The 56,750-nt window shown below is 70.9% G+C and carries 53 protein-coding genes and 1 tRNA gene (2 of these 54 only partly in view); 5 read left to right on the forward strand and 49 right to left on the reverse strand.

Going from position 1 to position 56,750, the window contains the following annotated elements:
- Both ACFU8V_RS10585 and ACFU8V_RS10590 read left to right on the forward strand, forming a co-directional pair.
- Positions 1–168, forward strand: partial view of a nitrate/nitrite transporter gene (locus ACFU8V_RS10585; protein ID WP_025103458.1) — the end only. 1,158 nt of this gene lie to the left of the window's left edge; the window shows 168 of its 1,326 coding nt (coding positions 1,159–1,326); its start codon lies beyond the left edge, outside the window; the stop codon is at positions 166–168.
- 18 nt (positions 169–186) lie between these two features.
- On the forward strand, positions 187–1,368 hold the full coding sequence (locus tag ACFU8V_RS10590; RefSeq protein ID WP_378870929.1) for a DUF4232 domain-containing protein: 1,182 nt from the start codon (positions 187–189) through the stop codon (positions 1,366–1,368).
- A 15-nt stretch (positions 1,369–1,383) separates the two neighbouring features.
- Here the strand turns inward: ACFU8V_RS10590 and ACFU8V_RS10595 are convergent, their stop codons facing one another.
- The 7 genes from ACFU8V_RS10595 to polA are packed head-to-tail and all read right to left on the reverse strand — an operon-like array spanning position 1,384 to position 10,647.
- Complete coding sequence (locus ACFU8V_RS10595) at positions 1,384–2,196, reverse strand: arginase family protein (RefSeq protein WP_085607511.1); 813 nt, start codon at positions 2,194–2,196, stop codon at positions 1,384–1,386.
- A 57-nt stretch (positions 2,197–2,253) separates the two neighbouring features.
- A complete protein-coding gene (locus ACFU8V_RS10600; protein WP_085607513.1) occupies positions 2,254–3,000 on the reverse strand; it encodes an SUMF1/EgtB/PvdO family nonheme iron enzyme in 747 nt (248 codons plus the stop codon).
- A gap of 19 nt (positions 3,001–3,019) precedes the next feature.
- A complete protein-coding gene (locus ACFU8V_RS10605; RefSeq protein WP_378870934.1) occupies positions 3,020–3,775 on the reverse strand; it encodes an SGNH/GDSL hydrolase family protein in 756 nt (251 codons plus the stop codon).
- A 28-nt stretch (positions 3,776–3,803) separates the two neighbouring features.
- Positions 3,804–5,156: an MFS transporter gene (locus tag ACFU8V_RS10610; RefSeq protein ID WP_025103463.1), complete on the reverse strand. Its 1,353-nt coding sequence runs from the start codon at positions 5,154–5,156 to the stop codon at positions 3,804–3,806.
- A 51-nt stretch (positions 5,157–5,207) separates the two neighbouring features.
- Positions 5,208–6,242, reverse strand: a complete 1,035-nt coding sequence (locus ACFU8V_RS10615) for an LLM class flavin-dependent oxidoreductase (RefSeq protein WP_062634549.1) — start codon at positions 6,240–6,242, stop codon at positions 5,208–5,210.
- A 55-nt stretch (positions 6,243–6,297) separates the two neighbouring features.
- Positions 6,298–7,974, reverse strand: a complete 1,677-nt coding sequence (locus ACFU8V_RS10620) for a DUF885 domain-containing protein (RefSeq protein WP_025103465.1) — start codon at positions 7,972–7,974, stop codon at positions 6,298–6,300.
- Between the two features lie 39 nt (positions 7,975–8,013).
- Positions 8,014–10,647 (reverse strand): DNA polymerase I, encoded by a 2,634-nt coding sequence (polA, locus tag ACFU8V_RS10625; protein WP_315105953.1) that lies wholly within the window; start codon positions 10,645–10,647, stop codon positions 8,014–8,016.
- A gap of 45 nt (positions 10,648–10,692) precedes the next feature.
- On the opposite strand from polA, the gene ACFU8V_RS10630 reads away from it, so the two are divergent.
- Positions 10,693–11,121, forward strand: a complete 429-nt coding sequence (locus tag ACFU8V_RS10630; RefSeq protein WP_025103467.1) for a hotdog fold thioesterase — start codon at positions 10,693–10,695, stop codon at positions 11,119–11,121.
- Here the strand turns inward: ACFU8V_RS10630 and ACFU8V_RS10635 are convergent.
- Together ACFU8V_RS10635 and ACFU8V_RS10640 are read right to left on the reverse strand one after the other, a co-directional pair.
- The gene (locus ACFU8V_RS10635; RefSeq protein ID WP_126893180.1) at positions 11,096–11,659 is read right to left on the reverse strand and encodes a GNAT family N-acetyltransferase; all 564 of its coding nucleotides are present in this window, start codon (positions 11,657–11,659) and stop codon (positions 11,096–11,098) included. The genes ACFU8V_RS10630 and ACFU8V_RS10635 overlap by 26 nt on opposite strands.
- A 9-nt stretch (positions 11,660–11,668) precedes the next feature.
- The gene (locus ACFU8V_RS10640; protein WP_025103469.1) at positions 11,669–12,286 is read right to left on the reverse strand and encodes an ANTAR domain-containing response regulator; all 618 of its coding nucleotides are present in this window, start codon (positions 12,284–12,286) and stop codon (positions 11,669–11,671) included.
- Positions 12,287–12,386: 100 nt separating this feature from the next.
- Here ACFU8V_RS10640 and ACFU8V_RS10645 point away from each other — a divergent pair.
- Positions 12,387–12,472, forward strand: a tRNA-Leu gene (locus tag ACFU8V_RS10645).
- 22 nt (positions 12,473–12,494) lie between these two features.
- Here ACFU8V_RS10645 and ACFU8V_RS10650 read toward each other — a convergent pair.
- The 33 genes from ACFU8V_RS10650 to efp all read right to left on the reverse strand — a co-directional run bounded on the left by ACFU8V_RS10650 (position 12,495) and on the right by efp (position 50,649).
- Positions 12,495–13,205 carry a triacylglycerol lipase gene (locus ACFU8V_RS10650; RefSeq protein WP_051582192.1) on the reverse strand — a complete coding sequence of 237 codons (711 nt, stop codon included), beginning with the start codon at positions 13,203–13,205 and terminating at the stop codon, positions 12,495–12,497.
- Positions 13,145–13,951, reverse strand: a complete 807-nt coding sequence (locus tag ACFU8V_RS10655) for an alpha/beta fold hydrolase (protein ID WP_378870942.1) — start codon at positions 13,949–13,951, stop codon at positions 13,145–13,147. The genes ACFU8V_RS10650 and ACFU8V_RS10655 overlap by 61 nt, the downstream gene beginning before the upstream one ends.
- A gap of 110 nt (positions 13,952–14,061) precedes the next feature.
- On the reverse strand, positions 14,062–15,510 hold the full coding sequence (pyk, locus tag ACFU8V_RS10660; protein ID WP_378871867.1) for a pyruvate kinase: 1,449 nt from the start codon (positions 15,508–15,510) through the stop codon (positions 14,062–14,064).
- Positions 15,511–15,566: 56 nt separating this feature from the next.
- A complete protein-coding gene (locus ACFU8V_RS10665; RefSeq protein ID WP_025103473.1) occupies positions 15,567–17,033 on the reverse strand; it encodes a glutamate synthase subunit beta in 1,467 nt (488 codons plus the stop codon).
- Complete coding sequence (gene gltB, locus ACFU8V_RS10670; protein WP_249522083.1) at positions 17,026–21,549, reverse strand: glutamate synthase large subunit; 4,524 nt, start codon at positions 21,547–21,549, stop codon at positions 17,026–17,028. Before gltB ends, ACFU8V_RS10665 begins: the two co-directional genes overlap by 8 nt.
- A gap of 142 nt (positions 21,550–21,691) precedes the next feature.
- Positions 21,692–22,717, reverse strand: a complete 1,026-nt coding sequence (lgt, locus tag ACFU8V_RS10675) for a prolipoprotein diacylglyceryl transferase (protein ID WP_378870946.1) — start codon at positions 22,715–22,717, stop codon at positions 21,692–21,694.
- A gap of 10 nt (positions 22,718–22,727) precedes the next feature.
- Positions 22,728–23,531, reverse strand: coding sequence for a tryptophan synthase subunit alpha (trpA, locus tag ACFU8V_RS10680; protein WP_085607528.1), 804 nt, complete (start codon positions 23,529–23,531; stop codon positions 22,728–22,730).
- Positions 23,528–24,796 carry a tryptophan synthase subunit beta gene (gene trpB, locus ACFU8V_RS10685; RefSeq protein ID WP_249521880.1) on the reverse strand — a complete coding sequence of 423 codons (1,269 nt, stop codon included), beginning with the start codon at positions 24,794–24,796 and terminating at the stop codon, positions 23,528–23,530. Before trpB ends, trpA begins: the two co-directional genes overlap by 4 nt.
- Positions 24,793–25,569 carry an indole-3-glycerol phosphate synthase TrpC gene (gene trpC, locus ACFU8V_RS10690; RefSeq protein WP_378870951.1) on the reverse strand — a complete coding sequence of 259 codons (777 nt, stop codon included), beginning with the start codon at positions 25,567–25,569 and terminating at the stop codon, positions 24,793–24,795. Before trpC ends, trpB begins: the two co-directional genes overlap by 4 nt.
- Positions 25,569–25,799 carry an HGxxPAAW family protein gene (locus tag ACFU8V_RS10695; protein ID WP_025103479.1) on the reverse strand — a complete coding sequence of 77 codons (231 nt, stop codon included), beginning with the start codon at positions 25,797–25,799 and terminating at the stop codon, positions 25,569–25,571. The genes trpC and ACFU8V_RS10695 overlap by 1 nt, the downstream gene beginning before the upstream one ends.
- Before the next feature lie 47 nt (positions 25,800–25,846).
- Positions 25,847–26,437 (reverse strand): Trp biosynthesis-associated membrane protein, encoded by a 591-nt coding sequence (locus ACFU8V_RS10700; RefSeq protein WP_338566085.1) that lies wholly within the window; start codon positions 26,435–26,437, stop codon positions 25,847–25,849.
- Positions 26,434–26,817, reverse strand: coding sequence for a phosphoribosyl-AMP cyclohydrolase (gene hisI, locus ACFU8V_RS10705; RefSeq protein ID WP_025103481.1), 384 nt, complete (start codon positions 26,815–26,817; stop codon positions 26,434–26,436). Before hisI ends, ACFU8V_RS10700 begins: the two co-directional genes overlap by 4 nt.
- Positions 26,814–27,575 (reverse strand): imidazole glycerol phosphate synthase subunit HisF, encoded by a 762-nt coding sequence (gene hisF, locus ACFU8V_RS10710; protein ID WP_025103482.1) that lies wholly within the window; start codon positions 27,573–27,575, stop codon positions 26,814–26,816. Before hisF ends, hisI begins: the two co-directional genes overlap by 4 nt.
- Entirely contained in the window at positions 27,575–28,414 is an 840-nt protein-coding gene (gene hisG / locus ACFU8V_RS10715) for an ATP phosphoribosyltransferase (RefSeq protein WP_025103483.1), read from the reverse strand. Before hisG ends, hisF begins: the two co-directional genes overlap by 1 nt.
- Before the next feature lie 38 nt (positions 28,415–28,452).
- A complete protein-coding gene (locus ACFU8V_RS10720; RefSeq protein ID WP_025103484.1) occupies positions 28,453–28,716 on the reverse strand; it encodes a phosphoribosyl-ATP diphosphatase in 264 nt (87 codons plus the stop codon).
- Positions 28,713–29,393, reverse strand: a complete 681-nt coding sequence (gene rpe, locus ACFU8V_RS10725; protein ID WP_025103485.1) for a ribulose-phosphate 3-epimerase — start codon at positions 29,391–29,393, stop codon at positions 28,713–28,715. The genes ACFU8V_RS10720 and rpe overlap by 4 nt, the downstream gene beginning before the upstream one ends.
- A 4-nt stretch (positions 29,394–29,397) precedes the next feature.
- Positions 29,398–30,765 carry an RsmB/NOP family class I SAM-dependent RNA methyltransferase gene (locus tag ACFU8V_RS10730; RefSeq protein WP_378870959.1) on the reverse strand — a complete coding sequence of 456 codons (1,368 nt, stop codon included), beginning with the start codon at positions 30,763–30,765 and terminating at the stop codon, positions 29,398–29,400.
- 98 nt (positions 30,766–30,863) lie between these two features.
- Complete coding sequence (gene fmt / locus ACFU8V_RS10735) at positions 30,864–31,784, reverse strand: methionyl-tRNA formyltransferase (RefSeq protein WP_378870961.1); 921 nt, start codon at positions 31,782–31,784, stop codon at positions 30,864–30,866.
- Positions 31,785–31,802: 18 nt separating this feature from the next.
- Positions 31,803–33,761, reverse strand: a complete 1,959-nt coding sequence (locus ACFU8V_RS10740) for a primosomal protein N' (RefSeq protein WP_378871871.1) — start codon at positions 33,759–33,761, stop codon at positions 31,803–31,805.
- Positions 33,762–33,777: 16 nt separating this feature from the next.
- Entirely contained in the window at positions 33,778–34,971 is a 1,194-nt protein-coding gene (gene metK / locus ACFU8V_RS10745) for a methionine adenosyltransferase (RefSeq protein WP_378870964.1), read from the reverse strand.
- A gap of 88 nt (positions 34,972–35,059) precedes the next feature.
- A complete protein-coding gene (rpoZ, locus tag ACFU8V_RS10750; protein WP_025103490.1) occupies positions 35,060–35,314 on the reverse strand; it encodes a DNA-directed RNA polymerase subunit omega in 255 nt (84 codons plus the stop codon).
- A gap of 109 nt (positions 35,315–35,423) precedes the next feature.
- Positions 35,424–36,335, reverse strand: coding sequence for a guanylate kinase (gene gmk, locus ACFU8V_RS10755; RefSeq protein ID WP_378870967.1), 912 nt, complete (start codon positions 36,333–36,335; stop codon positions 35,424–35,426).
- Positions 36,328–37,173 carry an orotidine-5'-phosphate decarboxylase gene (pyrF, locus tag ACFU8V_RS10760; RefSeq protein WP_366215589.1) on the reverse strand — a complete coding sequence of 282 codons (846 nt, stop codon included), beginning with the start codon at positions 37,171–37,173 and terminating at the stop codon, positions 36,328–36,330. Before pyrF ends, gmk begins: the two co-directional genes overlap by 8 nt.
- Entirely contained in the window at positions 37,170–40,457 is a 3,288-nt protein-coding gene (gene carB, locus ACFU8V_RS10765; protein ID WP_378870971.1) for a carbamoyl-phosphate synthase large subunit, read from the reverse strand. Before carB ends, pyrF begins: the two co-directional genes overlap by 4 nt.
- Complete coding sequence (gene carA / locus ACFU8V_RS10770; protein WP_085607542.1) at positions 40,457–41,635, reverse strand: glutamine-hydrolyzing carbamoyl-phosphate synthase small subunit; 1,179 nt, start codon at positions 41,633–41,635, stop codon at positions 40,457–40,459. Before carA ends, carB begins: the two co-directional genes overlap by 1 nt.
- A complete protein-coding gene (locus tag ACFU8V_RS10775) occupies positions 41,632–42,144 on the reverse strand; it encodes a hypothetical protein (protein WP_062634504.1) in 513 nt (170 codons plus the stop codon). Before ACFU8V_RS10775 ends, carA begins: the two co-directional genes overlap by 4 nt.
- A complete protein-coding gene (locus ACFU8V_RS10780) occupies positions 42,141–43,445 on the reverse strand; it encodes a dihydroorotase (protein WP_085607544.1) in 1,305 nt (434 codons plus the stop codon). Before ACFU8V_RS10780 ends, ACFU8V_RS10775 begins: the two co-directional genes overlap by 4 nt.
- Positions 43,442–44,407: an aspartate carbamoyltransferase catalytic subunit gene (locus ACFU8V_RS10785; protein ID WP_025103497.1), complete on the reverse strand. Its 966-nt coding sequence runs from the start codon at positions 44,405–44,407 to the stop codon at positions 43,442–43,444. The genes ACFU8V_RS10780 and ACFU8V_RS10785 overlap by 4 nt, the downstream gene beginning before the upstream one ends.
- Positions 44,404–44,934, reverse strand: coding sequence for a bifunctional pyr operon transcriptional regulator/uracil phosphoribosyltransferase PyrR (gene pyrR / locus ACFU8V_RS10790; protein WP_025103498.1), 531 nt, complete (start codon positions 44,932–44,934; stop codon positions 44,404–44,406). Before pyrR ends, ACFU8V_RS10785 begins: the two co-directional genes overlap by 4 nt.
- An 84-nt stretch (positions 44,935–45,018) precedes the next feature.
- Complete coding sequence (locus tag ACFU8V_RS10795; RefSeq protein ID WP_126893171.1) at positions 45,019–46,596, reverse strand: Rieske 2Fe-2S domain-containing protein; 1,578 nt, start codon at positions 46,594–46,596, stop codon at positions 45,019–45,021.
- 80 nt (positions 46,597–46,676) lie between these two features.
- Positions 46,677–49,631 (reverse strand): DEAD/DEAH box helicase, encoded by a 2,955-nt coding sequence (locus tag ACFU8V_RS10800; protein ID WP_378870978.1) that lies wholly within the window; start codon positions 49,629–49,631, stop codon positions 46,677–46,679.
- Between the two features lie 43 nt (positions 49,632–49,674).
- Positions 49,675–50,085, reverse strand: coding sequence for a transcription antitermination factor NusB (gene nusB, locus ACFU8V_RS10805; protein ID WP_025103501.1), 411 nt, complete (start codon positions 50,083–50,085; stop codon positions 49,675–49,677).
- A 3-nt stretch (positions 50,086–50,088) separates the two neighbouring features.
- Entirely contained in the window at positions 50,089–50,649 is a 561-nt protein-coding gene (gene efp, locus ACFU8V_RS10810; protein ID WP_025103502.1) for an elongation factor P, read from the reverse strand.
- 175 nt (positions 50,650–50,824) lie between these two features.
- Between efp and ACFU8V_RS10815 the strand changes: the two genes are divergently transcribed.
- Complete coding sequence (locus ACFU8V_RS10815) at positions 50,825–51,163, forward strand: hypothetical protein (RefSeq protein WP_249521867.1); 339 nt, start codon at positions 50,825–50,827, stop codon at positions 51,161–51,163.
- Between the two features lie 11 nt (positions 51,164–51,174).
- Here ACFU8V_RS10815 and aroQ read toward each other — a convergent pair whose 3' ends face one another.
- The 7 genes in view from aroQ to mltG are tightly spaced (at most 58 nt apart) and all read right to left on the reverse strand, a layout consistent with a single transcriptional unit that may run on beyond the window.
- Positions 51,175–51,615: a type II 3-dehydroquinate dehydratase gene (gene aroQ / locus ACFU8V_RS10820; protein ID WP_378870983.1), complete on the reverse strand. Its 441-nt coding sequence runs from the start codon at positions 51,613–51,615 to the stop codon at positions 51,175–51,177.
- A complete protein-coding gene (locus ACFU8V_RS10825; protein WP_378870986.1) occupies positions 51,612–52,136 on the reverse strand; it encodes a GNAT family N-acetyltransferase in 525 nt (174 codons plus the stop codon). Before ACFU8V_RS10825 ends, aroQ begins: the two co-directional genes overlap by 4 nt.
- Positions 52,133–53,221 (reverse strand): 3-dehydroquinate synthase, encoded by a 1,089-nt coding sequence (gene aroB / locus ACFU8V_RS10830; protein WP_378870989.1) that lies wholly within the window; start codon positions 53,219–53,221, stop codon positions 52,133–52,135. Before aroB ends, ACFU8V_RS10825 begins: the two co-directional genes overlap by 4 nt.
- The gene (locus ACFU8V_RS10835) at positions 53,218–53,736 is read right to left on the reverse strand and encodes a shikimate kinase (RefSeq protein WP_085607560.1); all 519 of its coding nucleotides are present in this window, start codon (positions 53,734–53,736) and stop codon (positions 53,218–53,220) included. The genes aroB and ACFU8V_RS10835 overlap by 4 nt, the downstream gene beginning before the upstream one ends.
- A complete protein-coding gene (gene aroC / locus ACFU8V_RS10840; RefSeq protein WP_378870993.1) occupies positions 53,720–54,949 on the reverse strand; it encodes a chorismate synthase in 1,230 nt (409 codons plus the stop codon). The genes ACFU8V_RS10835 and aroC overlap by 17 nt, the downstream gene beginning before the upstream one ends.
- A 58-nt stretch (positions 54,950–55,007) precedes the next feature.
- Positions 55,008–55,820 carry a shikimate dehydrogenase gene (locus tag ACFU8V_RS10845; protein ID WP_249521866.1) on the reverse strand — a complete coding sequence of 271 codons (813 nt, stop codon included), beginning with the start codon at positions 55,818–55,820 and terminating at the stop codon, positions 55,008–55,010.
- A gap of 4 nt (positions 55,821–55,824) precedes the next feature.
- On the reverse strand, positions 55,825–56,750 hold the 3' portion of the coding sequence (mltG, locus tag ACFU8V_RS10850; protein ID WP_378870995.1) for an endolytic transglycosylase MltG. It continues 616 nt past the right edge of the window; 926 of the gene's 1,542 nt are visible here — the last part of the coding sequence; the start codon falls outside the window, past its right edge; the stop codon is at positions 55,825–55,827.

A 56,750-nucleotide genomic window follows, 5' to 3' on the forward strand; every position in this document is an offset into this window, starting at 1 on the left:
CTCCTCGACGCCCAGGGCGCCGGCACCCCGGACACCTACACGCTCGACGCCTTCCGTGTCGCGTTCCTCACCCCGATCCCCCTCTGGATCCTCGGGGTCGTCTTCATCCTCATCGAACGCAAACGGACGCGCATCCGCATGGGGCTGGATCCCGAGCGGCGTCGCTGAGCGCCCATAGGATGAGGCATGGCCTCCGCTCCCCCGTCGACCGCCCCCGTCTCGAGCGCCCGAGACGGCCGCACGAGGCCACCGGTGACGGCGGGGCTGCTCGCCGGCCTGCTCCTCGGCGCACTCTGGATCATCTCCGGCGCCATCGCACGACTGACTGGTTCCGACATCGTTCTGACACGGTTGCTGAGCTTCGCCGGTATCGGGCCGCTGCAGAGTCATGCCTGGCTGCTCCCCGGTGCGTGGGGCGTCCTGGTGCTGACGGTGACGGCCGCCGTGCTCTGCGGCGTCGTCTGGATTGTGGCACGCGGAGCACGGGGCGTCGGCCGGGCTCCCGCGTTCCTCGTGCTCTGGTTCGGTGCCGTCCTCGCCGGAACGGTCGTCGGGCTGTGCGACGACGTCACCCGGGTCCTGTCCTTCCTCCCTCTCTCGGGCCTGCACGGTCTCACGGCTGGGGTCGTCGAGTCCGCGCCGGACACTGCCTACTGGGGACTCGCCTGGGGCTGGATCCCCGCCTGGGCGTTCTCGCGCAGGGCCGGTGAGGAATCTGCGCGGCAGTGGTCCCCGGGCCTTCTCGGTGTCACCCTCGCGAGCGTGGTCGCTCTCGTCGTGGTCGGGAGCCTGGCCGATGCCGCGTGGCAGCGCCAGATTGTCGAGGAGAACGCCGCGCTGCAGGGCGCCACCGACGAGACGGGAGCCTTCGTCGATCCGGCGGCTGTGGGCGACCCTGTGCCGGAGCGCGCCCCGGGGGTCTCGACACCCCAGCTTCCCGCGGGCGCCTGCACACTCGACCGAGCCACACTGCTGCTCGGAACCGCCAACGGGGCCACGGGGCACCGCGCCCAGAGCATCCGGCTGATGAACGTCGGTGAGGAGCCCTGCGTGGTCGAGGGGTATCCCGACATCGCGTTCGCGGACCAGAACGGCCATGCGCTCGACGTCGAGGTGCGCCCCGGTTCCTCATTCCTGGCGACCGACCCCGGTATCGCGCCCGTCACGGTACCGCCCGGCGGCGAGGCGAACGCGGTGATCGGCTGGGATGCCAATGCCACGGACGGCGCTCTCGTCGCCCGCGCCCTGCATGCCGCCGTGCTCCCCGGACTCGACCGCGGCTCGTGGCCGGTCGAGCTCGACATCGTCTCGGGCTCCGAGGTCGAGATCACCGCCTGGCACCTCGGCGCCGCACCCGCCGCGCCGTGACGGCACTCGGCGCCGTCAGCGCAGCAGGTGCTGGACCGTCTCCACGATCAACTCGACGCTGACGCGCTCCGGCACCTCCGCGTCGCCCGCCTCGAACTCGGCGAGCTCCACGCCGCGGACGTCGGCGACCGGGATGGCGGCGAACAGCGCGGCCACCTGGTGCGGCAGCAGACCGTCGCCGACCCGATAGGCCGCGGGGATGTAGCCGGGCTCCAGGACGTCCCAGTCGACATGGATCCACACCGGTCGCCCGGCGATGAGAGCGCTCAGCCGCTCCGGCGTGCTCTCCGCGGGGCTGAGGACGGTCACTCCCGCGCCGGCGAGGAGCTCTCCCTCGGCGGGGTCGATGTCGCGGCCGCCGACGACGATGACCTGCCGCGGGTCGATGCCCGCCCCGTGGCCGCTGTCCCACAGCCCGCAGGCGGCGGCGAGGACCATGCCGCCGAGGTAGCCGGAGTCGGTGGTGTCCGGCGTGTTGAAGTCGCCATGCGCATCGATCCAGAGCACCACCGCGTCGGGGTGGTGCTCGGCGACGCTCGGCAGCGTTCCGAGGCTCGCCGCACACGTGTTCGTCACGAGGAGCGGCGTCGTCTCCCCCGTGATCGCCTCCTGCACCGCGGCACGGAGGCCCGCGAGCGTGTCCGAGGCCTCGGGCAGCGCGACCGACCAGTCGTCGAGCCGACCGGGCTCCGGAGTGCCGACCACGACGGGCTCCCGCCGGAGAAGCGAGGACAGGGCGTCGGCGACGCGGCGCGCCCCGACGAGGGCTCCGTCCGTGCGGTCGGCGACGCGACCCTGGTTGAGGATGAGCGCGAAGGGCCTGGTCATCCGCTCAGTCTCCCACCCGGCGCAGACCGCGGCCAAAACCGCCGCATCCGGCCTGCGCTATCGCCGGCGCGGCGTCCATCCCGACGGCAACCCTCCGTCGACGAAGGCACGGTCCCGGTCCGCCGCTGCCGACCAGCCCTGCGCCTCCTCTTCCGTGTCGAAGGCGCCGCGGGCCACGCGGAAGCCGACGTCCTCGTGGTGCATGCGCGGCCCTCCCCCACGGCGGACCGAGGCGCGGACGCTCCAGGCGTCGTCGGCGAACCCGCCGCCCCGGAAGACCCGGTAGTCGTCGTACCGCGCGGGGTCGAGGAGGTCCCAGCACCATTCCCACACGTTCCCGAGCGTGTCGAACAGCCCATGCAGGTTCGGGAGCTTCCCGCCCACGTCCTGCGGCGTGCCGACTCCGTCGGCAGCGGTCCACGCGGCCTCGGCCAGCGGGGCGTAGTGCGGCCCGGTGGAACCGGCGCGGCAGGCGTACTCCCACTCGGCCTCGGTCGGCAGGCGGTAGCCGTCCGCCGTGGTGTCCCAGGCCACATCCTCACCCTCGAAGTGGTAGACGGGATCGAGCCCCTCCCACTCCGAGGCGGCGTTGCAGAAGTGGACGGCCCGCAGCCAGCTCACGTCGGCGACCGGGCGACGAGGATGCCGTGACGGGGTGCCCAGGACCTCGGTGACCTGTTCTTCGGTCACCGGGAAGACACCGAGGGCGAAGGGTTCGAGTTCCACGGTGCGGCGCGTGCGTCGCCGGGCGTCGTGCAGCGTCACCGTGCCGGCGGCGAGACGGACGAGCTCGATATCGCTCATGCGCGGGGTGCGGCGACGCTCACGCCGGAGTCCGTTCGACCCACGTGGGGTACTTCGCTGCGCGGCCGTCTCCGGACGAGGTCCTCGTCACGCGTCGACGCACCCAGGGCCCGACGAACTCGCGGTAGTAGGCCAGACCCGCGGGGCCGGCGGTCCAGCGATCGAGCGGCGCCCACCAGGCTGCCGGCGGCTCGAACCCGAGTCCATGCAGCACGCGGGCGGCGACACGATGGTGTCCGGCCGCATTCATATGAAGCCGGTCCTCCGACCAGTACGCGGGCTTCGAGAGCTCCGTATCCGGCCAGTTGAGGGCGCGGACCACGTCGGGGCGGTCCTCGATCCGCCGCAGGACCGTCTCGGAGAGCAGGTCGCCACGCCGCTGCAGGAGGGAGCCCATCGGAAGCTGCCCGCTGGGATTGGCGCCGGAGAGCAGGATCATCGTCACGCCCTCCTCGTCACACCGTCGCAGCACCCGGCTGAACGCATCGGCGATGTGCTCCACGTCGGTCCGCGGCCGCAGCATGTCGTTGCCGCCACCGTTGAACGACAGGTGCGTGGGACGCAGGGCCAGCGCGGGTTCGAGCTGCTCCTCGACGATCGGCCAGGCCAGCTTCCCCCGAATCGCCAGGTTCGCGTACTGGATGGGGTGCCCCGCGGCATCCGCCCATCCCTGCGCGGCGATGTCGGCCCAGCCGCGCTCGCGCCCATCGGGGAGCACATCGCCCACGCCTTCGGTGAAGGAGTCGCCTATCGCGACGAAACGTACATCAGCCACGCGCCCAGCCTATTCCCGGTCCCGGACGTCACCGGTCGTCCAGCGCCGCTCCGCTCCGGTCGACGAGTCCCCAGGCGGCGGCCGCCGCGACGAGGAAGCAGGCCGCGAACACGACGAACAGCAGAGGAGCGCCGCCGGCGACGAGGAGGACGGGAACGGCGAGGGGCGCCACGATGGAGGCGATGCGTCCGACCCCGGCGGCCCAGCCCGCCCCGGTGCCGCGCAGCGAGGTCGGGTAGATCTCGGGCGTCACCGCGTACAACGCGCCCCACGCGCCGAGGGTGAAGAACGACAGGGCCATGCCGGCGCCGATGATCATCGGCACGGTCGTAGCGGTTCCGAAGACGACGGCCGACGCGGTCGCCCCCAGCAGGAAGACCGACAGTGTGATGCGGCGTCCCCACACCTCGATGAGCCAGGCCGCCACGGCGTAGCCCGGGAGCTGCGCGAGCGTGATGATGAGGGTGAAGCCGAACGAACGGACGAGGTCGAATCCGGCGTCCACGAGAATGCTGGGGATCCAGATGAAGGCCCCGTAGTAGGCGAAGTTCACGGCCAGCCACACGAGCCAGAGGCACGCCGTCCGCACGCGGAACTCCGCGTTCCAGAGGGTCGCGAGCCGTGCCCGTGCCGTCTTCGCGATGGCCCGCGACGCCGGTTCCTTCCGGAGGGGCGGGGTGTACTCGACTCCCGCATCGGCCTCGAAGGCCGCCACGATGCGATCCGCTTCCGCGATGCGTCCGCGGGACGCCAGCCAGCGCGGCGACTCGGGCAGACCCCACCGCACGACGAGCGCGTAGACCGCGGGGATCGCGCCGAGCGCGAAGGCCCATCGCCAGCCCGCCTCGGAGGCGGGGATGACGAAGAACCCGATGAGCGCGGAGGCCGTCCAGCCGACGGCCCAGAAGGCTTCCAGGATGACGATCAGCCGTCCGCGGATGCGCGCGGGAGCGAACTCGCTCACGTAGGTCGAGGCGACCGGCAGCTCCGCGCCGAGACCGAGGCCGACGAAGAAACGCAGCACGAGCAGGGCCGCCACTCCCCCGACCAGAGCACTCGCTCCGGTGGCCACGCCGTAGATGAGCAGCGTGAGGGCGAACACCTGCCGACGGCCGAAGCGGTCAGCGAGAAGACCGCCGAGGGTCGCGCCGACCGCCATGCCGACGAAGCCGAGCGAGGCGATCCAGCCGGCCTCCCCCTTTGTCAGATCCCACTGCTGTGAGAGCGCCGCGATGATGAAGGAGATGAGTCCGACGTCCATCGCGTCGAGCGCCCAGCCGACGCCGGAGCCCGTGAGCAGGCGCAGGTGCCGGCGGGTGAACGGGAGGACGTCGAGGCGCTCGGCGAGCGAGGTGCGGCTCGGCAGGGCGGTATCGGCCATGATTCTCATCGTAGGGCCGCCCGTCCCGCCGAGCCGCGAGATGACGCCCGCTCAGTCGCGGTCGGCGAGGAGCTTCCGCACCCGAGGGATCACCTCGGTGCCGTACAGCTCGATGCTGCGCATCATCGACTCGTGCGAGAGGGTTCCCGTCGCGTACTTGAGGTCGAAGCGGCCGAGCCCGAGGGTCGTGATCGTGTCGGCGATCTTCGCCGCCACGCGCTCCGGCGAGCCGGCATAGAGGGAGCCCTCGGGACCGATGTCGTTCTGGAAACGCGCGCGGCTGTAGGGCGGCCAGCCGCGCTCGCGACCGATGGTGTTGTTCATCGCCTCGAAGCCCGGGTAGGCCTCGTCCCATGCCTCCGCGTCGGTGGGCGCGATGTGTCCCGGCGAGTGCACGGCCACCGGGTGCGCCGTCGTCCCGAAGGAGGCGACCGAGCGGTGGTACAGGTCGACGAACGGCTTGAACCGCCCGGCCGGGCCGCCGATGATCGCCAGCATGAGGCCGAGACCGTGACGCGCGACACGCACGACGGACTCGGGGCTGCCGCCGACGCCGACCCACGTGCGCAGACCCTTCTCGGTCTTCGGGAAGACGTCCGCGTTGTCGAGCGACGGCCGCAGCGACCCGGACCACGTCACGGGCTCCTCCTTGAGGAGCTCGACGAACAGCTCCAGCTTCTCCTCGAAGAGCCGGTCGTAATCGCGCAGGTCGTAGCCGAACAGCGGGAAGGACTCGATGAACGAACCGCGCCCGAGCACGACCTCCGCCCGCCCTCCGGACAGGGCGTCGAGGGTCGAGAAGCGCTCGAACACGCGCACCGGGTCGTCCGAGGACAGCACGGTCACGGCGGTGCCCAGCCGGATCCGTTCGGTGCGGGCGGCGATCGCCGCGAGCACCATCTCCGGAGACGAGACCGCGAACTCGCGCCGATGGTGCTCCCCCACGCCGAAGAAGTCCACGCCGACCGTATCGGCCAGCTCCGCCTGGGCGACGACGTTCCGGATGGTCTGCGCGCCGCTGAGCAGCTCGCCGTCCTGATCCCGGGTGATGTCGCCGAACGTGTCCAGCCCGAACTCGATGTCCATGTCACACCTTCCTATTCAGGTGAATGGAACGCGCGGCGGGAGGCGGGCATTCCCATCACCGAGGCAGCAGCGCGCTCCGCAGCGTGTCGAGCCCGACGCCGCCCAGATCCAGGGCGCGCTTGTGGAAGCCCTTGAAGCTGAACGCGTCGCCCTCCGCCTGCTGGACGGCGTCGCGGACCTGCTCCCAGATGCGCTGACCGACCTTGTACGACGGCGCCTGACCCGGCCAGCCGAGGTACCGGTTGACCTCGAACTGCACGAACTGGTCCGACATGTTGACGTTGCGACGGAGGAAGTCGAGCGCGTAGTCGGCATCCCAGACGCCGTCACCGTCGAGACGGGGCTTGCCGAGGTGCACGCCGATGTCGAGGACCACGCGCGCCGCCCGCATCCGCTGCCCGTCCAGCATGCCGAGGCGATCCGCCGGGTCGTCCAGGTAACCGAGCTGCTCCATCAGTCGCTCCGCATACAGCGCCCAGCCCTCCGCGTGACCGGAGGTGCCGGCGAGCAGCCGTCGCCACGAGTTGAGCTCAGCGCGGTTGTACACGGCCTGGGCGATCTGCAGGTGATGCCCCGGCACACCCTCGTGGTACACGGTGGTGAGCTCGCGCCACGTGTCGAACTCGGTGACGCCCTCGGGGACTGACCACCACATGCGGCCGGGGCGCGAGAAGTCGTCGGTGGGGCCGGTGTAGTAGATCCCGCCCTCCTGCGTCGGCGCGATCATGCACTCCAGGGTGCGGATGGCCTCCGGGATGTCGAAGTGCGAGGCGCCGAGCTCGGCGACCGCGCGGTCGCTGGTCTCCTGCATCCACCGCTGGAGCGCCTCGGTGCCGACGAGCTTGCGGGCGGGGTCCGATTCCAGATGCGCGACGGCCTCCTCCACGGAGGCGCCGGGGAGGATTTCGTTCGCGATCGCCGTCTGCTCGGCCACCATGCGGGCGAGCTCTTCGCGACCCCACTCGTAGGTCTCGTCGAGGTCGATGGTGGCGCCGAGGAATCGACGGGAGTTGAGGGCGTAGAGGTCGCGCCCCACGGCGTCCGTCTCACCGGCCTCGGGCGCGAGCTCCTCGGCAAGGAAGCGCCGCAGCTCCCCGTACGCGACCCGCGCAGCCGCGGAGTTGTCCGCCAGGGTGCGGGCGAGCGAGGCGGGAAGCTGGCCTTCCTCGGGATCGGCGTGCGCGACGAACGCCGCGAAGAAGCCGTCGTCGGCGATGTAGCGGTCGATCTGCGTCGCGACCTCCGCGACCTGGCGTCGTGCAGGCGTCACGCCCTCGGCGATGCCCAGGCGCAGCGTCTCGACGTATCCGCGCAGCGCCGCGGGAACCGCGGAGAGCCGGGTGGAGATGACCTCCCAGTCCTCGACCGTCGCCGTGGGCATCAGGTCGAAGGCGGAGCGGACGTCCTGCGCGGCGGAGGCGATGACGTTCAGATCGCGCAGGTGCCACTTCGCTTCGTGCAGCTCGAGGTCGAGGCGCAGCTCCGCACTGAGGTCGGTCTTGGTCACCTCGTCGATCGCATCGACGGGCTCCAGCGCGGACAGCGTGTCGAGCGTGGCCCGCGTCGCCGCGGCGATCTCCTCATGACCTTCCGGGCTCAGATCGCCGAACCGGTCGTTGACCTCGGACCGACCGATGTAGGTGCCGAGAGTCGGCGCCAGCACGGCGATCGTGTCGACCCATTCATCGGCGACCCTGTCGATGGCGGAGGGGGTGCGGGGTGCTGAAGTCATGCCTTCCAGCCTAATCCCCGCCCCCGTCGGCCACCGGGATCAGTGCGCGGCTTCGTTCCAGTCCCGACCGCGGCCCACCTGCACGTCGAGCGGCACGGAGAGCTGAGCGGCATCCCCCATCCGCGTGCGGACGATCTGCTCCACCGCATCCCACTCCCCTGCTGCGACCTCGACGACGAGTTCGTCGTGGATCTGCAGCAGCACCCGCGACTCCAGCTTCGCGGCGTGGAGGTCGTCGTGGATGTGGAACAGCGCGATCTTCATGATGTCGGCCGCGCTGCCCTGGATCGGGGCGTTGAGCGCCGCCCGCTCGGCGTTCTCCCGCAGCACGCGGTTGGGGCTCGCGAGATCGGGGAACGGCCGCCGACGCCCGAAGATCGTCTCGGTGTAGCCGACCTCCTTGGCCTTCATCACCGAGGCCCGCAGGTAGTCGCGGACCGCGCCGAACCGTGCGAAGTACTCGACCATGAGCTGCTTGGCCTCGGACTGCTCGATGCGCAGCTGCTTCGAGAGCCCGAATGCGGAGAGGCCGTAGACGAGGCCGTACGACATCGCCTTCACCTTGGTGCGCATCGCCGGCGTGACCTCGGACGGATCGACGCCGAACACGCGGGCGCCGACGAAGCGGTGGAGGTCTTCACCACTGTTGAACGCCTCGATCAGCCCCTCGTCGCCCGAGAGGTGCGCCATGATCCGCATCTCGATCTGCGAGTAGTCGGCGGTGAGCAGGGTCTCGTACCCCTCGCCGACCTCGAAGGCGCTGCGGATGCGCCGCGACTCCTCGGTGCGGACGGGGATGTTCTGCAGGTTCGGATCGGTGCTGGACAGGCGCCCGGTCTGGCTGCCCGTCTGCACATAGGTCGTGTGCACCCGGTGGTCCTCCCGGATCGCGGTGTCGAGGGACTCGATGATCTGCCGCAGCTTCGTCGCCTCGCGGTGCTGCAGCAGCAGGCTGAGGAACGGGTGCGGGTGCGACTCCTGGAGGTCGGCGAGCACCGCGGCATCGGTCGAGTACCCGGTCTTCGTCTTGCGCGTCTTCGGGAGCTGCAGGTCTTCGAACAGCACCTCCTGGAGCTGCTTCGGCGACCCGAGATTGAACTCGCGACCGACGACCGAGAAGGCTTCCTGGGCCAGGGCGTCCGCTCGCGTCGCGAGCTCGGCCGAGAACGTCGACAGCACCTCGTGCGACACGGCGACACCGGCGAGCTCCATGTCGGCGAGTGTGCGGAGCGTCGGCAGCTCGATGTCGCGGAGCACGGCGTCGACCGGCTCCGGCAGATCGTTCCGCAGCGCCTCGGCCACCCGGAGGATGAACCATGCCTCCTGCGAGGGGGTGGCGCCCTCGGTCTCCGGCACGAGCTGCGACGGATCGGCCTCGGGGAGCTTCTCCCCCAGGTAGCGCTGCACGAGGTCGGACAGCGTCTTGTCGGGGAAGCTGGGGCGCAGCAGCCAGCCCGCGAGGCTCGTGTCGTAGGCGAGCCCGCCCAGACGGATGCCCTGACGGAGCAACGCCTTCACCTGCGACTTGGCGTCGTGCAGCACCTTCGGCGCGTCGGACTCCAGCCACGGGCGCAGCGTCGCGGACGCCTCCTCCGACCAGTCGAGCTCGCGCAGATCGCTCCCGGTGGCGACACCGACGCGCACAGGTGCGCCCGACTGCACCACGACCCGGAGAGCGACGTCTCCGTCCTGCGCCGCGGCCCAGGTGGCCAGATCCGGGGCGGACACCCGTGCCGGCGTGGGCATCTCGACGACGGAGGCCGGGTCGTCGGCGACCTCGCCCGCTCCGACGGCCTCGAAGACCCGGGGCAGCAGCGTGCGGAACTCCAGCCGGGCGAAGATGTCGCGGACGGCCTCGGCGTCGATCGGGGCGACGGCGAGGTCGGCCGGGGCGACCGGCAGCTCCACGTCGGTCAGCAGGCGGTTGAGCTTGCGGTTGCGGCGGACGTCTTCGATGTGGTCGCGGAGGTTGCCGCCGACCACGCCCTTGATCTCACCGGCACGCTCGAGCAGCTCGTCGAGGGAGCCGAACTGCGTGAGCCACTTGACGGCCGTCTTCTCCCCCACCTTCGGCACGCCGGGGAGGTTGTCGCTGGTCTCACCCACGAGGGCGGCGATGTCGGGGTACTGCTCGGGACGGACGCCGTAGCGCTCCTGCACGGTCGCCGGGTCGTAGCGCTTGAGCTGTGAGACCCCCTGGACGGACGGATACAGCAGCGTGACGTCGTCGGTGACGAGCTGGATGGTGTCGCGGTCTCCCGAGACCACGAGCACGTCGTAGCCCTGGGCCGCCCCCTGCGTGGAGAGGGTGGCGAGGATGTCGTCGGCCTCGATGCCCTCCTGCGTCAGCACCGGGATCGACATCGCCGCGAGGCAGTCCTGCAGCAGCGGGATCTGGCCCTTGAACTCCTGTGGCGTCTCGGACCGGGTGGCCTTGTACTCCGGGTACTCGTCGGTGCGGAACGAGTGGCGGGAGGTGTCGAAGGCGATCGCGAGATGCGTGGGCTGCTCGGCCTTGATCAGGTTGACCAGCATGGACAGGAAGCCGTAGATGGCGTTCGTGTGCTGGTTGTCCTTGGTGGTGAAGTTGTCGACCGGGAGGGCGAAGAAGGCCCGGTAGGCGAGCGAGTGGCCGTCGACGACCATGAGGGTAGGCTTTGCGGAGTCCGTCACCCTGTCAGCCTAACGAGGAGCACGGACACCCGCAGAGGAGGATGCATGAGCGAGGTCGCCACCAGCGAGGGACTCGAGTGGGCGGCCGCCCGCGGCATGGGAGCGCTGGCCGAGAAGATGGGCATGGAGTTCGTCGAGTTCGGCATCGACCGCTGTGTGGCGACGATGCCGGTGGAGGGCAACACCCAGCCGGTCGGTCTCATGCACGGCGGCGCCTACGTCGTGCTCGGCGAATCGCTCGGCTCCATGGCGGCCAACCTGCACGCGGGCGCCGGCCGCCTCGCTGTCGGCGTCGACATCAACGCCACGCACACCCGGTCGGCCACCTCGGGCGTGGTCACCGGAGTCTGCACGCCCGTGCACCTGGGGCGCAGCATCACGGTGCACGAGATCGTCGTGACCGACGATCAGGGCCGGCGCTGCTCGACGATCCGCATCACCAACATGATCAAGGACGCTCCCGCCGCGGACTGAGCGGCTCCTCCAGCAGCAGCTGGAACAGGATGTGGTCCTGCCACTCCCCCGCGATCCGCAGGTACTTCGGGGCGATGCCGATGCGCTCGAAGCCGGTGGCGGCGAGGACCCGCTGCGAGGCGACGTTGTGGAGCAGCGTCGACGCCTGGAGGCGGTGCAGCCGCAGCTCGTCCCGCGCGTGCTCCGCCACGAGGGCGACCGCGCGCCCGGCGAGCCCGCGGCGCAGCCGGGTGGAATCGATCCAGTACCCGAGATCGGCGCTCCAGAACGCACCGCGCACGATGGTGTTTAGGTTGACCCGGCCGCGGATCTCGCCGTCGTCCGAGAGGATCACGAACCGGGAGCTCCGGCCGAGGGCGGCCTCCGCGACGCACTGCTGCGCGTTCTGCTCCTGCCAGTCCTCGGTGAAGAACGCCTCGGAGCGCTCCGGCTCCCACGGGGCGAGGTGCTCTCTGTTCGCGAGATACGCGTGCGCGAGCGCCGCACCGTCGCCGGCGCGGACCGGCCGCAGAACGTGCTCTGCGTCCAGCCGGAGCACCGGAGTGCCTTACTTCTTGGGAGCGAGCTGCTCGATGATCGCCTTGGCGACGTCCTGCATCGTCAGGCGGCGATCCATCGATGCCTTCTGGATCCAGCGGAACGCCTCGGGCTCGCTCAGGCCCATCTTCTCGTTGAGGAGGCCCTTCGCGCGGTCGACGAGCTTGCGGGTCTCGAAGCGCTCGACCATGTCGGCGACCTCAGCCTCGAGGGTGATGATCTGCTCGTGGCGGGCCAGGGCGATCTCGATCGCGGGGAGGAGATCGTTCGGGGTGAAGGGCTTCACGACGTAGGCCAGGGCTCCGGCCTCGCTCGCGCGCTCCACGAGCTCCTTCTGGCTGAACGCGGTCAGCAGCACGACCGGGGCGATGTTGCCCTTGTGGAGCTTCTCGGCAGCGCTGATGCCGTCGAGCTGGGGCATCTTCACGTCCATGATGACGAGGTCGGGACGCAGCTCGGTAGCGAGGGCCACCGCCGTCTCGCCGTCGCCGGCCTCGCCGACGACATCGAAGCCGTTGTCGCGGAGGATCTCGACGATGTCGAGACGGATCAGCGACTCGTCTTCGGCGACGACGACGCGTCGGGGTGCGGATGCCGTGGGCTGCTCAGCCTGTTCTTGCTCGGTCACCCCTCCATCCTAACGGAGAGGTCCCCACCGCCGGCTGAAGACGGCGGGCGCGCGGGGAACCGTCCGTCGTCTGCGCTACAGTCGAAGTCGCGAGACACGGGCCGGCGTGGCGGAATGGCAGACGCGGAGCACTCAAAATGCTTTGTCCGAGAGGGCGTGTGGGTTCGAGTCCCACCGCCGGCACCAGCATCGCGGACCGCTCGCCCCGTCACTCGGCGAGGGCGGCGAGTTCGGCCATCACACGGGGGTGGGCGAGGATGCGGAAGTGCCCGCCCGTCTCCAGGACGACGTTCTTGGCCCCGGCGAGCTCACTCCCCTCGGGGATGTGCGGATCGAACGCGGCGTAGATCGAGACGATGCGCGCGTTCACATCGAGCTCCCGCCCCAGCGCGACGATCGAGGGGTCGTCGGGTGAGAACGCCCGCAGCACCCGACCGGGCAGCAGCCGCGCATATCGGGAGCCCCCGAACGGCGTCGCGATGGCGAGCATGCCGCGGATCCGGGCACCCTCCGGGCCGGTCATCACCAGCTTCCCGGCGAGGCCGCCCTTGCTGTGGGCGACGAGGAACACGCCCGAGAGGTCGTGCGCGCGCAGGTAGTCGGCCACCTGATCGGCCTCATCCTGCACGGGGAACTGGTTGCGGCGCAGCGCATCCACGACATGGACCGGGTGCCCCCGCTCGTGCAGCGCGACGATGAGCGGCTCCAGGAAGCGCCAGGTCTCGTAGACACCGGCGAGCACCACGATCGGGGCGCGGTCTCCGGTGGTGAAGTCATCCGCCTGGTCACGGCCGAAGAACGATCGGACCTGCCAGAACCCCGCGTAGGCGTAGTCCGCGGCCCACCAGCCCAGGATCCTCAGGACGCTGATCGTGCCCTCCCCCGCCGGATGGGTGCGGCCGGCACCGCCGTCGGCCATGCTCCCGTCGTGTGGGCCAGGATCGCGGAAGCCACCGCCCGGGGCGCGGACTGCTGCGCGACATGATGGTGACCGGGGATCTCCACCAATCGCGAGACGGCCGCCGCGTCGCGCAGGCGCCGGCACCACGCGCGTCCTGCGATCGGATCGTCACTCCCCCGGACGACGAGCACCGGCATGGTGAGAGCCGCGACCCTCTCCTCCAGGGGATACGCGAGCATGTGCCGGAGCTGGCGGAGATACCACCGCACGCCGCAGCGCAGGTAGTCGGTGAAGACGACCGCGTTGATCGCGGGGGTCTCGCCGACGGTGTCGACGGCCAGGGCCCGGGCCTGCGCGCCGAGAGTCCGGTGGGCGTCGTCGGTGACGGGACCGATCGTCACGACGGTCCGGACGTACTCGGGATGCCGCAGCGCCGTCTCCACGGCCCACTGCACGCCCATCGAGTGCCCGACGAGCACGACGCGATCGTCGTCGAGGCTCGCCACCACCTGAGCCAGGCCTGCCGCCATCTGCGGGATGGAGACGTCGAACCGGGGCTTGGGCAGGCCGCCGAAGCCCGGGAGATCGACGGAGACCACCCTGGTGGTGTCGGCGAGCACGGCGTGCAGCCGCGACAGGTACCGATGCGACATCCCGATCCCGTGCACGAGGACCACGGTCGGGGCGGTGCTGCCGGCGGGCCGCGGACTCTCCAGGATGCGCAACGTCAGCCCGGAGGTGACGAGGAGACGACGGAGGACCATGGCAGCACGTTAACCGAGGCCGCCGTCACGGCCGAGAGGCTTGACGCACCGGCCCGGAGATGACAGGGAGGGGCGAGGCCGAAGCCCCGCCCCTCCCGGAACGCCCTGCGTCAGACGCCGGCCTTGTAGATCGGCGCGGCGCCGCGGAGCGCATCGCCGACCTTGTGCACGCGCAGGTCGTTCGTGGAACCGATGATCCCGGGAGGGGACCCGGAGATGACGACGACCTTGTCCCCCTCGACGGCGAGGCCGTTCCCGAGGAGGTACTCGTCGACCTGGTGGTACATGAGGTCGGTGTGCTGCACCATGTCGACGAGGGTGGAGCGGAGACCCCAGGTCAGCGCCATACGACGACGGATGCCGGGCTCCGGCGTGAAGGCCAGCATCGGGATGCGGGAGCGCAGACGGGACAGGCGGCGCGCCGAGTCGCCCGACTGCGTGAACACGCACAGGAACTTGGCGTCCACGAACTCCGCGACCTCGAGGGCCGCGAGCGTGATGGCACCACCCTGCGTGCGGGGCTTCGTCGTGAGCGGCAGGATGCGCTCCAGACCGTGCTCCTCCGTCGACTCGATGATCCGGGCCATCGTCTCGACGACGACGACCGGGTAGTCGCCCACGCTGGTCTCGCCGGAGAGCATGACCGCGTCGGCACCGTCGAGCACGGCGTTGGCGACATCGGAGGTCTCGGCACGGGTCGGCACCGGGCTGTTGATCATCGACTCGAGCATCTGCGTCGCCACGATCACGGGCTTCGCGTTGCGACGGGCCACCTCGACGGCGCGCTTCTGCACGATCGGGACGGCTTCGAGGGGCAGCTCCACGCCGAGGTCGCCACGGGCGACCATGATGCCGTCGAACGCGTCGACGATCTCTTCGAGCGCGTCGACGGCCTGCGGCTTCTCGATCTTGGCGATCACCGGGACGCGGACGCCCTCCTCCGCCATGATCTCGTGCACGCGGGTCACGTCCGAGGCGTTGCGCACGAACGACAGCGCGATGAGGTCGGCACCGGTCCGGAGGCCCCAGCGGAGGTCCTCCTCGTCCTTCTCGCTGAGCGCGGGGACGTTGACGGCGACGCCGGGCAGGTTGATGCCCTTGTTGTTCGAGACGGCGCCGGCGACGACGACACGCGTGGTGACGGTCACGCCGTCGGTCTCGACGACCTCGACGCGCACTTTGCCGTCGTCGATCAGCAGGAAGTCGCCGGGCTTGACGTCCTGAGGAAGCCCCTTGAACGTCGTGCCGCAGATCTCCTTGTTGCCGATGATGTCCTCGGTGGTGATCTTGAAGATGTCGCCCTTGGCGAGCTCGTACGGTCCGTCCTCGAACCGGCCGAGACGGATCTTCGGACCCTGGAGGTCCACGAGGATGGCGACGGCACGACCGGAGTCCTCCGCCGCACGGCGCACGTTCGCGTAGTTGTTCTCGTGCACGGAGTAGTCACCGTGGCTGAGGTTCAGTCGGGCGACGTCCACACCGGCATCGATCAGTGCGCGCACCGTCTCATACGTGGAAGTGGCGGGGCCCAGGGTGGCGACGATTTTCGCGCGTCTCAACATGTCTCCAGGGTAGAAGTGGGGGATTACAAACAGGCGACACTGCCGGCCTCAGCCTACGCGGGCTGGAGGCCGATCGCGACATCGCTCGGGCGCACCGGCTCCGGCAGCACGGTGGTGCCCATGAGGAAGCGGTCGACGTTCGCCGCCGCCGCTCGGCCCTCCGCGATCGCCCAGACGATGAGCGACTGCCCGCGCCCCGCGTCCCCGGCGACGAACACGCCGGGGATCGACGACTCGTAGCTCGCGGCGCGACGGAAGGCGCCGCGCTCGGTCACCTCCGGCCGGGTGTCCTCGGTGTAGCCGTCCTGCTCCGGCCCGGTGAAGCCCATCGCGATGAGCACGAGGTCGGCCGGGATCTCCCGCTCCGTGCCGCTCTTGGGCACGCGGCGGCCGTCGATGTACTCGGTCTCGGCCACGCGCAGCGCGCGGACCTCGCCGACGTCGTTCGACAGGAACTCCACGGTCGAGGCGAGGAAGACCCGCTCCCCGCCCTCCTCGTGAGCCGAGGCCACCTCGAAGATCGTCGGCATCATCGGCCACGGCTGGTGATCCGGCCGCGTCTCGCTCGGCTGCTTGCCGATGGCGAGGTTGGTGACGCTGAGCGCGCCCTGGCGGTGCGCGGTGCCGATGCAGTCGGCGCCCGTGTCGCCGCCGCCGATGACGATGACGTGCTTGCCCTCGGCGGTGATCTGGTCCGGGACGGTGTCGCCGGCGACCGCGTGGTTCGACTCGACGAGGTACTCCATCGCGAAGTGGACGCCGTCGAGGTCGCGACCGGGGATCGGCAGGTCGCGCGGGACCGTGGCGCCGGTGGCGATCACGACCGCGTCGTACCGGGCGCGCAGGTCGGCCCAGGAGATGTCCTTGCCGATCTCGACGCCGGCGCGGAACCGTGTGCCCTCCTCCTGCATCTGGCGCAGGCGGGCCTCGAGCTGGCTCTTCTCCATCTTGAAGTCCGGGATGCCGTAGCGCAGCAGGCCGCCGATGCGGTCGTCCCGCTCGAAGACGGCGACGGTGTGGCCGGCGCGGGTGAGCTGCTGGGCGGCGGCGAGACCGGCGGGGCCCGAGCCCACGACGGCCACGGTCTTGCCCGTCAGACGCTCCGGCGGCTCCGGCTCGACCCAGCCCTTGGCGAAGGCCTCGTCGATGATGGAGACCTCGATCTGCTTGATCGTCACGGCCGGCTGGTTGATGCCGAGGACGCACGAGCTCTCGCACGGGGCCGGGCAGAGCCGTCCGGTGAACTCCGGGAAGTTGTTCGTCGCGTGCAGCCGCTCGATCGCCGCGCGCCCCTCCCCGCGCCAGGTGAGGTCGTTCCACTCCGGGATGAGGTTACCCAGGGGGCAGCCGGAGTGGCAGAAGGGCACGCCGCAGTCCATGCAGCGACTGGCCTGGCGACGGAGCACCGCCTTGTCGCCGGGCTCGTACACCTCTTTCCAGTCCATGATGCGCACGGGCACCGGACGGCGAGCGGGAAGTTCCCGCTCGGTCACCTTCAGAAAGCCTTTGGGGTCAGCCACCGGTCACCTCCAGGATGCGGTTCCAGACGATGTCGCCGTCGGGGTCGATCCCCTCGGCCAGTGCCTCCTCGCGCATGCTGCGCACGGCGGCGAAGTCGCGCGGGAGCACCTTCACGAACTCCGCCGCGCTGGCGTCGAAGTCCTCCAGCAGGGCGGCGGCGCGCGGGGACGCCGTGCGCTCCACATGCTCCACGAGCAGCCCGCGCAGCACTTCGAGGTCGGCGCGGTCCAGCGGCTCGAGCCGCAGCTCGCCGCTGCCGAGCGACTGCGCGTTGACCTTCGCGGTGTCCAGAGCGTGCACGTAGGCCACTCCCCCGGACATGCCGGCGCCGAAGTTGCGGCCGGTCGATCCGAGGATCACCGCAAGGCCGCCGGTCATGTACTCGAGCGCGTGGTCGCCCACGCCCTCGACCACCGCGGTCGCACCGGAGTTGCGGACGAGGAAGCGCTCGCCCACCACACCGGAGATGAACATGGTGCCGGACGTGGCGCCGTACCCGATCACGTTGCCCGCGATGACGTTCTCGTGCGGGGCGATCGCGGAGCCGCGGGGCGGCCGGATCGTGATGTCCCCACCGGAGAGCCCCTTGCCGACGTAGTCGTTCGCGTCGCCCTCCAGCCGGAGGATGATGCCCGGCGGAAGGAACGCCCCGAGCGACTGTCCCGCCGTGCCGGTGAGGGTGACGTCGATGGTCTCCTTCGGCAGACCGGTGGCGCCGTGACGCGAGGTCACCTGGTGTCCGAGCATCGTGCCCACCGCGCGCTCGGTGTTGGCGATCGGGAGCTCCACCACGACGGGGTCGCCGTTCAGCAGCGCTCCCTTGGCGATGTCGATGAGCTGCACGTCGAAGTGCTTGTCGAGTTCGTGGTCCTGGGCGCGGCCGCTGCGACGCGGCTCGCCCGCGGGGAACGCCGGTCCCTCCAGCACCGGGCTGAGGTCGAGTCCCTCGGCCTTCCAGTGCGCGATCGCCGCGTTGGTCTCCAGGAGCTCGGTGCGACCGACGATCTCGTCGATCGAGCGGTAGCCGAGCTCGGCGAGCAGCTCGCGCACCTCCTCGGCGATGAACTCCATGAAGTTCACGACGAACTCGGGCTTGCCGGTGAACCGGTCGCGCAGGACGGGGTTCTGCGTCGCGACGCCCACCGGGCAGGTGTCGAGGTGGCAGACGCGCATCATGATGCAGCCGCTGACCACGAGGGGCGCGGTGGCGAAGCCGAACTCCTCGGCACCGAGCAGGGCGCCGATGATGACGTCCCGTCCGGTCTTGAGCTGCCCGTCGACCTGCACGACGACGCGGTCGCGCATGCCGTTGAGCATGAGCGTCTGCTGCGTCTCCGCGAGGCCGAGCTCCCACGGCGTTCCCGCGTGCTTCAGCGAGTTCAGCGGGCTCGCGCCCGTACCGCCGTCGTGACCGGACACGAGGATGACATCGCTGAGCGCCTTGGCGACACCGGCCGAGACCGCGCCGATGCCGGACTGGCTGACGAGCTTCGTGTGGATGCGCGCCTCGGGGTTGGCCCGCTTCAGGTCGAAGATGAGCTGCTTGAGGTCTTCGATCGAGTAGATGTCGTGATGCGGCGGCGGCGAGATGAGGCCGACCCCCGCGGTGGCGTGGCGGGTGCGCGCGACCCAGGGGTACACCTTGGTCGGCGGGAGCTGACCGCCCTCACCGGGCTTGGCGCCCTGGGCGAGCTTGATCTGGATGTCGTCGGCCTCGGTGAGGTAGAGGCTCGTGACACCGAATCGACCCGAGGCCACCTGCTTGATCGCACTGCGCCGCTCGGGGTCGACGAGACGGTCGGGGTCTTCCCCGCCCTCCCCCGTGTTCGACTTGCCGCCGATCCGGTTCATCGCGATCGCGAGCGTCTCGTGCGCCTCCTTGGAGATGGAGCCGTAGCTCATCGCCCCCGTGGAGAAGCGCTTGACGATCGCCGAGACGGGCTCCACCTCGTCCAGCGGCACGGGCTTGCGCGTGCCGGTCCGCAGCGAGAACAGGCCGCGCAGCGTCTTCAGCTCGGCCGCCTGGTCGTCGACGAGCTTCGTGTATTCGCGGAAGATGTCGTAACGGCGGGTCCGCGTGGAGTGCTGGAGCTTGAACACCGTCTCCGGGTTGAAGAGATGCGGAGAGCCGTCGCGGCGCCACTGATACTCGCCACCGGTCCACAGCCGCTCATGGGCACGGGCCGCGGCGTCCTCCGGGTAGGCGTAGTCGTGGCGGGCCTGGTTCTCGGCGAAGATCTCCTCGATCCCGATGCCGCCCAGCTTCGACTCGGTACGCGTGAAGTAGGCGTCGATGAACTCCTGGCTGAGGCCGACCGCCTCGAACACCTGCGCGCCCGCATAGGACGACACCGTGGAGATGCCCATCTTCGACATGATCTTCAGCACGCCCTTGCCGAGCGCGTAGATGAGGTTCTTCACGGCCTTCTCCGGGGAGATGCCCGTGATGTAGCCGGTCCGCACGAGGTGCTCGACCGTCTCCATGGCGAGGTAGGGGTTGATCGCCGAAGCGCCGTAGCCGATGAGCGTCGCGACGTGGTGCACCTCGCGCACGTCGCCGGCTTCGACGATCAGACCGACCTTCATCCGGTTCTCGCGCCGGATGAGGTGGTGGTGGATCGCCGACACCATGAGCAGCGACGGGATCGGGACGAGATCCTTGTTCGAGTCGCGGTCGGACAGGATGATGAACTCCGCGCCGTCCTCGATCGCCTGATCGACCTCGGCGCACATCTCGGTGAGGCGCTCGGCGAGGGTGTGGGGTCCTGCGTCGAAGTGGTAGAGGCCGCGGATCGTGGCGCTCGAACGCCCGGGCAGGGCCTTGTCGATGTGCCGGATCTTCGCGAGCTCGTCGTTGTCGATGACCGGGAAGTCGAGCGACACCGTGCGGGTGTGCTCCGGACCCCAGGTCAGCAGATTGACCTCAGGGCCCAGACCGAGCTTGAGACTCGTGACAACCTCTTCGCGGATCGAGTCGAGCGGCGGGTTGGTCACCTGCGCGAACTGCTGCGTGAAGTAGTCGAAGAGCAGCCGCGGGCGCTTGCTGAGCACGGCGATCGGGGTGTCCGATCCCATGGCGCCCAGCGGCTCGACACCCGTCTGGCCCATCGGGGTGAGGAGGATGCGGACCTCCTCCTCCGTGTACCCGAAGGTGCGCTGCCGCCGGGTGATCGAGGCCGGCGGGTGCACGATGTGCTCGCGCTCGGGGAGGTCGGCCAGGCGGACGGAACCGGCGTCGAGCCACTCCTGCCACGGGTGCATCGTCGCGAGATCGTGCTTGATCTCCTCATCCTCGACGATCCGGCGCTGGGCTGTGTCGACGAGGAACATCTTGCCGGGCTGCAGCCGGCCGCGGCGCTTGATGCGCTCCGGCTCGAAGTGCAGGACGCCGGTCTCGGAGCCGATGACGACGAGCCCGTCGGTGGTCTCCGTCCAGCGTCCGGGGCGCAGGCCGTTGCGGTCCAGGGTCGCGCCGACGAGCGTGCCGTCGGTGAAGATGAGGGCGGCCGGGCCGTCCCACGGCTCCATCTGGTTGGAGTGGTACTCGTAGAACGCGCGCAGCTCCGGCGAGATGTCGGCCTGCTTCTCGTAGGCCTCCGGCACCATCATCATGATCGCGTGCGGCAGGCTGCGGCCGGTGAGGGTGAGCAGCTCCAGCACCTCGTCGAACGAGGCGGAGTCGCTGGCGCCGTCGGTGCAGATGGGCAGCAGGGGCGAGATGTCGCCGAGGAGCTCGGACTCGAGCTGCGACTGGCGGGCGCGCATCCAGTTGCGGTTGCCGCCGACGGTGTTGATCTCGCCGTTGTGGGCCAGCATCCGCAGCGGCTGCGCGAGCGGCCACGAGGGGAACGTGTTCGTCGAGTACCGCGAGTGCACGACGGCGAGCTCGGAGGCGAAGCGCTCGTCCTGCAGATCCGGGTAGAACGGCTCGAGCTGGAGCGTGGTGACCATGCCCTTGTAGCCGAGCGTGCGGCTGGACAGGGAGACGAAGTAGGCGCCGAGCTCGTGGCCCGCGCGCTTGCGGAGCCGGTAGGCGACGCGGTCGAGCGCGATGCCGGTCAGCGGCGCATCGGCGAGGGTGGCGCCGCCGGCGCTCACGAAGAGCTGCTCGAAGGCGGGACGGGCCTCGTCGGCGAGCTTGCCGAGGTTCTCGTTGGCCGTGGGCACCTCGCGCCAGCCGAGGACGCGGAGCCCCTCCGCGCGGGCGATCTTCTCGATCCCGGCCTTCTGCTGGCGGCGCTCGCTCGAATCGCGAGGCAGGAAGGCCAGCCCGGCCGCGTACTCCCCCACGGGCGGCAGTTCGAAGCCGGTGACCGCGCGGAGGAATTCGTCCGGCATCTGGGTGAGGATGCCGGCTCCGTCCCCGGTGCCCGCGTCGGACCCGATGGCCCCGCGGTGCTCCAGGTTGCGCAGGGCCTCGAGGGCCAGCGCGATGATGTCGTGCCCGGCTTCGCCGCGCAGCGTTGCGACCATGGCCAGGCCGCAGGCGTCCTTCTCGAACGCCGGGTTGTACATGCCCTGCTTCGGGGGGTATGCGCCGGAGGCGCCGTAAGGGGGCTGGAAGTACACCAGTTACCGTCCTCAGATCTTCAGTGAAACCCGGGGACGTCGTCGGCCCGCTCGTTCAGTGCAATGGTTCTCCCGCCGCGAGTCGGCGTTATCGGGAGCCGTCCCCGCTCGAGGGAGCAGCGCTTGTGGCAGTGGCTCCGGCGGCGACTTCTTCGGCCGGAGGCTCGCTCACGTCCACGAAATCAGAGGGATTGTCCTGCGATTGTACATCAGCGTCCACGTCCTTCCGTCCGCGGCCCGGCTGGTACGGCGAGGGCTCGAGACCGGGGTGACGGCGCGTCTGCACCACGAGGATGACGAGGCCGAGGACGACGCCGATGATGGCGGCCCAGACGTTGCTGCGCAGGCCGAGGAAGATCTCGCTCGGGTCGATGCGGATCGACTCCCACAGGATGCGTCCGGCGCTGTACCAGATGAGGTAGATCGCGAAGAGGCGCCCCCACTGGAAGAACAGCTTGCGTCCGAGCCACAGCAGCACAAGGACGCCGAGGCCGTTCCAGATGACCTCGTACAGGAAGGTCGGGTGGAAGAGGGTGCCCTCGGGGAGACCGGGAGGGAAGGCCGAGTTCGTGGACTCGATCTCCAGGCCCCACGGGAGCGAAGTCGGCAGGCCGAAGAGCTCGTGGTTGAACCAGTTGCCGAAACGTCCCATCGCCTGCGCGAGAAGCAGCCCTGGCGCGAGCGCGTCCGCGAACGTCCAGAAGCGGATGCCGGTCCACCGGCAGCCGAGGTAGGCGCCGACGGCGCCGCCGATGAGGGCGCCGAAGATCGCGATGCCACCCTCCCAGATCGCCCAGACCGAGCCCGGCTCGAAGGGGTTCCAGGTGTTCTTGCCCTCGCCGAAGTAGAAGTTCGGGTGGGTGAGGACGTGGAAGATGCGTGCGCCGACGATCGCGAGCGGCACGGCGAGAATGGAGATGTCGATGACCACCCACGGCTCCGCGCCGCGCTTGGTGAGACGGTGGTTCGTCATCAGCACGGCGACGATGATGCCGGCGATGATGCACAGCGCGTAGAAGTGGATCCGGAGCGGGCCGAGATCGAAGTACGACACGGACGGGCTCGGGATGCTGGCGAGCACGCCGGCGGCGGTGCTGTGGAGCGCGGAGGACATGAGTGCGATCCTACTTCTCTGAGGCGAAGCGCGCCGACGCGGTGCCGGCGGCCAGGGTTCGGGTGACTTCGGCGAGGGCGGGCACACCGCCGTCGCGGAGGGCGCGGACGAGAGCGGTGCCCACGATGGCGCCGTCAGCGTACTCGGAGACGCCGGCGATCTGCTCCGGGGTCGAGATGCCGATGCCCACGCAGGCGCGACGGGCACCGTGGTCGCGGAGCCGCGACACGAGGGTGCGTGCCGCACGGTCGAGCTCGGCCCGCTCCCCCGTGATGCCCATGGTCGAGACGGTGTAGACGAAGCCCGTCGAGGACCGCACGACGAGGTCGAGGCGCTCGTCCGACGAGGTCGGAGCTGCGAGGAAGACCCGGTCGAGACCGAGCCGCTCGCTGGCCGCGATCCACTCGCCAGCGGCCTCCGGGGTGATGTCCGGGGTGATGAGACCCGCGCCGCCCGCGGCGAGCAGGTCCTCGGCATACCGGTCCACCCCGTACTGCAGCACGGGATTCCAGTAGGTCATCACGAGGACGGGGACGTCGGTCGCGGCGGTGATCGCGCGGATGGCGGTGAAGAGGTCTTTCATCCGGAAGCCCGCGGCGAGGGCCTTGGTCGTCGCCTCCTGGATGATGGCGCCGTCCATGACGGGATCGCTGTAGGGCGGCCCGAGCTCGATGATGTCCACGCCGTTCTCGGCGAGGGCGATCGCGGCCTGGATGCTCGTCTCCAGGTCGGGGAAGCCGACGGGCAGGTAGCCGACGAAGGCGCTGCGGCCGGCGTCGTGCGCGCGCTGAATGGCCTGTTCGACGCGGCTCACAGCTGCGGCTCTCCCTTCGAGGCCGCGTCCTCGGCGGCGCTCTCCTCGGACACGTCGTGCGCGAGGGCGTCCTCGTCATAGAGCTCGAAGTAGCGGGCGGCGGTGTCCATGTCCTTGTCGCCGCGACCCGAGAGGCAGATCGCGATGAGGCCGTCGGGGCCGAGCTCGCGGCCGATCCGCAGCGCGCCGGCGAGGGCATGAGCCGACTCGATCGCGGGGATGATGCCCTCGGTCCGGCTCAGCAGCCGCAGGGCCTGCATCGCCTCGTCGTCCGTCGCCGGGATGTACTCAGCGCGTCCGATGTCGGCCAGCCACGAGTGCTCCGGACCGACGCCCGGGTAGTCGAGACCGGCGGAGATCGAGTGCGATTCGACGGTCTGGCCGTCTTCGTCCTGCAGCACGTACGTCTTCGCGCCGTGCAGCACGCCGGGGCGGCCGCGCTCGATCGAGGCGGCGTGCTTGTCGGTGTCGACGCCGTCGCCCGCCGCCTCCACGCCGTACAGCCGCACGCCGTCGTCGTCCAGGAACGCGTCGAACATGCCGATCGCGTTGGATCCGCCGCCGACGCAGGCGACGACCGCGTCGGGAAGCCGGCCGACCTCGTCGAGGATCTGGGCGCGAGCCTCTTCGCCGATGATCTTCTGGAAGTCGCGGACCATCGCCGGGAACGGGTGCGGGCCGGCGGCGGTGCCGAAGATGTAGTTGGTGGTCTCGACCGAGGCCACCCAGTCGCGGTAGGCGTCGTTGATCGCGTCCTTCAGCGTGCGCGAGCCCGAGGTGACCGCGACGACCTCGGCGCCCAGCAGACGCATGCGTGCGACGTTCAGCGCTTGGCGCTCGGTGTCGACCTCGCCCATGTAGATGGTGCAGTCGAGGCCGAACAGCGCGGCGGCGGTCGCCGTCGCGACGCCGTGCTGACCCGCTCCGGTCTCGGCGATGACCCGGGTCTTGCCGAGGCGCTTGGTGAGCAGAGCCTGGCCCAGCACGTTGTTGATCTTGTGCGAACCGGTGTGGTTGAGGTCCTCGCGCTTGAGGAAGACCCGCGCGCCGCCCGCGTGCTCCGCGAACCGGGGCACCTCGGTGAGCGCGGACGGACGCCCGGCGTAGGAGGACAGCAGATGGGCGAGCTCGGCACGGAACTCCGGGTCGGCGATGGCCTCCTCGTAGGCGACCGTCAGCTCGTCGATCGCGGCGACCAGGGACTCCGGCATGTACCGTCCGCCGAACTCGCCGAAGAACGGACCGTGCTGGTCGCGCAGACTCACTTCGCCTCCAGGAAGCTCTCGAGAGTGGCGACCGGGTCTCCGGTCACCAGGGCCTCGCCGATCAGCACGACGTCGGCACCGGCCGAACGGTAGTGCGCGACATCGGCGGGGGTGAGCACCGCGGACTCCGCGATCTTGATCGCCGAGTCGGGGATGCGGTCCACGAGCCGGCCGAACAGATCGCGGTCGAGCTCGAGGGTCTTGAGGTTGCGGGCGTTCACGCCGATCAGGGCGGCCCCGAGGTCGATCGCGGCCTCCAGCTCCTCCGCCGAGTGGGTCTCCACGAGCGGCGTCATGCCGAGCTCGAGGATGAACCCGTACAGGTCGCGGAGGACGTCCGGCTCCAGGCCCGCCACGATCAGGAGGACGAGGTCGGCACCGGCGGCACGCGCCTCCAGCACCTGGTACCGGGTGGCGATGAAGTCCTTCCGGAGCACCGGCAGCGAGACCCGGGCGGTGACCGCCTCCAGATCGGCGAGACTGCCGCCGAAGCGGCGCTCCTCGGTGAGGACGCTGATCGCGGAGGCGCCACCGGTCTCGTAGAGCGCGGCCTGGTGCGCGGGATCCGGGATCTGCGCGAGAGCACCGCGGGATGGACTCGCCCGCTTCACCTCGGCGATGATCTTCACCCGGTCGGCGGGAGCGAGGTACGACAGCGCGTGCTTCGCCGCGGGGCGCGCGAGGGCGTCACGCTCGACGACCGCGAGCGGACGGGACTGGGAGCGACGCTCGGCGTCTGCGACAGCGCCGGCCGTCAGGTCGGCGAGGACCACTAGTGCGCCTTCGGAGCGTACTTGGGACCCTTCACGCCGTATCCCGCCTTCGCGAGCACCCAGCCGACGATCGCCCCGATCGGGATCAGTGCGGCGGCGATCCACACCAGGGTCGGCTGCTCGAAGCAGAACGCGACGGTCGCGGCAGCGAAGCCGACGAGCATGATCACGACGGCGGTCCAGGCCGCAGGCGAGTGTCCGTGGCCGGGGTCAGCGATCGGGTTGGTCATGTTCTCCTCCGGGGACGACGTGGGGATCTGGGTTCAGTCTATCGGGGTCAGCGCGTCGGGTCGGACCCGCGGGACAGCTCGTCCCAGGAATCGACCGCGTCGACGGGACCGTCGTGCGGCGCGTCGCTCGGCGCGTCGGTGCGATAGCGACGGCCGCCGGCCTTCCAGCGCCGCCAGGTGGTCAGCACGACGACGGCGGCGACGAGCAGGATCGCCCAGCCGACGAGGGCGAGGAACGGCCAGGCCGACGGCACGATGCTCGCCGCGACCTCGTGGACGGCTCCGCTCCCGGCGAGTCCCGTCGTCTCGGTGACGGTCGCAGCGACAGCGCCGTACGCGTCGCCGAGGAGGAGCTGCAGCGTGGACCAGCCCAGGAACAGCGCGGCCGCGGCGGCCAGCACCCCGAAGACGACGCGCACGACCCGGCCAGCGATCGCGAGGGCGGCACCGAGCGCCAGGACCGCGAGGCTCAGCGGGGCGAGGAGCACGAGGGCGGAGGCTCCGGGGACGAGGATGTCCTCCCCCGCGTCCGCGCGCTGCACCGTGAACCAGGTCTGCGTGGAGGAGATGATCCCGATGGCGCCGGCCAGCAGGAACCCCGTCACGGAGAGGGAGCGTCCGCGCTGCGCGATGCTCACGAGGCGGCCACCCCGTCGAGGGCGCCCAGGTCCGTCGTGTCGAAGCACGTCCGCGTGCCGGTGTGGCACGCGGGGCCGGTCTGGTCGACGAGGAGCAGGAGCGCATCCCCGTCGCAGTCGAGCCTGGCCTCCCGCACGACCTGGATGTGGCCGGACGTGTCGCCCTTGCGCCAGTACTCCTGCCGCGAGCGGGACCAGTAGGTCGCACGACCGGAGGTGAGCGTGCGGCGCAGCGCCTCGGCATCCACCCACGCGAGCATGAGCACCTCACGCGAATCCCACTGCTGCACGATGACCGGGGCGAGCCCGTCGGCGTTGAAGGCGACCTGCGCGATGCGGTCGTCGACGGAGACCTCGTCCTGCTTCGGCGTGTCGGTCATCGGACGAGCACTCCTTCCGCGCGCAGCGCATCCTTCACGTCGCCGACGGTCAGGGCTCCGGTGTGGAACACGCTGGCCGCGAGCACGGCGTCGGCGCCCGCCTTGATGGCCGGAGCGAAGTCGGTCGCCCGTCCCGCACCGCCGGAGGCGATCACGGGGATCGGCGCGACTTCGCGCATGAGTCGGACGAGCTCGAGATCGAAGCCGTCGCGAGTGCCGTCGGCGTCGATCGAGTTCACGAGCAGCTCCCCCGCCCCGCGCTCCGCGGCCTCGCGCGCCCAGTCGAGCGCGTCCAGCGTGGTCTGCGTGCGACCGCCGTGCGTGGTGACGACGAAGCCGGAGCGCGTCGTGTCGGCGCGCTTGACGTCGAGCGAGAGCACGAGCACCTGGGCACCGAAGCGATCCGCGATCTCGCCGATGAGCTCGGGACGGGCGATCGCCGCGGAGTTCACGCCGACCTTGTCCGCACCGACGGCGAGGAGCCGCGCGACGTCGTCGACGCTGCGCACCCCGCCGCCCACCGTCAGCGGCACGAAGACCTGCTCCGCGGTGCGCTGCACGACGTCGTAGGTCGTGGCCCGCGCATCCACCGTCGCGGTGACGTCCAGGAACGTGATCTCGTCGGCACCTTGGGCGGCGTAGTGGCGGGCGAGCTCCACCGGATCGCCCATGTCGCGGAGATTCTCGAAGTTGACGCCCTTGACGACGCGACCGTCGGCGACGTCGAGGCACGGGATGACGCGACTCGCGAGGGCCATCAGAGCCTCGCCGCGTGGATCGCCGTGACGAGGATGGCTCGGGCGCCCAGGGCGTACAGGTCGTCCATCACCTGGTTGACCCGGCGACGCGGGATCATGACGCGCACGGCCACCCAGGCCGGGTCGCGGAGCGGCGAGATGGTCGCGGACTCGCGACCCGGGGCGATGGCCACGGCCTGATCGACGAGCTCGGTGGGGAGGTCGTAGTCGAGGAGCACGTAGCGGCGCGCGACCATGACGCCGCGGAGTCGGCGCAGCAGCGTCTCCACGCCGTCGGCCTCACCGGGACGGCTGATCAGCACGGCCTCGGACTCCAGGATCACGGGGCCGAAGATCTCCAAACCCGCCTGGCGCAGGGTGGTGCCGGTGGACACCACGTCGGCGACCGCGTCGGCGACACCGAGGCGCACGGCGGACTCCACGGCACCGTCGAGCTGCACGAGCTCGGCGTTCACCCCCTGGTCGCGGAGGAAGGAGCCGACCAGACCCGGGTAGGCGGAGGCCACGCGGACGCCGTCGAGATCCTGGACGGAGGTGAAGCGTCCGGGAGGACCGGCGAAGCGGAACGTGGACGCCCCGAAGCCGAGCTGCTCGATCTCGCGCGCCGGCTGCTGCACGTCGAGGAGGAGATCACGACCGGTGATGCCGACGTCGAGGGCGCCGGAGGCCACGTAGGTGGCGATGTCGCGCGGGCGGAGGAAGAAGAACTCGACGTCGTTCTCGGCGTCGATGACATGCAGGGTCTTGGGGTCGCGGCGGCCGGCGTAGCCCGCCTCCGCGAGCATCTCGGCGGCGGTCTCGGAGAGCGAGCCCTTGTTGGGAACGGCGATGCGCAGCATGAACGGCTTTCAGTTCGAAGGAGTGGGACCGGAGCGCATCACAGATGTCGGTAGACGTCCTGCAGGGTGAGGCCCTTCGCGAGCATCATCACCTGCAGGTGGTAGAGGAGCTGGGAGATCTCCTCGGCGGCAGCGGCATCCGACTCGTACTCCGCCGCCATCCAGACCTCGGCGGCCTCTTCGACGATCTTCTTGCCGATCGCATGCACGCCGCCGTCGAGCTCCGCCACGGTGCCCGATCCCTCGGGTCGGGTCTCGGCCTTGACGCTGAGCTCGGCGAACAGCTCGTCGAAAGTCTTCACCCCTCCAGGCTACCGGCTCGCGCGAGGTCCCTGAGCCGGGTGACGGCCGCCTCCACGTCGTCGGCCCCGTAGACCGCGGATCCGGCGACGAAGGTGTCGGCTCCCGCTTCGGCCGCCTGGGCGATCGTCGCGTCGGAGATGCCCCCGTCGACCTGGAGCCAGACGGACGAGCCGCGGCGCCGCGCCTCCGCGGACAGCGCCTGCAGCTTCGGCATGGTCTCGGGCAGAAAGCCCTGTCCGCCGAACCCCGGCTCGACGGTCATCACGAGGATCTGGTCGAACTCGTCCAGCAGGTCGAAGAGTCCCTCGACAGGAGTCGCGGGCTTGACCGCGACCCCGGCACGGGCGCCGATGTCGCGCAGCCGCCGCGCGAGAGCCACCGGCTCCCCCGCCGCCTCCAGGTGGAAGGTCACGCTCGCGGCGCCCAGCTCGGCGTAGCCCGGGGCCCAGCGATCCGGATCCGTGATCATGAGATGCACGTCCAGCGGGACCGGGCTGGTCTCCTGGATGCGCTGGACCATCTGCGGGCCGAACGTGAGGTTCGGGACGAAGTGGTTGTCCATGACGTCGACGTGCGCGAAGTCGGCGGTCGCGATGCGGGCGAGCTCCGCCTGCATGTTGACGAAGTCGGCGGCGAGGATGCTGGGGTTGATGCGCGGGGCGCGGGGCAGATCCATGGTCTCAACCTTCCTTCGGGGCGTCTGTCGCCTCCAGAGGGCGCTGCAGGAGTGCGAGGAACATCGCGTCGGTGCCGTGCCGATGCGGCCAGAGCTGAGCGCTGCCCGTCTGCGCCCGCCCGTCGTCGGCGAGATCGATCGGCGACTGCGCCACGCCGTGCAGCACCGCGCGGGCATCGAGCTCGACGAGCTCCGGCCGGATGCGCCGCACCTCCTCGACCACCGCCGTGGTCTCCGCGAGATGGGGCGAACAGGTGACGTACGCGACGACGCCTCCCGGTGCGAGAGCGTCCACAGCCGCCGTGAGCAGGCCGACCTGCAGCGGCACGAGCTCGGCGACGTCCGCCGGGGACTTCCGCCACCGGGCCTCCGGGCGCCGTCGGAGGGCGCCGAGGCCGGTGCAGGGGGCGTCCACGAGGATCCGGTCGAACGCCTCCGGCCGCTCGGCCGCCAGCTCCCGGCCGTCGCGCTCGTGCACGGTGACGTCGCCCGGGACAGCGCGCAGCGCGTTGCGCACAAGCCGGGCGCGGGTCGGCACCACCTCGTTGGCTTCCAGGACCGCGTCGTTCTGCCGGGCGACGGCGGCGAGCAGGGCCGTCTTCCCGCCGGGTCCTGCGCACAGGTCGAGCCACCGCTCCCCCGTGCGCAGCGGCGTCGCCGCGGTCAGCGCGAGCGCGACGAGCTGAGATCCCTCGTCCTGCACCCGGGCCGCACCGCCGGAGGCGGCCAGCGCGAGACGCGGATCGCCTCCCGGAGACGCGAACGCCGTGGCGGCGTAGGGCCGGCGGGGCTCCTGCGGTTCCGTGAGCCCAGGGAGGGCGACCAGCGTGACCTCGGGCGAGACGTTGTCGGCCTCCAGCAGGGCGTCCAGCTCCTCGACGCGCCCCTCGGCGGCGAGGGCGCGCCGCAGCGCCCGGATGATCCACACCGGGTGCGCGGCTCGGAGGGCCAGGCGTTCGTCGTCCGATCGCGCCGCCGCCTCGATGCGCGCGAGCCACTCGCCCGGCGACTCGCGGGCGATCCGCCGGAGCACCGCGTTGGCGAAGCTCGACGCGCCACGCCCCGCCGTGAGGGCCACGAGGTTCACGGACTCGTTCACGGCGGCGTGCGAGGCCACCCGCGTCGCGAGGAGCTGGTGCACCGCGAGCCGGAGGGCGTCGAGCACGGCGGGGTCGATCGCGTCGGCGGGGCGGTCGGCGGCGGCGGCGATGATCGCGTCGTAGGTGCCCCGGCGACGGAGTGTGCCGTAGGTCAGTTCCGTCGCCAGAGCCGCGTCCTGCGGGTCCAGCCCCGCCTCGGCGATCGCCGTCGGGAGGAGCAGGTTGGCGTAGGCGTCGGACTCCGACACCGCCCTGATCACGTCGTAGGCCACGCGGCGCGCCGGCTGGACCGACCGGTTCGGGCCGCGGCCGTTCCGCGCCCGGCCTGCGTGCTGCCGACCCGAGCCGGGGCGCCGTCCGTCGTTCGCGTTCACGAGCCGGACACCGGAGTCGCACCCTGCAGACCCCGCCACCAGTCGGCGGCGTTCATGGGGCCCTTGCCCGCGGGCTGCAGCCGGGTGACGGCCAGCGGCGAGGTGGCCGTCCCGATCAGGACCTCCGCTCGCGTGCCCGCCATGGCACCTGGTCGCAGGTCCTCCGCCTCGGCACCGGCGGGTCGCGCCTCGAGGATCTTCAGCCGCTGACCGTCGATCGTCGTGTGCGCTCCCGGCTCCGGCGTGACTCCGCGGAACCGGGCGTACACGGCGTCGAACGGCTCGCGGAAGTCGAGGAGACCGTCCTCGAGCGTCAGCTTGCCGGCGAACGTCGGCTCGCCTTCCTGCGGGACGGCGCGGGCGCTGCCGTCCGCGATCGCGGCGACCACGTCGGCGGTGAGACCGGCGCCGTCGAGGGCCAGAGCCTCCAGCGCCTCCCCCGCCGTGGCGGTCGCCGGGAGCTCGACGGTACGCATCGCGAACACGTCGCCGGCGTCGAGCTCGGGGACGAGCTGGAAGACGCTCGCGCCGAGGACGGCATCTCCCGCGATCAGAGCTCGCTGCACCGGCGCGGCTCCGCGCCAGGCCGGCAGGAGCGAGAAGTGCAGGTTGATCCACCCGGCATCCGGCACCGACAGGAGCGGCTCGCGCACGAGCCCGCCGTACGCGACGATCACGCCGAGCTCCGGGCGCAGGGCCGAGATCTCCGTCGTCACCGCCTCGTCCAGCCGGGCAGCGTGGATGACCGGCAGGCCGAGCTCCACCGCAGCCTGAGCGACCGGCGACGGGGTCAGCACACGCTTGCGCCCGAGGGGGGCGTCGGGGCGCGTCACCACGGCGACGATGTCGTGCTCGGCGGCGAGGCGTCGCAGAGTGGGGACCGCGGCGGCGGGAGTGCCGGCGAAGACGAGGCGCATGAAGGTTCTCCGGAAGGGTCAGAGTTCTGGATCGAGGATATCGAGGCGGACCGAGAGCGTGCTGCGGGCGGCCTTGGTCCGGCCTCGGCGGCCGCTCACCGCCTCCGCCACGACGGCAGCACGGAGGGTGGTCGCGACGCGACTCCCCGCGCCGTAGTCGAAGCGCACGAGCGCCCGCACGCGGGGCGGGACGTCATCCGATTCGACGGGGACGGGACCGAGCACCGCGTCGGAGGGCAGCGAGAGTTCGGACAGGGCCTCCAGAGCGCGCGCCACGGCGGCGGACGAGCCTTCCACGAGCGCGACGCGCGCGGTCGGCGGCATGTGCAGCGGCGCGCGCTGCTCCAGCTCGGTGCGTGCGTAGGCGGGGTGGTTCCACGTGGCGAGGGCTCTGGCGACGGCGCCGTCGACGCCGACGAGGTGGACGGGGGCGCCCGGCGCGGCGAGGGCGGCGGCGTTCGACCACCACCGCAGACACGCTTCGCCGATGCGCAGATCCGGCGCCTGCAGCATCCGCGGGCCGTCGAGCAGGACGACCGCCCGGTAGCCGCCCTCCGCGAGGGGCTCGGCGCCGCGCGTGGCGACCACGAGGGCCGGGCGCGCGTCGACGCGCTCCACCGGATGGCTGCCGTCGGCGACGATGACGCGGACGCCGGGGAAGGCGCGTCCGAGCTCGTCGGCGGTCCGCTCGCTGCCGGATGAAGCGAGCCGGAGACGGGTCGAGGAGCACGCCGGGCAGGTCCACGCCCTGGCCCCACGCCCGCACCACCCGCACACCGGGACCGCGCCACGATGGCGGGCGCCGAGAGGACCGCCGCAATGAGGGCATCGGGCGGGGGCCCGGCAGTCGGCGCAGACGAGGGACGGCGCGAAGCCGGGCCGCGAGACCTGGATGAGTACCGGACCCTCCGCGGCCGCGTTCCGGGCGGCGAGGAAGGCCGACGACGGCATGCGCTGGGGCGTCGGCTGCTCCATCTCCTGCGGCGTGCTCAGCACCACACGCGGGAGGACCCGCCGGGTCGCGCGGACATCCCGCAACCAGCCGTGCACGACGAGCCGCTCGACCTCGGTCGTCCGCGTGTGACCGGCGAAGAGCAGGGCCGAGCCCTCCGCCTCCTGCCGCAGCAGCGCCGCGTCCCGGGCGTGGACGTAGGGTGCGAGCGGCTCGCCCAGCAGGCTGTCGCCGTCGTCCCACAGCGCCACGAGACCGGCGACGACAGGGGCGTACACGGCGGACCTGTTCCCGACGACGATGCAGGGCGCGTCCTCGAGCGTGAGCAGGAAGGAGCGATAGCGATCCGGGTTCGGCTGTCGGGAGTCGTACCGCGCGATCGCCTCCGCCGGGACGAACCTGTCGAGGGCGGCCAGCAGCCGATCGAGGTCACGGTGGTCGGGCACGACGAGGATGGTCGACTTCCCCGCCGCGAGCGTCGTCGCGGCGGCAGCAGCGAGCATCCGCGCCCAGCCCGGTGTGTCGTCGCTGAGCTGCGGGATGGCCTCGACGGCCGCCCGTCCGTTCTCGTCGAGCACCGCCTGCAGTCCGTCGTACAGTCCGACGACGGACGCGGCCGCGTCGCGGGCCTCGGGTTCGAGGAGCGGCGTCGGAGCGTCGGCGGTCCAGGCCTTCTCGACCCGCACCTGCCGCTTCGGGATCACCAGCCGCAGCACGTCGGCTGCTGACCCTGCCGCGCGATCGGCGACGCGCCGCGCCAGTCGGTACAGGCGATCCGGCAGTACGGGAACGGCGGACACGATGCTCTCGACCTCGGAGAGCGGCCGATCGGCGTCGTCCTCCACGTCCAGCTCCACCACGAATCCGTCGACCACGCGCCCCGCGGTCCGCAGGGGCACGCGCACGCGGACCCCGGGCTCGACGTCACCGAGCTCCGGCGGGAGCGCGTAGTCGAACAGGCGGTCGAGCTGCGGCAGCGGCGACTCGAGGAGCACCCGCGCGATGCGCCGGCTCTCCGGAGAGATCAGCACCGCGGACCCGTCAGAGCCCGGCAGCGCGCCGCAGCTCCTCGGCCCGGTCCGTCCGCTCCCACGTGAAGTCCGGCAGCTCCCGACCGAAGTGCCCGTACGCGGCCGTCTGCGCATAGATCGGCCGCAGCAGGTCGAGCTGCTCGATGATGGCCTGCGGCCGGAGGTCGAACACCTCGTCGATGGCGCGGGTGATGACCTCGTCGGACACCCGTCCGGTGCCGAAGGTCTCCACGTACAGGCCGACGGGGCGGGCGACGCCGATCGCGTAGGCGACCTGCACCTCGAGGCGGTCGGCGAGGCCCGCGGCGACCGCGTTCTTGGCGACCCAGCGCGTCGCATAGGCGCCGGAGCGGTCGACCTTCGACGGGTCCTTGCCGCTGAAGGCACCACCGCCGTGCCGTGCGGCGCCGCCGTAGGTGTCGATGATGATCTTGCGGCCGGTGAGCCCGGCGTCTCCCTTGGGGCCGCCCGTGACGAAGGGGCCCGCGGGGTTGATGTAGTAGGTGACGTCGTCGAGGTCGAGGCCGGTCGTGGCGAGGACCGGATCGATGACGTGCTCGCGGATCCGCGCCTTGAGGTCGTCCTGGGCGATGTCCGGGTTGTGCTGCGTGGACAGCACGACGGCGTCGACGGTCTTCGGGGTGAAGCCGTCGTAGCCGAGGGTGACCTGCGTCTTCCCGTCCGGGCGCAGGAAGGGCAGCAGCCCGCTGCGGCGCACCTCGGTCAGCCGCTCGGCGATGCGGTGCGCGGTCCATGCGGCCATCGGCATGAGCTGCGGGGTCTCGTTGGTGGCGAACCCGAACATGATGCCCTGGTCCCCGGCGCCGAGGCCGTCGAGCGGATCGACCGACGAGCCGTCGCGGTGCTCCTGGGCGTTGTCGACCCCGTGGGCGATGTCGGTGGACTGCTCCCCCACCGAGACGCTGACGCCGCACGAGTCGCCGTCGAAGCCGGTGTCGGACGACGTGTAGCCGATGCCGTTCACGACCTGGCGGACGATCGTCGGGATGTCGACGTAGGCGTCGGTGCGGATCTCGCCGGCCACATGCACGAGCCCGGTCGTGACGAGCGTCTCGACCGCGACCCGGGAGGCCGGGTCCTTCGCGAGCAGTCCGTCGAGGATGCTGTCCGAGATCTGGTCGCAGATCTTGTCCGGATGCCCTTCGGTGACGGACTCGGACGTGAACAGACGCAGCGCGCTCATCGATGCTCCAGAACGGGGACGGACGGTGGGAGGGTGTGGCACCCATTCTGGACCGCGCCACCGACGTCGGGGCGGCGCGGTCGTCGAGTTACTCCGCGTGACGCAGGCGGAGCTTGTCCTCGTTGATCTCGTGCAGGGCGATGGTGAGCGGCTTGTCCTCGACCGAGGAGTCGACGAGCGGGCCCACGTTGTCGAAGAGGTTCCCCTCGTGCAGGTCGGAGTAGTAGTCGTTGATCTGACGGGCGCGCTTGGCCGCGTAGATCACGAGCTCGTACTTGGAGTCGACGCGCTCCAGCAGGTTGTCGATGGGGGGATCGATGATGCCGTTGTTGCGTCCGGCCATGGGTGGACCTCCTGATCAGGCGACGGGATTCGCCGCGAAGACGGTGCTGCGGGCGCGCGACCCTTCGACGAGCTCAGGGACCGGCGTGGTGCTCGACCCTGGAATCAGGTCAGCGCGCAGAGCTTGTAGACAAGTCTACGACCTCGCGAGCGGCGGTGGCGACGTCCTCGTTCACGATGAGGTGGTCGAACTCGTTCTGCGCCGCGAGCTCGACCTTCGCGGTCCGCAGCCGGCGGGCTCGCTCCTCGGCGTCCTCGGTACCCCGGCCGACCAGTCGGTGCACCAGCTCGCCCCAGCTCGGCGGCAGGAGGAAGATGAGGGTCGCCGACGGCTCGGCCGCGCGCACCTGGCGCGCGCCCTGCAGGTCGATCTCCAGCAGCACGGTCTTCCCCTCGGCCAGGGCGGCGTCGATGGGAGCGCGCGGAGTGCCGTAGCGCGAGCGGTTGTGCACGACCGCGTATTCCAGCAGCTCGCCGTCGGCGATCAGGCGGTCGAACTCGGCGTCGTCCACGAAGTAGTAGTGCACGCCGTCGATCTCGCCCGGGCGTGGAGGTCGGGTGGTCGCCGAGACGGACAGATGGATCTCGGGGTTGTTCTCGCGGATGTGCGCGGCGACGGTCCCCTTGCCTACGGCCGTGGGACCGGCGAGGACGAGCAGTCGGCTGCGCGCCCCCCGGGGCGCAGGTACGGGGAACCGGTCGTCCAGCCACTCCTCCAGCACCCGGCGCTGCCGGGCGCCCAGCCCGCCGAGCCGCTTGACCGGAGAGATGTGGAGCTGCTCCAGCACGCGGTCGCGCTTTCCCGCGCCGATCGCCGGGAGGGCCAGGAGGAAGTCGGTGATGCGCATGGACCCCTCGACCGAGTCAGGGTCCTCCGTCGCGCGATGCAGCACGGCCTGCGGGGTGACGACGCGCATCGTCAGATCCCGCTTGAGCGAGGCCCTGGCGCGTCGTCTCTCGACCGCACGGCGGGCGGCGGCGGCCCTGTCGACCTCGGGGACGGTGCGGCGTTCCTCAGCCACGGCTGACCTCTCGATACTGGGCGGCGCGGTCGGCGATCGTCTCGGCGAGGGCCGCCGGGCCCGCGGAGAGGAGGCTGCGGCTCTCGCTCGCGATCACCGAGGCGGCCTGGGGGCCGAAGCGGCGGGCGAGATCCGCGGGAGTGGCGCCCTGCGCGCCGAAGCCGGGGGCGAGGATCGGGGCGACGGGCGCGAACGGCGCGAGGCCGGCCTCCGCCGCGTCCACGGTGGCACCGATGACGAAGCCGAAACTCCCCCACTCCCCCGCGGGCGTCGCGGCGGCGTTCCGGCGCGACACCTCGGCGACCACGGCCGCGGACACGGTCTCGCCGTCCGCGGTCGTCGCGCGCTGCAGCACGGTCGCCTCGGGGTTGCTGGTCGCCGCGAGGACGAAGAGCCCCTTGCCGTGCTCCTCAGCCAGGGCGAATGCGCCCTCCAGCGCACCGACGCCGAGGTACGGGTTCACCGTCAGGGCGTCCGCCTCCAGAGGCGCACCGGCGGGCAGCCAGGCCTGCGCGTAATCCGCCATCGTCGATCCGATGTCCCCGCGCTTGGCATCGGCGATCACGAGCAGTCCGGCCGCCCGCGCGGCGGCGAGCACGTCCTCCAGCGCGGCGAACCCGGCGGCGCCGTACCGCTCGAAGAACGACACCTGCGGCTTCACGACACCGACGCGACCGGCGGCCGCCTCGACGGTACGGAGCCCGAACTCCCGGACTCCGGCGGCGTCGGCGGTCAGCCCCCACGCCGCCAGCAGAGCGGCGTGGGGGTCGATGCCGACACAGAGCGGACCGTGCGCCTCCAGAGCGGCGCGGGCTCGCCTGCCGAAGCGTTCCGTCATACCGCGGCCATCCGGTCCTGGGCGTACTCCTGCAGGCTCTTGACCTGGAAGCCCTCGTGCGCGGCGTCCATCCCGCTCACCGCCGCGCCGAGCACGGCGATGGTCGTGAAGAGCGCCTTGTCCGCGGCGACGGCGGCGGCGCGGATCTCGTAGCCGTCCGCGCGAGCGGCACCACCGGACGGGGTGTTCACGACGATGTCGATCTCCCCGTCGTTGATGAGGTCGACGATGTTCCGGGCGCCGGACTCCTGAGTCTCGCTGTACTTCTCGACCACCGTGACGGCGATGCCGTTGCGGGACAGGATCTCCGCCGTGCCCTCGGTCGCCACGATCGTGAAGCCGAGCTGCTGGAGGCGGTGCGCCGGGAGGATCACCGCGCGCTTGTCGGAGTCGGCGACCGAGATGAACACGGTTCCCGAGGTCGGCATGCCGCCGTAGGCCGCGGCCTGGGACTTCGCGAACGCGGTCGGGAAGTCGCGATCGATGCCCATGACCTCGCCGGTCGAGCGCATCTCCGGGCCGAGGACCGAGTCGACCGTCTTGCCGTCGGCGGTGCGGAACCGCTTGAAGGGCAGCACGGCCTCCTTGACCGAGACCGGAGCGTCCAGCGGGACGCGCGAGCCGTCCTGCGCGGGCAGCATCCCCTCGGCGCGGAGCTCGGCGATGGTGGAGCCGGCCATGATGCGGCTGGCGGCCTTCGCCATCGGGATGCCCAGCGCCTTGGAGACGAAGGGCACCGTGCGGCTGGCCCGGGGGTTCGCCTCGATGACGTAGAGCACGCCGGCGCTGATCGCGAACTGCACGTTCAGCAGACCGCGCACGCCCACGCCCTGCGCGATGGCGAGGGTGGCCTCGCGGACGCGGTCCACGTCGCTGCGGCCGAGCGAGACCGGCGGCAGCGTGCAGCTCGAGTCGCCGGAGTGGATGCCGGCTTCCTCCAGATGCTCCATCACGCCGCCGATGAAGAGGTCGGTGCCGTCGTACAGGGCGTCCACATCGAGCTCGATCGCGTCGTCGAGGAAGCGGTCGACCAGGAGCGGCTTGCCCTCCTCGATCACGACCTCACCGGCGGTCCGCACGAAGTAGTCGCGCAGCGCGTCGGTGCCGTAGACGATCTCCATGCCGCGGCCGCCGAGCACGAAGCTCGGGCGCACGAGCACCGGGTAGCCGATCTCCTCGGCGATGCGCACCGCGCCCTCCACGTCGATCGCCGTGCCGTTGCGCGGCGCGAGGAGTCCGGCCTCGTCGAGCAGGCGCGAGAACAGCTCGCGCTCCTCGGCCAGGTCGATGGCCTCCGGGCTCGTCCCCAGGACCGTGTAGCCGGCCGCCTCGATGCCCTTCGCGAGCCCGAGCGGGGTCTGCCCGCCGAGCTGGCAGACGACGCCGAGGATGGTGCCGCTCGCCGCCTCCGCGTCCAGGACCTCCAGCACGTCCTCGAGCGTCAGCGGCTCGAAGTACAGCCGGTCGGACGTGTCGTAGTCGGTCGACACGGTCTCCGGGTTGCAGTTGATCATCACGGTCTCGAAGCCCGCGTCGGACAGCGCGAACGAGGCGTGCACGCAGGAGTAGTCGAACTCGACGCCCTGACCGATGCGGTTCGGGCCGGAGCCGATGATGACGACCTTGGTGCGGTCGGACGGCGCGACCTCGGTCTCGGCGTCGTAGCTCGAGTAGTGGTACGGCGTCAGCGCGGGGAACTCCCCTGCGCAGGTGTCGACCGTCTTGTAGACCGGGCGGATGCCGAGGCCGTGGCGCACGCCGCGGATCTCGGCCTCGCTCTCGCCGCGGAGCTGGGCGATCTGCACGTCGGAGAATCCGTGCTCCTTGGCGTAGCGCAGAGTCGCGTCGTCCAGCTCGCCGGCGGTGCGGACGACCTCGGCGACCTCGTTGATGAGGACGATCTGGTCGAGGAACCAGGGGTCGATGGCCGTGGCCTCGAACGCCTGCTCGATGGTCGCGCCCTTGCGCAGCGCCTGCTGCAGGGTGACGATCCGGCCGTCGGTCGGGGTCTTCGCGATCTCGAGCAGTTCCTCGACGGTGCGCGGCTCCTCGCCCCAGTGGAAGCTGGAGCCCCGCTTCTCGAGCGACCGCAGCGCCTTCTGCAGCGCGGTGGCGTAGTTGCGGCCGATGGCCATCGCCTCGCCGACCGACTTCATGGTCGTGGTGAGGGTGGCGTCGGCGGCCGGGAACTTCTCGAACGCGAAGCGCGGGACCTTCACGACCACGTAGTCGAGCGTCGGCTCGAAGCTGGCCGGGGTCACGCCGGTGATGTCGTTCGGGATCTCGTCGAGGCGGTAGCCGAGGGCGAGCTTGGCCGCGAGCTTGGCGATCGGGAAGCCGGTGGCCTTCGACGCCAGGGCGCTCGACCGGGAGACGCGCGGGTTCATCTCGATGACGATGATGCGCCCGTTCTCCGGGTTGACCGCGAACTGGATGTTGCAGCCACCGGTGTCCACGCCCACGGCGCGGATGATGTCGATGCCGATGTCGCGGAGCTTCTGGTACTCGCGGTCGGTCAGGGTCAGCGCCGGCGCCACCGTGATCGAGTCGCCGGTGTGCACGCCGACCGGGTCGACGTTCTCGATGGAGCAGACGACCACCGTGTTGTCGGCGGTGTCGCGCATGAGCTCGAGCTCGTACTCCTTCCAGCCGAGGATCGACTCCTCCAGGAGCACCTCGGTCGTCGGCGAGTCGCGCAGGCCGGCGCCGCCGATGCGGCGCAGGTCCTCCTCGTCGTAGGCGAACCCGGACCCCAGCCCACCCATCGTGAAGGACGGGCGCACCACGAGCGGGTAGCCGAGCTGCTCGGCACCGGCGAGGAGGTCGTCCATGGTGTGGGCGATGACGCTCTTGGCGACGTCCGCGCCCGCCTCGAGGACGAGCTCCTTGAAGACCTGACGGTCCTCGCCCTTCTTGATGGCGTCCACCTTCGCGCCGATGAGCTCGACGTCGTACTTCTCGAGGATCCCCTGCTCGTGCAGCGCCATCGCGGCGTTGAGCGCCGTCTGACCGCCGAGCGTCGGCAGGATCGCGTCGGGCTTCTCCTTGGCGATGATCGTCTCGATCACCGCGGGGGTGATCGGCTCGATGTAGGTCGCGTCGGCGAAGTCGGGGTCGGTCATGATCGTCGCGGGGTTGGAGTTGACGAGGATGACCCGGATGCCCTCCTCACGGAGGACGCGGCACGCCTGGGTGCCGGAGTAGTCGAACTCGCAGGCCTGGCCGATGACGATCGGGCCGGAGCCGATGACGAGGACGGAGCGGATGTCGTCGCGCTTGGGCATTACTTTGCGTCCTTCTTGTTCGCGATGACCATGTCGCGGAAGCGGTCGAAGAGGTAGTTGGCGTCGTGCGGTCCGGCCGCGGCCTCGGGGTGGTACTGCACCGAGAAGGCGGGGATGTCGAGGGCGCGCAGGCCCTCCACGACGTTGTCGTTGAGGCCGACGTGGCTGACCTCGACCTTGCCGTAGCCGTGCGGGCTGTCGAAGGAGCCCTCCAGGGGCGCCTCGACGGCGAAGCCGTGGTTGTGCGCGGTGATCTCGACCTTGCCCGTCTGCTTGTCCAGCACGGGCTGGTTGATGCCGCGGTGGCCGAACGGCAGCTTGTACGTGCCGAGACCCAGGGCCCGGCCGAGGAGCTGGTTGCCGAAGCAGATCCCGAAGAAGGGCAGCCCGTCGTCGAGGACCGCGCGCAGCAGTTCGACGTGGTCGCCCGAGGCCGCGGGGTCGCCGGGACCGTTCGAGTAGAAGACGGCGACCGGCTCGATCGCCCGGATCTCGTCGATGCCCACGTCCTGCGGGAGGACGTGCACGTCGAAGCCGCGGGCCGCGAGGTTGTCGATCGTCGCCTGCTTCACGCCGAGGTCGAGCACGGCGAGGTTGCCGATGCGCTCCCCCACCGCCGGGGTGACGGTCGCGCTCTGGACGGACACCTGCGCGGAGAGGTTGAGGCCGGTCATCTCCGGGGCCTCGCGGACGATGCGCAGCTGCTCCTCCGGGTCGAGCTCCGCCTCCGCACCCGAGAAGATGCCGCCCCGCATGGAGCCGGCCGAGCGGATGTGGCGGGTGACCGCGCGCGTGTCGATGCCGCTGATGCCGACGATGCCGTCCTCGACGAGGACCTCGTCGAGAGAGGCGTTCGCCCGCCAGTTCGAGACGACGCGCGAGGGGTCGCGCACGATGTAGCCGGCGACCCAGATGCGGCGGGACTCGGTGTCCTCGTCGTTCATGCCGGTGTTGCCGATGTGCGGGGCCGTCTGCAGGACGATCTGTCCGGCGTAGGACGGGTCGGTGATGGTCTCCTGGTATCCCGACATGCCGGTGGCGAACACGACCTCGCCGAGGGTGCGCCCGCGCGCGCCGTACGCGCGTCCGCGGTGTCGGGTGCCGTCCTCCAGGACGAGGACGGCGGGGTCGGGAAGGCGGGCCGCGGAGGCCTGCGGGGAGGAAGTCGAGAGGGTCATGACGAGGCTCCTGTGTCAGGGGCGGCGGGGATGAGCCGCTGCAGGTCGGAGATGAGGGTCGGGAGGTCGCCGCCGGTGAGGCGCACATAGCTGTCGACGACGGTCGTGTCGTCGACGTGCCACGAGATGCGCACGAGCCCGCCGGGCTCCACGACGCGATCGATGGTGACGGTCGCGCGGTCGACGGAGACGAGGCGGTCGGCGGCGAGGAAGACGGTGGGGGCACCGTCGAGGGCCAGCGCGATGCCGCGGTCGGTCACAGCCAGCTCGCCGCGTGCGCGGAACGCCAGCGGGGTGATCGCGAGCCGTTCGAGGGGCTGCTCGTGCCGAGTCGTGGACACGTAGAGCACCTCGTCGCGGCGCGTCACCTCCGCGTGCTCCGGCACCCCGAGCGGGGCCGTGTACGCGGCATCGCGCCGCACTCGTCGTCGCCAGGCGAACAGCATCGAGAGCAGGATCAGCAGCGCGACGGCGATGATGATCGCGACCGCGAGGTCCCGTGCGCTCATGCGCCGAGCTCCTCGACGACGGCGCCGCCGTCGACCGTGAGGACGCCGCCGTGCACGGTGTACTCCACCCTGCCGGGCAGGGCGCGGCCCAGGTAGGGCGAGTTCACGCTGCGCCCGTGCAGGTCCGCGGCGGTGAACACACCGTCGACCGCGGGGTCGTACAGCGTGATGTGCGCGGGCTGCCCGGCGGCGAGCGGCGTGCCGTGGCCGGAGAGCCGGCCGATGCGGGCGGGCGTCGCGCTCATGACGCGGGCGACGTCGGCCCAGCCGATCAGGCCGGTCTGCACCATCGACTGGTGCACGACCCGCAGGGCGCTCTCCAGACCCACCATGCCGTTCGCGGCGGCCTGCCACTCGCACGCCTTGTGCTCGCTGGGGTGCGGTGCGTGGTCGGTCGCGACGATGTCGATCGTGCCGTCGGCCAGACCCTCCCGGACCGCGAGGACGTCCTCTTCGCGGCGCAGCGGCGGGTTGACCTTGAACCGCGCGTCGTAGCCGCGGACGAGTTCGTCCGTGAGCAGCAGGTGGTGCGGCGTGACCTCCGCCGTCACGTTGACACCGCGCTTCTTGGCCCAGCGGATGATGTCCACGGAGCCTGCCGTCGAGAGGTGGCACACGTGCAGCCGCGAGCCGACGTGCTCGGCGAGGAGCACGTCGCGGGCGATGATCGACTCCTCGGCGACCGCCGGCCACCCGGCCAGCCCGAGCTCGGCCGAGACGGTGCCCTCGTTCATCTGGGCGCCCTCGGTGAGTCGCGGGTCCTGCGCATGCTGGGCGATGACGCCGTCGAAGGACTTCACGTACTCCAGAGCCCGGCGCATGATCAGCGGGTCCCACACGCAGAAGCCGTCGTCGCTGAAGACCCGAACCTGGGCACGGGAGGTGGCCATGGCGCCCAGCTCGGCGAGGCGCTCGCCCTTCTGCCCCACCGTGACGGCGCCGATCGGCTGCACGGTCGCGTAGCCGGCGGCCTCGCCGAGGGCGAGCTCCTGCTCGACCACGCCCGCCGTGTCGGCTACCGGGGAGGTGTTCGGCATCGCGAACACGGCGGTGAACCCGCCCGCGGCGGCCGCTCTGGTGCCGGTGAGGATCGTCTCGGAGGCCTCGAACCCCGGCTCGCGCAGGTGGGTGTGCAGGTCGACGAGGCCCGGCAGCGCGACCAGGCCCGCGGCGTCGATCACCCGCGCGCCGGTGCGGGTGATCCCCGTCCCGACCTCGGCGATGACGCCGTCCTCGATGATGATGTCGGCGCCGTCCGCGCCGAGCAGCTGTGCACCGGTGATGACGAGGGTCTCGCTCACAGGTCTCCCCCTCGTTCGTCGTCTCGTTCTCCTGCCAGCAGCAGGTACAGCACCGCCATGCGCACGGAGACCCCGTTCGACACCTGTTCCAGCACCGTCGAACGGGGGGAATCGGCAGCTTCGGAGGAGATCTCCAGTCCCCGGTTCATGGGTCCGGGGTGCAGGACAATGCTACCGCCCGGCAGAGCCGCCACGCGCCGTGCGTCCAGGCCCCACCGGCGCGAATACTCCCGCTCAGTCGGGAAATACGCCGCGTTCATCCGCTCGAGCTGGATGCGCAGCATCATCACGGCGTCCGGCCCCTCTGCGAGGGCTTCGTCCAGGTCGTAGACCACGCGGACGGGCCACAGGGACACGTTCTGCGGAACCAGGGTCGGCGGCGACACGAGCGTGACCTCGGCGCCGAGCGTGGTGAGCAGCCAGACGTTGGAGCGCGCCACGCGGGAGTGCAGCACGTCGCCGACGATCGTCACCCGGAGACCGGAGAGGTCGCGTCCGCGGCTCTCCGCACCGAAGCGACGCTTGCGGATGGTGAAGGCGTCGAGGAGCGCCTGGGTGGGGTGCTCGTGCGTGCCGTCGCCGGCGTTGACGACTCCGGCGGAGATCCAGCCGCTCGTGGCGAGCGTCTGCGGGGCGCCGGAGCCGGGGTGCCGCACGACGACCGCGTCGGCGCCGATCGCCTCGAGCGTCTGCGCGGTGTCCTTCAGGCTCTCGCCCTTGGAGACGCTGGAGCCCTTGGCGGCGAAGTTGATGACGTCGGCGGACAGGCGCTTCGCGGCGGCCTCGAAGGAGATGCGGGTGCGCGTGGAGTCCTCGAAGAAGAGGTTGACGACGGTCTTCCCGCGGAGCGTGGGGAGCTTCTTGACCTCGCGGGACTGGGTGTCGGCCATGTCCTCCGCGACATCGAGGATGCGCAGGGCGGTCGCTCTGTCGAGCGTGCGGGTGTCGAGGAGATGCCTCATTCGCCGATCGTCACCTCCTCGGCGCCGTCGTTCTCGAACAGACGCACGTTGACGCGCTCGGTGCGCGCGGACGGGATGTTCTTGCCCACGAAGTCGGGGCGGATGGGAAGCTCCCGGTGTCCGCGGTCGATGAGGATCGCGAGCCGCACGACGGCGGGACGGCCGATCGACTGCAGGGCGTCGAGCGCGGCGCGGATGCTCCGGCCGGAGAAGAGGACGTCGTCGACGAGGACGACCGTCTTCCCGTCGATGCCGCCCGCGGGGATCTCCGTCGGCTGCGGCGATCGCGTCGGGTGCTTGGCGAGGTCATCGCGGAAGAGCGTCACGTCGAGGGATCCGACGGGGACGGAGACCTGCGCGATCTCGCTGATCAGCGCGGCGAGCCGGTGTCCCAGCGTCACGCCGCGGGTCGGGATGCCCAGCAGGACGAGGTCGTCGGCCCCGCGATTGGACTCGAGGATCTCGTGCGCGATCCGGGTCAGCGCTCGTGAGATGTCGGCTTGGTGCAGCACAGTGCGCACACCCATCAGCCGCTCCCTTCTCCGCCTCACAGGACGGTGTTAAAGGTTGCTTGTGATCTCAGTCTATCGGAGCGCTCAGGCCTCCGCAGATCAGCTCGCCTCGCGGAGCACCGGATCCGTCACGTCGTCGATCTTCGAGGAACGGATCGGGTGGCCGCTCGTGGAGAGGCAGCGTCCGGTCTTCAGGTCCCACTTCCAGTCGTGCATGCTGCATGTGAGGATGCCGTCCTCGTCGACCTTCCCCGTCTTGGTGAGGTCGGCGCGCAGGTGCGGGCAGCGGCGCTGGACGACCCAGTCGCCGATCTCCGCATCCTCGGTCTGGTCGGTCTGCTCCTGGTACCAGTTCTCGACGTACTCGATCCGGTCGACCGAGAGGCACTTGAGGAACGTGGTGAGGAACTCGTTGAACTTGCCGCTGCGGCCGACCGAGAACTGCATCGACAGGAAGATCGAGTTCGACCAGTCGATCTCGTGGTCGCGGATGTTCGTCGAGACGAGGTCGGCCGGGATCGTGTACCAGTACACGCACTCCTCCCCCGCGTACTCGCGGACCTTGGCGCGCGGGAAGTCGACCACCATGTCCAGCTCCCCGATGCGGAAGCGGACGTGCCCGCCGACGCCGAGGCGGATGGTGCGCGACTTCTTCAGCAGCGGCTCCCACCATTCCTTGATCGCGGCCAGCATCTCCTCCGGCGGGATGATCTCGGCGCGCGAGGCCTCCTCGTCGCGGATCTCCTGCTGGCGGGTCGCGCGCTGCTCCTCCAGGTACTCCCACTTCTCGTCGAAGATGTGGGCGAGCTCGGCCTCGGTGTAGAGCGTCTGCTCGGTGGTCACCGCACCGCCGTCGATCGTGACGAGAGTGCCAGGGACGAAGAGCTGCCCGTCGTACTTCGGGGCCAGCTCCTTCATGTGCGCGATGAACTGCTTCTGGTCCGTGAAGATGGACTCGCCGTTGCGGCCCATCCCGTTGAAGTCGAAGAGGTCGTCGCGGAGGAACATGGGCGGACCCGCCATCGGGAAGACGTGCGGAGCGTCGACCTTCTCGATGTAGTACATCGCGCGCTTGTTCTGCGCCTCGCGCTTGAGGCGGGCGAAGTTCTGCTTCGCGTCCAGCGGCAGGTCGTAGACCATGGGCCACCAGATCGCCCCGGAGACCTGCGTGAAGTAGGCGTCGGGCTTCCCGAAGTGCAGCAGCTTGTCGAGATCGAGCGGGTGCGAGTCGTTCTGGTTCAGCATCGAGCCGGTGCCGTCGTCCACGCTGAGCGACGAGTCGCCGATCGGGCCGTCGCTCGGCGCGCGCAGCGGGGTGATCATCATCTTGAGCGCCCCGCGCTCGATGATCTCGCCGGCGGGCGCGTAGGTGATGTTCGTGTAGCCGAGCGCCCGGATGTCCTGCTCCAGGTCGTCGATCGGATACTCCGGCAGGAGCACCTCGATGTCCTTGCGGATGTACCGCTCCAGGAGCGCCGGGTCGAAGTGGTCGCGGTGCCGGTGCGAGATGTAGAGGAAGTCGGCTTCACGACCGTAGCGCTCCCAGTCGAGGGCGCGGTTGTCCGGGAACGGGAACCAGGACCCGAAGAAGGACGGGCCGAGCACCGGGTCGCAGATGATGTTGCCGCCCACCGTCTCGATGAACATGCCGGCGTGGCCGAGTCCCGTGATCCGCATTGCATTCCTCTCGAAGATGAACCGTTCGATTGTACCGACGGCTCCCTGAGCGCCCGGCGGGACGGGCCGGGGAAAACGGTCTAGTCGTCGAAGAGACCGCGGATGTCGTCGGCGGTGAGCGTCTGCGCGAAGAGCGCGTCGTCATCGAGCACGGCGGTGAACAGGCGGGCCTTGCGGCGTTGCAGCGCGAGGACCTTCTCCTCGATCGTGCCGCTGGCGATCATGCGGTAGACGAACACCTGGCTGCGCTGGCCGATGCGGTGCGTGCGGTCGACTGCCTGGGCCTCGGCGGCGGGGTTCCACCACGGGTCGAGGAGGAAGACGTAGTCGGCCTCGGTCAGCGTGAGCCCGAACCCGCCGGCCTTCAGGCTGATGAGGAAGACGGGCTGCTCCCCCTCCGCGAAGTCCGCGACCACCTGCTCGCGATGACGCGTCGAGCCGTCGAGGTGCGCGTACGGGATGCCGGCGGCGTCCAGACGCGCGGCCGCCATGTCGAGGAAGGACGTGAACTGGCTGAACACGAGCGCGCGGTGCCCCTCCGCCTGCAGCTCGACGATCCGCTCCAGGAGCTCGTCGAGCTTGCGGGAGCCGAGGCGCGCGTCGGCCGGGTCGATCAGCGCCGGAGCGAGGCTCAGCATCCGCAGCAGCGTCAGGGAACGGAACACGATGAAGCGGTTGCGGTCGAGATCCTCCAGCAGGCCGAGCACCTTCTGCCGCTCCCGCTGCAGCACCGTCTCGTAGAGCTCGCGATGCCCCGCACTCAGCTCGATCTCCAGCACCTGCTCCTGCTTCGGCGGCAGGTCCGGAGCGACGAGCTCCTTGGTGCGGCGGAGCACGAGCGGGCGGATCCGTCGTCGGAGCTGCGCGAGGCGGCGCTGCCGGTACGGTCCGCCCTCCGCGTTCTCCGGGACCTTCCCCTGCTCGATCGGCTGGATGTAGTGCTCGCGGAACTTCCGCGCCGAAGCGAACAGGCCGGGTGCCGTGAGCTTCAGCAGCGCCCAGAGCTCCTCGAGGCTGTTCTCCAGCGGCGTGCCCGTGACCGCGATGGTGACGTCGGACGGGAAACGCGCGACGGCACGATGCAGCTTCGTCGCCGGGTTCTTCACGAACTGGGCCTCGTCGAGGATCAGCCCGGCCCAGGTGACGCCCGCGAACCCCTCTTCGTCGAGCCGCGCGACGGCGTAGGTGGTGAGCACCACGTCGGCCTCGCGAGCCACGGCGGCCACGGCAGGCCCGGCGGTCGAGTCCCGGGTGATCACGCGGAGACCCGGAGCGAACCGCGCCGCCTCGGTGCGCCAGGTCGCCAGCACGGATGTCGGCACCACCACAAGGAAAGGGCGTCCCTCCCCCGCCGCACGGGCGTGCAGGATGAGCGCGAGCAGCTGGACAGTCTTCCCGAGACCCATGTCGTCGGCGAGGATGCCGCCGAGCCGATGCGACCAGAGGAACGCGAGCCAGTCCAGCCCCTCCTTCTGGTACGGCCGCAACTGTGCGGTGAGCCCCGGAGGGAGGGGCACCGCCGGCACCGCAGTGGCGCTGCGCAGTCCGTCGGCGGTGGCCCGCCAGCTCACCGCGGGAAGGGCCTCGTCCGCCAGATCCTCGAACTCCTCCCACAGATCCGTCTGATGCCGACTGATCCGCGGGCCCGTCTCCCACTCGTCCAGATCCCCGGCCTCGTCCAGGAGGTCGCGCAGACGGTCGAGCGCCGGGTGGTTCAGGGAGAAGTAGCTGCCGTCGACGAGCAGGAGCTTCCGCCGGCCCGCGCTCAGGGCCGTGAACAGCGGCTCGAAGGGGATGTTCCGCCCGTCGATGCGGACGATCACGCCGAGGTCGAACCAGTCGGGGTCGGTGCTCTCCACGGTCGAGACCGTGATCTCCGGCTCCCCGGCGAGCTCGCGATACGTCTTGCGGCGGCCAGACACCTCCACCTCGACGCCCTCCGCCTCCACGGCGGGGACGACGCGGGTCATGAACTCCGCGGCCGCCACGTCGTGGAACGCCCCCGCGGGGGCGAACGCGACGCCGTGCTCCTGCCAGACGTTCCGGATCCGATGCGTCACAGAGGCTTCGGCCTCCGGATCGCGCACGGCCTCCGGACCCGGCGTGAACGGCACCCTCCCGAAGCCGCGATAGTCCCACTCGACGGTGTACTCCACGGTGTCTCCGCGACGGAACGCCACCCGGAGCACGGCACGGGGCGGTGGGAGGTCGGGGAGCGCGACGCGGCCGACCGCGCGGACGGGGAGACGGCGCGCGAGGAGTGGATAGGCGTCCTGGAGGAAGGCCGCCTCCTCCGCTGCGGGGACGACGAGCATCCCGGCCCGGAGCAGCGACGGCGCGGGCCCCGCGAGCGGAAGCTCCGCGAGCGTCACCTGCAGGCGCGACCCGCTCTGCGCGACCTCGTACACGCCGGAGCGCCCGAGGGCGCGGATGCTGCCCGGCGGCGTCTCGCGCCCGTCCAGAGTCACGACCGGACGGACGACGAGGCCGCCGTCATCGTCACGGGACACGGTCGCCGTCAGTTCCGCGGCGTCGGCGAGGACGAGCGTCGTCGACCGCTGGGCCGCCACGAGCGGGATGCCGAGGTCGGTCGCCGACCGCAGATGCCCCCAGAGGAGCCGCGACTCGATGAGGTCGGCGACGAGCCAGTCCCCCGCCGTGCCGGAGAGCAGCGCGTCGCGCGCGATGCTCAGCAGATCGGCGAACCACCGCGACTGCTCCCGACCGTACTGGTCCGGCGCGCGGCGGACCGCGTCCCAGGTGGCGGAGCCGAGCACCCAGGACCCCGTCGCTGCGCTCCGCTCCAGCGGACGGATGCCGAGGAGGATCTCCCCCACACCCTTGGCGACGTCACGGGGAGTCGCGGTGCGCTGCGGGCGTGAGGCCCACGGGTTGGCTCCTCGGGCGTCGCGGACGCGCACCTCGAACCCGAGCGCGAGGGGGGTCGCCGCCGCCGGGGCAGCGCCGGCGTCCAACAGGGCACGCCAATCCCGCGCCCCGTCTCCCGGGGTGGCGGAGGCGGGCGGGCGGATCATGAGACGATCCTGCCCGCCACCGCCGACACCGCTGCTGCGGCGCTCAGGCCGAGCGGGCGACGCGGGCGAGCACGCCGTGCACGAACGCGCCCGACTCGTCGGTGGAGAACTCCTTCGCGAGCTCCACCGCCTCGTCGATCGCGACCGCTGTCGGCACGTCGTCGTTGTAGAGGATCTCCCACGCGCCGATGCGCAGCAGAGCGCGGTCGACGGCGGGCATCCGCTCGAGCTTCCAGTCGCGGCTGTGGGTCGTGATCTGCTCGTCGATCTCGTCGCGCTGGTCGATGATGCCGTCGACGATCTCGCGGGCGTACAGCCACGACGCCTCACGTGCGGGCTCGTTCGCCGCGCGCTTCGCCTCGGCGGCGAGGGCCACCGCGACTTCGTCGCCGCGGACGTCGGCCGAGAACAGGATGTCGAGCGCGCGCTTGCGCGCCTTCGTGCGGGCGCTCACGCCTTACTTCTCGCGGCCGAGGTACTCGCCCGTGCGGGTGTCGACCTTGACCTTCGTGCCGGTCTCCAGGAACAGCGGGACCTGGATCTCGTAGCCGGTCTCGAGCGTCGCGGGCTTGGTGCCGGCGGACGAGCGGTCGCCCTGCAGACCGGGCTCGGTGTAGGTCACCTCGAGGATGACCGAGGCCGGGAGGTCGATGTAGAGGGGGTTGCCGTTGTTGAGGGCGATGGTGACCTGCTGGTTCTCGAGCAGGAAGTTCTTCGCGTCGCCGACCGTGGCCGCCGGCAGCGTGATCTGGTCGAAGTCGGTCTGGTCCATGAACACGAACCCGTCACCGTCGGTGTAGAGGTAGGTGTAGTCCCGGCGGTCGACGTTCTCGATGTCGATCTTCGCCCCGGCGTTGTACGTGCGGTCCACGGTCTTGCCCGAGACGACGTTCTTCAGCTTCGTGCGGACGAAGGCGCCGCCCTTGCCGGGCTTGACGTGCTGGAACTCGATGACGCTCCAGAGCTGCCCGTCGATGCTGAGGACGACGCCGTTCTTGATGTCTGCGGTGGATGCCATGTGCGAGGAGTTCCGTTCCTGAGTCCGTGGGGGCCGGGGTCGGCCGACAGTCGATTCTACGGGATGCCCGGCGCGGGCCGTCGCGGGGCACGATAGACGCTCCTCCGCGAGAGCGGAAGCCCCGTGACGATGCCCGTGGTCCCGGGCAGCGTGGACGAGGACAGGAGGAATCGACATGAGCGAAGACGATCGCGACCGGGACCCGACCAGGATGGCGAATCAGCCGGCGCTGCGGACGTCGTCCGGGGCGGTCTGGCTCATCGTCGCCACGATCTTCACGGCGGTCAGCCTCGTGCCCCTGATCGGCATCGTCCGCAGCGGCGGCGCGGCGGGAACCGTCGGCCTGGTGACCGCGATCATCCTGGTCCTGGGCCTGGCCGCGATGGTCGTCATCCGCCTCGCGGTGTCGAGCATGCGGCCACGGCTCCGTGCGCTGGCCGCCTGTTTCCTCGCCATGGCCCTGTTGACGCTCGTGGGCATCACGGTGTGCGTGCTGCTCGTCGGCCTGCCCTGATCCCCGCGCGCTCAGAGCTGCGCGACGAGGTCCCGCACCGCGTCGGCGTAGCCCTCCACGCCGCGTCCGATGACACGCACCGCGGCGACGTCGTGCAGGTACGAGTGGTGACGGAACTCCTCGCGGGCGTACACGTCGGAGATGTGGACCTCGGCGAAGGGCAACGCGACGCCTGTGAGCGCGTCACGCAGGGCGACGGAGGTGTGGGTGAGGCCGCCCGGGTTGATGACGATGCCCGCGCAGTCCGCCCGCGCGTCGTGGATCGCGTCGATGAGCACGCCCTCGTGGTTGCTCTGCAGCGCCCGCACCTCGAACCCGAGCGCGGCGGCGGCCTCGGCGGTGATCCGCTCGACGTCGGCGAGGGTCGCCGTGCCGTACACCTCGGGTTCGCGGGTGCCGAGGAGGTTGAGGTTGGGGCCGTTGACGAGCAGCAGCCGACGCGGGGCGCTCATGCGGGCACGCTCCCGGTGTCGACCAGCTCGCGACGCATGACCCATTCCCGCCCGAAGTTGGCCGTCTCGATCTCCCCGGTCCGGACGAACCCACGCCGACGGTAGACCGCCTGCGCGCGCTCGTTGTCGACGTGCACCTCGAGTACGAGCGCGCGGAGGCCGCGATCGCGGGCCCAGGCCGCCGCGGCGTCGAGGAGCGCATCGATGACGCCCGCACCGCGATGCGTGTCCGCCACGTAGACCCCGACGACCAGCCCCGTGTCGTGCTGCTCGCGATGCGGAAGCACGGTCACGGTCCCGGTCCAGGCGCCGTCGTCGGCGATCGCGACGAACTGCGCGGAGGCGGCGTCACCCGCGGCATTTGCGGCGCGCTCCTGCCAGAAGCGGTCGGGCTGTGCGGCGGCGTGCTCGACGGAGTCGAGGAAGGCCATCGGTGCGGCCGGGTCGGCGAGGGCCTGCAGCCGCAGCGCCTTGACCTCCCGCCAGTCCTCCGGTGTGATGCGCCGGACGGCGATGCTCATGCCCCGATCTCCTGGTAGGCGGCGAAGAGCAGCGACTCATCCGGCGCCTGGAGCACGGTGGGCTTGGCGATGTCGTCCAACAGGATGAAGCGGAGCATGCCGCCGCGGCTCTTCTTGTCGCGCTGCATCGTGGCGAGCAGCTGCGGCCAGGCACCGGCCCGGTACGACGTCGGCAGGCCGAGCGACTCGAGGATCGTGCGGTGGCGCTCCGCCGCGGCGTCCGACAGGCGCCCCGCGAGCCGGGACAGCTCCGCGGCGTACAGCATGCCGATCGAGATGGCCGCCCCGTGCCGCCAGCGGTACCGCTCGGCGTGCTCGATCGCGTGGCCGAGCGTGTGGCCGTAGTTCAGGATCTCCCGCTGCCCGGCCTCGCGGAAGTCGTCCGAGACGACCTGCGCCTTCATGTCTATCGCGAGCTCGACCGCCCGGCGGAACTCGTCCGTCGTGGTGTCGACCGCGCGCGCGGGATCGGCCTCGACGATGTCGAGGATCTCCGGCGCCCAGATGAAACCGGCCTTGACGACCTCCGCGAAGCCGGCGGTGGCCTCGTTCAGGCTCAGGCTGCCCAGTTCGTCGAGGTCGCCGACGACGGCGCGCGGGGCCCAGAAGGCGCCGACGAGGTTCTTGCCCTCCGCGGTGTTGACGCCCGTCTTGCCGCCCACCGCGGCGTCCACGAGGCCGAGGACGGTGGTGGGCACCTGGACGATCTGGATGCCGCGCAGCCAGGTCGCCGCGACGAAGCCGGCGAGGTCGGTCACCGCTCCCCCGCCGTAGCCGACGACGGCGTCCGTCCGGGTGAAGTCCGCCTGGCCCATGACCTGCCAGCAGAAAGCGGCGACCTCGATGCGCTTGCCCTGCTCGGCATCCGGGATCTCGGCGAGCAGCACCTCGCGCGGGCCATCCGCGGTGTCGGCGAGGAGCCGGTCGCGGAGCTCGGCGGCGCGGGCTGCGAGGGTCGGCGGGTGCACGACGAGGATCTTGCGGACGCCCGGCGCGAGAGCCGCGGACACCTGGTCGAGGATCCCCCGTCCGATCGTGATGTCGTAGGCGTCGTTCCCGGTGACGCTGATGGTCGTCGTGCTCATCGCTGTTCTCTCCTCCATGCCACGATCTCGTCCGCGATGCGCTGCATCGGACGCCGCGAGGTGTCGAACGTGGCCGACGCCACCTCGTCGTACCATCCTCGCCGTTCGGCGAAGATGCGCTTCCACTTCTCGACCGGGTCCTCGCCCGCCAGCAGCGGGCGCGTCCCGCCGCGCAGGCGGTCGGCGACGGCCGCCTCGGTCACGGTGAGGAAGACCACCGGATGAGCGCGCAGCAGCGCGCGCGTCTCCGGATCCGTGACGGCGCCACCGCCGAGGGAGATCACGCCGCCCTCGGCGAGGGCCTCGCGGACCGCCGCGCGCTCCAGGTCCCGGAAGTGCGCCTCGCCGTGCGTGGCGAAGATCTCGGGGATCGGGCCGTACGCGGCGACGATGCGCTTGTCGGTGTCGATGAAGGCGACGCCCAGCCGCCGTGCGACCCTTCGTCCGACGCTGGTCTTGCCGGCCGCCATCGGTCCGACGAGGACCAGCGTCAGCGGATCAGCCGCGTTCGTCATGCGCGATGAGCGCCGCCTCGGACGCGGGGGCCGTGCGCAGCTCCGCGGGGATGCCGTCGAGGTATCCCGCCAGGTTGCGGCGCGTCTCGCGGATGCTGTCGCCGCCGAACTTCTCCAGCACGGCGCGCGCCAGCTCGATCGCGACCATGGCCTCCGCGACGACCCCCGCCGCGGGCACGGCACAGACGTCGGAACGCTGGTGGTGCGCGGTCGCCTCGTCGCCGGTCGCGACGTCGATCGTGCGCAGCGCGTGGGGCACGGTCGCGATCGGCTTCATGCCGGCCCGCACGCGCAGCACGGTCCCGGTGGACATGCCGCCCTCGGTGCCGCCGGCGCGGTCCGTGCCGCGGGCGATGCCGTCGGCGGTGGCGAAGAGCTCGTCGTGGGCGGCGGAGCCGCGGCGGCGGGTGGTCTCGAAGCCGTCGCCGACCTCCACGCCCTTGATCGCCTGGATGCTCATGAGCGCCTGGGCCAGCCGGGCGTCCAGGCGGCGATCCCAGTGCACGTGGGAGCCGAGCCCCGGCGGCAGGCCGTACGCCAGGACCTCGACGATGCCGCCGAGCGTGTCGCCGTCCTTCTTGGCGTCGTCCACCTCCGCGACCATGAGCGCCGAGGTCGCGGGGTCGAAGCACCGCAGCGGGTCGGCGTCCAGCGCGTCCACGTCATCCGGGGTCGGCAGCGCCGCGCCATCCGGCACGCGCACCGGACCGATGGAGAGCGTGTGGCTGACGAGTCGGATGCCGAGCTCGCCGAGGAAGGAGCGGGCGACAGCACCGAGCGCCACGCGGGCGGCGGTCTCCCGGGCGCTCGCCCGCTCGAGGATCGGACGGGCCTCATCGAAGTCGTACTTCTGCATGCCCACGAGGTCGGCGTGTCCCGGACGTGGCCGGGTCAGCGGGGCGCCACGACCGCGCGAGCGATCGGTGAGCTCCACCGGCTCCGGGTTCATGACCTCGATCCACTTCGGCCACTCGGTGTTGCCGATGCGCAGGGCGATGGGGCTGCCCAGCGTCTTCCCGTGCCGGACGCCACCGGAGATCGTGAGCTCGTCCTGTTCGAACTTCATCCGGGAGCCGCGTCCATAGCCGAGCTTGCGGCGGGCGAGGTCGGCCTGGATGGCCTCGGACGACACCGGGACGCCGGAGGGCAGACCCTCCATGACGGCGATGAGTTCTGGGCCGTGCGATTCGCCGGCCGTGAGCACGCGGAGCATGTGCTCTAGTCTCCCATGCGTTTCCCCCCGCGCCGTGCCGCGTTTCGTCCGGCGGCGCTCAGAGGGCGGCGCGCATCGCGGCGAGGACGGCCTCCTCGTCCGGCAGCGGCGAGACCGGGTCGCCGTGCAGGAAGATCCGGATCTGCCGGACCGCCTGATGCAGCAGCATCCCGAGCCCGGAGACCACCGGCGCCGCACCCCATGCCGCCGCCAGGGCGGACGGCCAGGGCGCGTAGGCGGCGTCGAACAGCGTGCCGCCGCTCTGGGCCAGTCGGGCGGCACTCTCCGGCGGAAGCACGGCGCCGGAGGGCAGGGTCGCCACCGTGAGGTCGACGGCGCCCTCCACCACGTCGAGCGGTCGCGGGGTGACCACGACGCCGCGTCGCTCCCCGATCCCGACGAGCCCCGCGGCGCGCTCAGGCCGACGGGCGGCGACCTCGACCCGTGTCGCCCCCAGGTCGGCGAGAGCGACGAGGGCCGAGGCCGCCGTGGCTCCGGCGCCCAGGATCCGCGCCGTCCCGATCTCGCGGATGCCGGCGTCCCCGAGCGCATCGACGATCCCGCCGACGTCGGTGTTGAATCCTGCCGGGGTCTCCGAGAGCAGGAGCGTGTTGACCGCGCCGGTCAGCTCCGCGTGGGCGTCTCGGGTGGCGGCGTATCGGTACGCCTCCTCCTTGAGCGGCATCGTCAGGGACAGGCCGCGCCAGGTGTCGTCGAGGGCCTCGACCGCGTCGTTGAAGCCCTCCGCGCCGACCTGACGGCGCCCGTACTCCCAGTCCAGTCCGAGCACCGCGTAGGCCGCAGCGTGCAGCTCCGGCGACCGTGAGTGCCCGATCGGGTCGCCCCAGACCGCCAGCCGTCTCCGGTTCACCGCGTCAGCAACCGGCGTCGGGGTTCGCGCGGCACCAGTCCCGCCACTTCTCCACGCCCTGCTCGTGCTCCGCGAGGGTCTCCGAGAACTGCGTCTCGCCGGTCTCGAGGTTGACGGTGACGAAGTAGATCCACGGCCCGTCCGCGGGGTGCATCGCGGCATCGATCGCGGCATCGTTCGGGCTCGCGATCGGCGTGGCCGGAAGCCCCTTGTTCACGTAGGTGTTCCACTCGTTGGGGTCTTCCAGAGCCTCGGCCGAGCTCGAGACCACGCCCTCATGCAGGGAGCCGTACCCGTACTGCGCCGTCGAGTCCATCTGGAGCAGCATGTCGTCGTCGAGGCGGTTCTGGATCACGCGGGACACCTTGGCGAAGTCGTCCGTGCGGCCTTCGCGCTGGATGATCGAGGCGATCGTGAGGATCCGCTGCGCGTCCTCGTCCGGGACGCCGGCGGCGGCGAGCGATTCGCGCGTCCGGTCGACCATGCGCTGGATGACCTGCGTCGCGGTGACCTCGGGGTCGAACGTGTACACCGCGGGGAACAGCCACCCCTCCAGGCTCTGCGCCTCCACCCCGTACGCGGACGGATCGGCGACGGCTGCCTCGAGGTCGGCCAGCGGCATCCCGAGAGTCTCCGCCATGGACGGCAGGGCCGATTCGATCGTCCCGCCCTCCGGCATGGAGACGGTGTTCTCGAGCTTGTTCTCCTCGTTGCGGAGCGCGGCGAGGGCATCCTCCGCCGTCATCTTCTTCTGCAGGCGGTAGACGCCGGGATAGAAGGTCACCGCGATGTTCTCGTCGATGAGGTAGTCGTAGAAGACGTCCTCGGTCTTCGTGACGCCGGCTTCGTACAGCGCCGTCGACACGGGGCCGCCCGTGTCGCCCTGCTTGATCGTGACGTACACCTCACCGGTCGCCTGACCGGGCTCCC

This window comes from Microbacterium sp. NPDC057658 (assembly GCF_042799975.1).
GTDB lineage: Bacteria > Actinomycetota > Actinomycetes > Actinomycetales > Microbacteriaceae > Microbacterium.

What these genes read in the sequence shown, in the direction of transcription:
- ACFU8V_RS10590 (WP_378870929.1), top strand. Translation starts at nt 187, where the DNA reads ATGGCCTCCGCTCCCCCGTCGACCGCCCCCGTCTCGAGCGCCCGAGAC.
- ACFU8V_RS10595 (WP_085607511.1), bottom strand. Translation starts at nt 2,196, where the DNA reads ATGACCAGGCCCTTCGCGCTCATCCTCAACCAGGGTCGCGTCGCCGAC.
- ACFU8V_RS10600 (WP_085607513.1), bottom strand. Translation starts at nt 3,000, where the DNA reads ATGAGCGATATCGAGCTCGTCCGTCTCGCCGCCGGCACGGTGACGCTG.
- ACFU8V_RS10610 (WP_025103463.1), bottom strand. Translation starts at nt 5,156, where the DNA reads ATGGCCGATACCGCCCTGCCGAGCCGCACCTCGCTCGCCGAGCGCCTC.
- ACFU8V_RS10615 (WP_062634549.1), bottom strand. Translation starts at nt 6,242, where the DNA reads ATGGACATCGAGTTCGGGCTGGACACGTTCGGCGACATCACCCGGGAT.
- ACFU8V_RS10620 (WP_025103465.1), bottom strand. Translation starts at nt 7,974, where the DNA reads ATGACTTCAGCACCCCGCACCCCCTCCGCCATCGACAGGGTCGCCGAT.
- ACFU8V_RS10630 (WP_025103467.1), top strand. Translation starts at nt 10,693, where the DNA reads ATGAGCGAGGTCGCCACCAGCGAGGGACTCGAGTGGGCGGCCGCCCGC.
- ACFU8V_RS10650 (WP_051582192.1), bottom strand. Translation starts at nt 13,205, where the DNA reads ATGGCCGACGGCGGTGCCGGCCGCACCCATCCGGCGGGGGAGGGCACG.
- ACFU8V_RS10655 (WP_378870942.1), bottom strand. Translation starts at nt 13,951, where the DNA reads ATGGTCCTCCGTCGTCTCCTCGTCACCTCCGGGCTGACGTTGCGCATC.
- gltB (WP_249522083.1), bottom strand. Translation starts at nt 21,549, where the DNA reads ATGTACAACCCGGCGTTCGAGAAGGACGCCTGCGGCCTGGCCATGGTC.
- lgt (WP_378870946.1), bottom strand. Translation starts at nt 22,717, where the DNA reads ATGTCCTCCGCGCTCCACAGCACCGCCGCCGGCGTGCTCGCCAGCATC.
- ACFU8V_RS10695 (WP_025103479.1), bottom strand. Translation starts at nt 25,799, where the DNA reads ATGACCAACCCGATCGCTGACCCCGGCCACGGACACTCGCCTGCGGCC.
- hisI (WP_025103481.1), bottom strand. Translation starts at nt 26,817, where the DNA reads ATGACCGACACGCCGAAGCAGGACGAGGTCTCCGTCGACGACCGCATC.
- hisF (WP_025103482.1), bottom strand. Translation starts at nt 27,575, where the DNA reads ATGGCCCTCGCGAGTCGCGTCATCCCGTGCCTCGACGTCGCCGACGGT.
- hisG (WP_025103483.1), bottom strand. Translation starts at nt 28,414, where the DNA reads ATGCTGCGCATCGCCGTTCCCAACAAGGGCTCGCTCTCCGAGACCGCC.
- rpe (WP_025103485.1), bottom strand. Translation starts at nt 29,393, where the DNA reads ATGGATCTGCCCCGCGCCCCGCGCATCAACCCCAGCATCCTCGCCGCC.
- fmt (WP_378870961.1), bottom strand. Translation starts at nt 31,784, where the DNA reads ATGCGCCTCGTCTTCGCCGGCACTCCCGCCGCCGCGGTCCCCACTCTG.
- metK (WP_378870964.1), bottom strand. Translation starts at nt 34,971, where the DNA reads ATGAGCGCGCTGCGTCTGTTCACGTCCGAGTCCGTCACCGAAGGGCAT.
- rpoZ (WP_025103490.1), bottom strand. Translation starts at nt 35,314, where the DNA reads ATGGCCGGACGCAACAACGGCATCATCGATCCCCCCATCGACAACCTG.
- pyrF (WP_366215589.1), bottom strand. Translation starts at nt 37,173, where the DNA reads ATGACGGAACGCTTCGGCAGGCGAGCCCGCGCCGCTCTGGAGGCGCAC.
- carB (WP_378870971.1), bottom strand. Translation starts at nt 40,457, where the DNA reads ATGCCCAAGCGCGACGACATCCGCTCCGTCCTCGTCATCGGCTCCGGC.
- carA (WP_085607542.1), bottom strand. Translation starts at nt 41,635, where the DNA reads ATGACCCTCTCGACTTCCTCCCCGCAGGCCTCCGCGGCCCGCCTTCCC.
- ACFU8V_RS10775 (WP_062634504.1), bottom strand. Translation starts at nt 42,144, where the DNA reads ATGAGCGCACGGGACCTCGCGGTCGCGATCATCATCGCCGTCGCGCTG.
- ACFU8V_RS10785 (WP_025103497.1), bottom strand. Translation starts at nt 44,407, where the DNA reads ATGAGGCATCTCCTCGACACCCGCACGCTCGACAGAGCGACCGCCCTG.
- pyrR (WP_025103498.1), bottom strand. Translation starts at nt 44,934, where the DNA reads ATGGGTGTGCGCACTGTGCTGCACCAAGCCGACATCTCACGAGCGCTG.
- ACFU8V_RS10795 (WP_126893171.1), bottom strand. Translation starts at nt 46,596, where the DNA reads ATGCGGATCACGGGACTCGGCCACGCCGGCATGTTCATCGAGACGGTG.
- ACFU8V_RS10800 (WP_378870978.1), bottom strand. Translation starts at nt 49,631, where the DNA reads ATGATCCGCCCGCCCGCCTCCGCCACCCCGGGAGACGGGGCGCGGGAT.
- efp (WP_025103502.1), bottom strand. Translation starts at nt 50,649, where the DNA reads ATGGCATCCACCGCAGACATCAAGAACGGCGTCGTCCTCAGCATCGAC.
- ACFU8V_RS10815 (WP_249521867.1), top strand. Translation starts at nt 50,825, where the DNA reads ATGAGCGAAGACGATCGCGACCGGGACCCGACCAGGATGGCGAATCAG.
- aroQ (WP_378870983.1), bottom strand. Translation starts at nt 51,615, where the DNA reads ATGAGCGCCCCGCGTCGGCTGCTGCTCGTCAACGGCCCCAACCTCAAC.
- ACFU8V_RS10825 (WP_378870986.1), bottom strand. Translation starts at nt 52,136, where the DNA reads ATGAGCATCGCCGTCCGGCGCATCACACCGGAGGACTGGCGGGAGGTC.
- aroB (WP_378870989.1), bottom strand. Translation starts at nt 53,221, where the DNA reads ATGAGCACGACGACCATCAGCGTCACCGGGAACGACGCCTACGACATC.
- ACFU8V_RS10835 (WP_085607560.1), bottom strand. Translation starts at nt 53,736, where the DNA reads ATGACGAACGCGGCTGATCCGCTGACGCTGGTCCTCGTCGGACCGATG.
- aroC (WP_378870993.1), bottom strand. Translation starts at nt 54,949, where the DNA reads ATGCTCCGCGTGCTCACGGCCGGCGAATCGCACGGCCCAGAACTCATC.